The following is a 57,671-nucleotide window of genomic DNA, read 5'->3' as shown; positions in this document are numbered from 1 at the left end:
GCTCGGCGAGCTGCTCGCCGACGACGCGCTCGCCGACTCGTTCCTCGGCGGCCTGGCGACGACGATCTATCTCCATCCGCGCGACTACCACCGCGTGCACACGCCGTGTGACGGCACCGCCCTGCGGGTGGTCGCGGTGCCCGGGCGCTTGCTCCCGGTCACCGCCGCCGCGCTCGAGCGGGCGCCGCGGCTGTTCGCCCTCAACGAGCGCCTGATCCACGTCCTCGACACGCCTTTCGGCACGATCGCCGTCGTCATGATCGCCGCCTTCGGGGTCGGCCACATGAGCTGCGCCTACCGTCACATCGAGACCCATCCGCGCGAGATCCAGCGCATCGACTGCGAGCCCCCGGCGCGCCTGCGCAAGGGCGACGAGCTCGGCGTGTTTCATCTCGGCAGCACGGTCGTCGTGCTCACCCAGGCCGGCGTCCGTCCGCTCGCGCCCACCGACGAGCCGACCGCCGTGCGCATGGGCCAGCCCCTTCTGCAGCGAGGCGACTTCGCATGACCTGGCAGGTATCTCCCGAGGAGTGGCTGCTCGACTTCACCGTCATCCCGCGCGGCCTCGCGCGCGGCGTCGACTCGCTCGACGTCATCGACGATCGCCTCCGCACCATGCTCGCGCCGCCGGCTCCTCCGGCCGGGATCATCATCCCGACGATCACGGCCGCGCGTCTGTCGAAGGCCGCCACGGGGCCGGTCGCCAGGGCCACGGCGAAGCAGCCCACCGGCCCCAAACCCGCGGCTGCGCCGCTCTCGGAGTCTGCAGCGAGCGGTGAGCTCACCGTCGAGCTGCGGCCGATCGGACCCCCCGCGCCGAGCCCTGCGCCGCCGGCCGAGACGGGCGCCGGCATGGTCATCCCGTCGCTCACGCGACCCGGCATGCTCGTCGACGACGACGACGACGTGCTCGCGCTCGAGCGCCTGAACCCCGTCGGCATGGAGCCGCGCGTGCGCGACGACGACGCCGACGACGTGATGTCGGCCGTCGCCGCCTCCGCGTCGCTGCTGCCCGTCTCCGAGCCGGACGAGGAGACCGAGGCCGAGCCCGACGTCGAGGAGGAAGAGGAGGAGGAGATCCAGGCCGAGCCGTCCGAGGCCGAGACGCCCGAGGACGACGAGATCGAGGACGTCGAGGAAGAAGAGGAAGAAGAGGAGGAGGTCGTCGTCGCGGCTCGTCCCGCGCCGGTGCCCGAAAAGCCGGCGGTGCCGCGGCCGCGCCAGCCGACCGGGCCGGTGCCGGTCGCCGAGAAGGCGGGCCCGCCGCGGCCTCCCGCGCCCACGCCTGCCGCGCCCGAAAAGGCCGGGCCGCCGCGGCCGCCGCCGACCCCCGAGAAGGCCGGTCCACCCCGGCCGCCACCGACGGCTGCCGAGAAGCCCGCCGCGCCGCCGCGTCCCCCGCCGGAGAAGGCGCCGGCCCCGAAGGCGCCCGCGCCGCGCAGCGACGGTCGCAAGCGCCGTCCCTGGCACGAGGAGGTGTTCGGCGACCACTACGCCGCGATCCTCCCCGCCGACGCCGACGCGAGCGCCGAGATCGACGCCTCGTTCATCTACAAGTCGCTCGACCTGACGAGCGGGCAGACGCTGCTGGACGTCGGCTGCGGCGACGGCCGCCACGCGCACGCATTCGCGGCGCTGGGGCTCGACGTCACGGGGCTCGACAACTCGATGCCGCAGCTGCTGCGAGCGGCGCGGCGCAACGAGGCCAGCAAGTTCAGCTTCGACATCCTGCACGGCGACATGCGCACGCTGCCACGCGACCGCGCCTACGACGTCGTCACCTGCCTCGGCAGCAGCTTCGGCTACTTCGACAGCGACGAGCAGAACCGACAGTGCCTGCAGGACATGGTCGAACTGCTCAAGCCCGGCGGCAAGCTCGCGCTGCAGGTGTTCAACCGTGACTACCTCATGGGCGTCTTGCCGTGCCGCTCGTGGTGGCAGGGTCGAGGCTGCCTGGTGCTCGACGTGGCCGACATGCAGTTCTCAGCCGGTCGCGTCCGGATCCACCGGACCGTGGTGTTCGAGGACGGCCGCCAGTTCGAGCACCACATCTCGATCCGCGCCTACTCCGCGCATACCCTGGCGAAGATGCTCGCCACGATGGGCGCGCGAGTGATCGAGCTGTCAGGCAGTCGCGACACTCGCGGCCGCTTCTATGGCGGGGCGTCGCCCGAGATCTGGATCTTCGCCCAGCGCAGCGGCGACGTCTGACCTGCGTCCGATCGTCGCGTAGCGGCGTCGTGCCCGCGCGACAACGATGTCAGAGGGAATGACAGCGGTGTCTCGCGGGTTTCGAACCTCGTGACCCGTTGTCACGCTGGCGGAGGAAGATCACGCGCGCCGAGACCGCGATGCCCTGGACGAGGCAGTCGCGCGTACCCAGTTTGGGTCAGGTCCGCGGAACAAGCCTCTTTCGCCCCGTCAAGCCTCTCACACGCGGCTCCATGTGAGACAAGGCGTCCAGGACACACCCACATCTGCGCAGTTCTACCGACGCAGAGGGTGATGAAACTTCCACCTCGGACTTGCGTAGGACCTCGAAGCCAAAGGCGCCAAAGCGGTGCCTAACGGGGGTCCGAATGTGATCCCGGCCCGGCCTGCCCGACACTACCTGCGCAGGCCCCCAGAATGCGAAGCGGCTTCTGCCGGCCGCGATTCCCGCGATTTCCGCCTCCCGCGATGTCGCAAGTCCCCGCCCTTAGCTTGGCCCGAATCTTGATAGCACCCCAACCAAACGAGGTCGATCATGGCACGCCGCAAAGTCACCCGTGGAGCCCCCCCCAAGCTCGCTCGCGCCCGCCCGCGCACCTCGCTGGCCGCGGCCAATCCCCGCTCGGTGACCCCTGCCGTGACCCCGGCCCGTCCGCGCACCGAGCGTGAAGGCGGCGAGGTGGCCGCGAACGACGAGTCGCCGAACTTCCTCGGCGTGTACTTCCGCGAGATGGCCGGGCTCGGCGTCATGAGCCCCGAGGAAGAGCTCACCATCGCCACGCGGATCGCCGACCTCCGCCGCGCCTACTGGGCCGCCATGCTCGCCTATCCGCCGTTCGTCGAGCCGATCGTCGGCCTCATCGAGGCCCGCATCTCGAGCGAGGATGTCCCACGCAGCGAGCTCGACGCCCTGCGGGCCAGCGCCCGTAATCTCCGCGACCGCGAGACCCGAGCTACGCGCACCGCCTTCGAGGCCGCTTGCCACACGCTCGTCGAGCGCGCCTCCGAGGTCGACCTCGACGGCGTGGTCTCCGACCTCGTGTACGCCGATCTCGAGGCGCTCGAGGCCGGTCGCCGCGACGGCCTCAACATGCAGGTCAACCCGCCGCGCCACGGCAGCAAGCCGTTCGAGCAGTACGTGCAGCGCGTCAAGCAAGCCGGGCAGCTGCTGCGCGACGCCAAGAACGCGTTCGTCAAGGCCAACCTCCGGCTCGTCGTGTCGATCGCCCGCCGCTTCAACCACGGCCGCATGCCGCTCCAGGACCTGATCCAGGAGGGCAACATCGGTCTGATGAAGGCCGTCGATCGCTTCGATCACCGCAAGGGCTTCCGCTTCTCGACCTACGGCTCGTGGTGGATCCGTCACGCGATCAGCCGCGCCATCGCCGACAAGGGCCGCGAGGTCCGCTTGCCGGTGCACATGATCGACGCGCACCACAAGCTGTCGCGCGCCCGCCGTGAGTTCGAGATCCTGCACGGGCGCGAGCCGCAGCTCGACGAGCTGGCCAAGCACACCGGCCTCGCCTCGGAGAAGATCGAGCGCATGGGCACCGTGATCTTCGATCAGGCGATCAGCCTCGATCGTCCGGTATCCGACGAGGACGGCCGCCGCGTGGTCGACTTCCTCGAGGACGACGAGGCCGCGGCGCCGGGCGAGAACCTCGAGGCCGAGGCGCTCAGCGAGCAGGTCCGTGAGGTCATCACCCAGCTGCGCCCGATCGAGGCCGACATCCTGCGCAAGCGCTTCGGCCTCGACGACTCCGGCGACGAACTCACGCTCAAGGAGATCGGCGAGCAGTACTCGCTGTCGCGCGAGCGGATCCGGCAGCTCCAGGAGCAGGCGCTCGGCAAGATCCGCCGCGAGCTCAAGCGCCGCGAAGTCGTGTGATCGAGACGAGCCCTCGCGGCTCGCGCCGGCGCCCGTGGTGGTATCTTCCCGCCATGGGCGCCGGTCTTCGCTTTCTCGTCCTCGCGTGCGTCGTCGCGGCGTGCGGCGGCCCGACCGAGCTGCGCGTCGAACCAGCCGAGGGCGACGGCGACGGCGGCCAGGTGGTCCGCGTGGTCGGCTCCGATTTCCTCGGGCACGGACCCGCGGTCGTCTACTTCGGGATGCGCTCGGCCCGGGCGGTGGTCCTCGAGGACGCGCATCACATCTCGGTGAAGACGCCCGAGGCCGAGGAGTTCGCCGCCGTCGACGTGCGCATCGACTTCGCCGACGGCACCTCGCACACGCTGCCGCAGGCGTTCACGTACAAGCAGGTCGCGGGCAAGCCGCTGCGCCCGGTGCTGTTCAAGCCGGGCGCGCTGCCCGTGCCCACCGCGCAATAGACTGCCCGGTTCGTGCGCACGAGCCGGGTCTGGCGCGCCCGAGGCCGTCAGCTCTCGCGGACGTGGAACAGCTGCTGGCCGATCAGCAGCAAGCTGCCGAACGGGACGCACTGCCCGCTGCGCACGCGCAGGTAGGTGCCGTTCGACGAGCCGCGATCTTCGAGATACACGCCGTCGTCGTCGCCGCCGATCCGGCAGTGCGTGCTCGAGACGTAGCCGTCGGTCGGGAAGGTGAGGTCGCCGCGCTCGCGGCCGACGATGAACTCGTTGCCGACGATCGGCACCGCCTCGCAGGCGCGGCCGCCGTCGACGATCACGCTGATCCGACCCCAGTAGCCGGGATTCGGGCTGCCCATGCGCTCGGTGCCGTCGGCCAGCGCCTCGGCCTCCGGCAGATCTTCGTAGTAGAGGAGCTCTTGCCCGACGCGGAACGTGTCGCCGTGCTGCAGCTCGATCCGGCCCTCGATCTTGCGATAGACGCCGTTGACGGGGCTCAGATCGTCGACGCGGACGCCCTCGGGCTCGACGGTGAAGGCGCAGTGCTTGGGGTTGAGGTAGAAGTCCTGATCGAACGGCGCGCCCGAGTCGCGTCCGAACGGGATCGGACCGTCCTCGAGATCGATGGTGCCGCCGTCGCTGCCGTCCTCGCGCAGGAGGTGGAGGAACGCGCGCAGCTTGGGCTTGGCCGAAGGCCGTGCAGTGACGGGCGGAGTGACCGCCACCGGCGGCGGAGTCACAGGCGCGCCCGCGAGCCGGTTGCCGCAGCGCCCGCAGAACAGGAACCCGGCCGGATTGACCATGCCGCACGCGTTGCAGCCGCTCGACGCAGCCTCGACCGGCGCGCTCGCGGCGGGAGCCGCCGCCGGCGCGGAGGGCACGGTGACCGGCGGCTGGCTGGTCGGCTTGGGCGGATCGATCACGGTGCCGCCCGAGGTCTGCGGCGCGACGGGCGGGGTGATCTGCGTCCCCGCGGGGGTGTGGCCCATCCGCGGCGGCACGGATGCCGGTGCGCCACCGGGCAGGCGTGCGCCACACCCGAGGCAGAACTTGTAGTGGTCCTGATTCTCCTTGCCGCAGTTCGGACAGATGATCACAACGAAAGGCCCCTTCTCCAGGCCGCGACGGGCCGTGAAGCGAATGTCGCTTACGAGATCTCGACGCGCAGCAGCTGCTGGCCGATGAAGATGTAGTCGCCGTGGAACAGCTCGACGGCGCCCTTGATCCGCACGAAGGTGCCGTTGCGCGAGCCGGTGTCGGTCAAGATGATGTGGTGCGAATCGGACGCAGAATCGAGCCGGGCGTGGCGCCCCGAGATGAAGCGATCCTGCGGGAAGTTCATGTGGTTGGCCTCGCGCCCGAGCGTCAGCGTGGTGCCCTGCGCGGAGACGATGCGGCCCTCACCGCCACCCGCCAGCAGCTGCACGACGCGGAAGCGCGCGTCGGGTCGCGGGCTGGTGTAGCTGTACGTGTGGTTGGAATCGGGCCCCGGCTCGTTGAACGGGGCGCTGTCGAGGCGCAGCAGCTGCTCGCCGACGAGGAAGCAGTCGCCGTGATCGAGCGGCACCGGCGACTTGATCCGCACGAACACGCCGTTGATGCTGCCGAGATCCTTGGCGAACAGGCGGTTGCCCTGGACGCTGAAGAGCGCGTGCTCGGGGCTGAGAAAGAAGTCCTCGTTGAAGCGGATCTCGCCGGTGCTGCGACCGACGACGTGATTGGTCGCGCTGAGATGGTAGGTGACGCCGTCGCCGCCTTCACCCTTGATGACGACCAGCCGCGGCACGACGTGCTGCTGCTGGAGCGCGCCGAAGAACATGGTCTTGGCGGCAGGCTTGCCCTGCATCGCGTCGAGCGGGGCGCCGGTCACGGCGTTGAAGCGGGGCTGGGCCGCCGGCGCGGCGCTGGCCTGCTGCGCGGCCGAGATCACGGTGGCCGGCGGCTTGCTCGGGGCGACGGACGGCTGCGGCTGCGCGCCCGGGACCGGCGCGGCGGGCGCTGTCGAGATCGCGGTGACGCCACGCGGGGGCGAGCTCGCCGAGACCGCGGGGTGGGCCCCCATGCCCGGCAGCACCGCGGAGGGCGCGATCGGTTGCGGCGCGAGGACGGCAGCGCACCGGTCGCAGCTCACGGCGCGCAGCTGGTTGAGGTGGCCACACACCGAACAGGCAAGGCCCAGTTCCATGACCCGGGGATCCTCATCCGCGCGCGGCCTCGTTGTCAACGCGCGACGGGCCCGCGAGGGGCCGGAACCGGCTCGCGGATGAGGGGGCGGAGATCGAGGCAGTCGCGCTCGCCGCTCGCGCCGCACGGGCGCCGCAAGCGGTCCTGGGACCACGCCTCGGCGCGCGTGCCCGCGGACGCGGCGGTGAGCGCCTGCTGCAGCGCGGCCGTGTGGGGCCGCAAGACCGAGGCGGGCAGGGCTTCGACGGGCGGCGCGATCGCCTGGGCGAGCCAGCGATCGATGGCGATCTCCCAGCTCCCGGCGCGTAACGGCGGCAGGGGGGGCAGCTCGACGCGCGCGGGCGTGGGGGCCAGCAGGCGCCCGAGCGCCGCGCGGGCTGCGTCGCGCGGGAGCCCGCGCGGACCGATGTAACGAGCGAGCAGCGTCGCCACCGCGTCCTCGCGCGCGGCGTCGCGGCGGATCTGTCCGAAACGCCAGGCGGCGATCGCGGCGACGATCGGATCGCTGGCGTTGAGGTCGGCGCTGACGCGCCCGAGCTGGTCGTCGCTGGTCAGGGCCGCGCGGGCGAACGCGCAGACCCGCCGGGCCTGCTGGCTGCTGGCGGTGGCGGCCAGGCGAGCCACGCGCTCCCGGTCGGCGAGGTCGCCGCCGCGCGCCAGCGAGGCGCACGCGAGCGCGATCATGAGGCCCTCGTGCTCGGGCGCGGCGAAGCGGCGCAGCTCGGTGGCCGCCGCCGGGGCGCTGCTGCGGGCGAGCGCCCACGCGGCCGCATACCAGCTCTCGCGCGAGGCGTCTGCGGTGCGCAGCAGGTCGGCGAACACCGGCACGGCCTCGGGCTCGTCGAGCGCGCCGGCGGCCTGGATCGCGGCCGCGCGCGCCTGCTCGAAGGCGGTGCGGACAGTCCGCGTGGCGTCGCGCGGGGGCGTCAGCTGGGCGCCCATGCGAGCCAGCGGCAGCGCGGTCTGGGGCAGCGCGAGGCGACCCAGGTGCTCGGCGGCCCGCAATCGACCGGTCACCGGGCCACGCGCGAGCGCCTCGACCAGCGAGCGCCGCAGCGCGCCGGTCCGCGCGGCGCGCTCGGGCTCGTCGCCGCTGGCCAGCCACGCCTTGATCGCGGAGGTGCTGGTGCGGTCGAGGGCATCGAGGAGCAGGCCGCGGCCCTCGTCCGCGCTGGGATCGCGGCGCGCCCGCGCGAGCGCGAGGTCGAGGATCGGCGCGATCGCGCCGCGCGTCTCGGCGAGGTCGAGCGCGCGGCGGCCAGCCTGCTCGACGACCTCGGGCGCGCCGCCCTTCTCGACGATCTCGCGCAGCATCGCCTCTGCGCGCTCGGGTCGGCCGCGGGCCAGCTCGAGCTCGGCCAGGCGCAGCCGCGCCGGCGCGTGGGTGGGATCGCGCTGCAGCAATCCTTCGTACAGCTTCGACGCCTGCTCGGGCTCGCCGCGGCGCTCGTACAGCTCGCCGATCCGGATCAGCACGCGCGCGCTGTCGGCCTTGTCGAGCTCGGCGTGGGCGGCGGCCAGCAGCACGCGCTCGATGTCACCTGACTCGAAGGCCACCTCGGCGAGCTCGGCGAGGACGTCGGCGCTGCGCTTCGGATCGAGGGTCATCATCCGCTCGAGCGCATCCATGGCCGCGTCGCCGCGGCCCGCCCGACGCAGCGCCAGCGCGAGCTCGGCGAGCCGCTCCGGATCTTGCGGCCGCAGGCGCACCAGCTTCTCGTGGACGGCGACGGACTTGCCGTACTTCTCCTCGCGCGTGTAGATCTCGGCGAGCAGGAGACCTGCCTCATGGGCCAGGTCAGTGTCCTTGCCGTCGAGGTCGAGCAGCGCCTGCTTCTCGATCGCCTGGCGGCGGCTGGTGAACTGCGACAGCGTGCCGCCGACCAGCACGTCGACGATGCGCGTGCGCGCCTCGTCGTGGAGGATCCTGTGCTCGGGCGCGCGGGTGAGGTCGAACACCTGCTGCCAGGTCGCCAGGGCCTGGTGCGGCAGGCGATCGTCGGTCTCGAGGATGGCGCGCAGGCGCAGGTACTTCGGCTCGCGCGGGGCGGCGGCGAGGGCCTTCTGCAGCGACAGGACGGCCTCGGGTCGGCGATGCTCGGCGAGGATCTCGGCGTGGCGGGCCCAGCCGGCGTGGGCGGGCCGGACGAGGCCCGGCAGCAGCGCCCACTCCTTCATGGCGTCGGGCTCGCGGTTCATCTGGAACAGCTGCTCGCCGAGGGCGACGCGGGCGTCGGGGTCGCGCGGGCGGGCGCGGACCAGGCGTTGCGCGATCACCAGGGCGCGATCGGGTTCGTCGTGGAGGTTGTAGAAGTCGAGCAGGCGCAGCAGCGCGTCACCCTGCACGCTGGCCGAGGCCTCGAGCTCGGCGGCGACCTTGAGCCCGAGCTCGCGCTTGCCGGTGCCGATCAGCCGGGCCGCGAGCTCGAGCCCGAGCTGCAGCCGTTCGGGGCTCTTGGGCCCGAGCTTGGCGAACTCGGCCAGGGCCGCGTCGGCTTCGCCACCTGACTCGAGGGACATGACCAAAGCAGCACGTGCCTCGGGGTCGTCGGGATCGGCCGCGAGCGCGCGGCGCCAGGCGTCGACCGGATCGGCGCCGCCGGCCGTCTGCGCCCGGGCCAGGGCGCGCCAGCCGGCGCCGTCGTGGGCCTGATCGGCGCGGGCGAGGAACTTCTCGATCCGCGCCGGCGTGTCCCCGCCGGCTTGACGCGCACCTGCCTCGAGGACCAGGTCCCACGCGGCCGCGCGCTCGGGGCTGCCGACGCGCGTCGCCTCGACCTGGGCCCACGCCAGCTCTCCGGCGCCGGCGGCGTCGCCGCTGACGATGCGGGCGCGCGCCCATTCTTCGCGCGCGCGCAGCTGATCGCCGCCGCGAAGGTGGGCCACGGCCTTCGCATACGCGGCCTCGGACGTCGCCGCCTGGCCGGCGCGGGCAGCCATGCGGGCGAGGCGGAGCTGGGCCGCGCCGTTGTTGGGATCGCGGGCGGCCAGGGCTTGCGCGAGCCGCAGGCCCTCGGGCCCGAGCTGATGACGGTCGGCGATGTCGAGCGCCTGCAGCCGCAAGGCGTCGTCGTTGTTGGCCAGGGCCGCGGCCTCGAGCGCAGTGACGGCGCCGCGCGCGTCGCCGGCGGCTAGCAAGGCTTCGATCCTCAGCTTGAACACGCGCGAGCGCAGACCGCCGGCCTTCGCCTCGACCTCGGCGAGCCGCGCGGCCGCGCCGCGTGGATCGCCGAGCCCGAGCTTGGCCCGCGCGTCGAGGATCCCGAGGGACAGGTCACCTGGCGTTCGGGACAGGCCGGCCTCGATCTTCTTGGCGAGGCCGGCCTTGCCGAGCACGGCCTCGAGCGCGCGCCACTGGGCCGTGTCGAAGGGCTGCTTGCGCAGCTTGTCGAACCGCTGCTGGACCAGCGCGGGATCGGCGGCGCTGCGCTCGACGCTCCAGTCGTCCTCGACCGGGGCGGCGTGAACCGCCGGGGCGCCGAGGAGGGCGAGGGCGAGCGGGATCCATCCGCACAGCGCGTGAGCCCCAGCACGCGGGCGAGCCGATCGCGAACTCGGCGCGAGGCGGGGCCGGAGGACCATCACAGCGAGCCTAGCAGGTTTGCTCGCTGCGTCGTGGGGCGAAGGCAACGGCGCCTCCAGGCCCGGCGACGCGAGCGCACCCGACCCGCAGCGGCGGAGAGGCCGACCGGGCCGGTCCGGGCGCAAAGTGGCGCGCCGGCGGGCTGGGTCTTGACCACAAATTCGTGCAGCCTACATTCCCGCCCGAAACCACGCGTCATGCCGATCTACGCCTATCGTTGTCTGCAATGTGAAGCCGAGCCGGAGGTCATCCAGAAGATGAGCGACGATCCGCTCACCGTGTGCGAGGCCTGCGGCGGTAAGCTGGTCCGCAAGGTGACGGCCGCGTCGTTCCACCTCAAGGGCGGCGGCTGGTACAAGGACGGCTACGCCAGCACCAAGCCCGGCGACAGCAAGAGTGAGTCGAGCGCGACCTCGACGCCCAGCAGCGACGGCGCTGCCGGCAAGAGCGAGTCGAGCAGCAAGCCGGCCGAGCCGGCGAGCCCGAAGGCGGCGACGTCATGAGCGCCCGCCGGCTCGACGGCAAGGCCCGGGCGGCCCGTCTGCTCGCCGAGGTCGAGCGTCGGGTCGGGGCCTGCAAGGAGCGAGGTGTCCGACCGTGCCTGGCGGTCGTGCTGGTCGGCGACGACCCGGCCTCGCAGGTGTACGTGCGCAGCAAGGAGCGGCGCGCCGCCGAGGTCGGCATCGAGGCCCGCGATCATCGCCTGCCGGCGACCACGACCACCGACGAGCTGCTCGCGCTGGTCGCGGCGCTCAACGCCGATCGCGCGGTCGACGGGATCCTGGTCCAGCTGCCGCTGCCGCCCCAGTGCGACACGCAGCGGATCCTCCTCGCGGTCGATCCGGCCAAGGACGTCGACGGCTTTCACCCCGACAACCTCGGCCTGCTCATGCTCGGTCAGCCGCGCTTCGTCGCGTGTACGCCGCAGGGCTGCATGTTGTTGCTCGAGGACGCCGGGGTCCCGCTCGCGGGGCTGCGCGCGCTGGTGATCGGCCGCTCGACCATCGTCGGCAAGCCGATGGTGCAGCTGCTCGTGCACGCCGACGCGACCGTCACGGCCGCGCATTCGCGCACGCGCGACCTGGCCGCCGAGGTCGCGCGCGCCGACGTCGTCGTCGCGGCGATCGGTCGCCCCGAGTTCGTCCGCGGCGAGTGGATCAAGCCCGGCGCCGTGGTGATCGACGTCGGCATGAACCGCCTGGCCGACGGCCGGCTCGTCGGCGACGTCGAGTTCGCGGCCGCCGAAGCGCGCGCGGCCGCGATCACGCCGGTGCCCGGCGGCGTCGGGCCGATGACCATCGCGTGCCTGCTGCACAACGTGGTCCTGTCCGCCGAGCGCCGCGCGAGCCCGACCTGAGCGGCGCGGAGCAGTCCGGCGGCGAGGCCGCTTTGGCCCCCCGAACCCGCGCGTCCCGAGGCCATGAGCGGGAGATTGGGCCCCTCGCAGTTCGTATGGCCGCGGAGGGCGCGTTGGACATGCTCAGGAGGACATGTCGTCGGGAGCATGCCCAGGAGGGCATGTCCTATTCGACATGCCCGGAAGGATATGTCTCCACGGGCATGCTGCAAACGGCGGACTCAGGCCTCGCCGTCGCGCTGCTCGCCGAGCAGGGTCTCGAGCAGGCGATCGAGCTCGTCGAGGCTGCCGTAGGGCAGCTCGATCGTGCCGGAGCCCTTCTTCTTGGCGTCGGCGCGGACGGCCACCTTGACGCCGAGGCTGCGGCGCAGCCGCTCCTCGAGGTCGCGGACGATGACGGCGCGCTTGTGCGTCTCCGGGTCGGGCTCGGCCTCGGGCTCCGGCGGACGCAGGCGCTCCCGCACCAGCCGCTCGACGGCGCGGACGCTGAGGCCCTTCTCGATCGCCTCGTAGGCGAGCGACAGCATGTCGGCGGCGTGCTCGAGGGCCAGCAGGGCGCGCGCGTGACCCATGCTGAGGCGGCCGTCCTGCACCAGGTCCTGCACCTTGGACGGCAGGCGGAGCAGGCGCAGGGCGTTGGCGACCGTGCTGCGATCCTTGCTCAGGCGCTCGGCCAGCTGGTCCTGGGTGTAGCCGCGGACGTCGATGAGCTGGCGGTAGGCCTGGGCCTCCTCGATCGGCGTGAGGTCGAGGCGCTGGAGGTTCTCGAGCACGGCGAGCTCGAGGCGGTCGCTCTCGGGCGTGTCGCGGACGACGGCCGGCAGCTCGTGCAGACCGGCGAGCTGGGCGGCGCGCCAGCGGCGTTCACCGGCGACCAGGATGAAGTGCCCGGGGGTGCCCGGGTTGGGCGTCACGACCACCGGCTGGAGCAGCCCGTGGCGCTTGAGGCTGTCGGCCAGCTCGCGCAGGAGCACCGGCTCGAACTGCTTGCGCGGCTGATCGGGGTTGGCCGCGATCAGTTCGATCGGCAAGGTCCGCAACGAGGGGCCGCCGGGGACGGGTTGGGCGACGTCGGCGGTCGGGGCGGGCGCCTGCGGGATCAGGGCGCCGAGGCCGCGGCCGAGGGCAGGGGGCCGTTTGGGGAGGTTCACGCGTCGGGCCTCGCTTCGATGCGGGACAGCAGCTCCTGGGCGAGGTCGAGGTAGGCGCGGGCCCCCTTGCTCTCGATGTCGTAGAGGAGGACCGGCTTGCCGTGGCTCGGGCTCTCGCTCAGGCGGATGTTGGGCGGGATCGCCGTGGCGAACACCTTGTCGGCGAAGTGCTGCCGGACCTCCGCGACGACCTGTTGCGCGAGGTTGGTGCGGCGGTCGAACATGCAGAAGACGATGCCCTCGATCGCCAGGCGGGGGTTGAGGGCGGCGCGGACGCGCTCGATCGTACCGGTCAGCGCGCCCAGACCCTCGAGCGAGAAGTACTTGGCCTGCATCGGGATCAGCACCGTGTCGGCCGCGACCAGGGCGTTGAGGGTGAGCAGGCCGAGCGAGGGCGGGCAGTCGAGGATGACGAAGTCCCACTCGAGCTCTTGCTCGGCGCGCTCGAGCGCGGTGCGGAGCACCGACTCGCGGCCCGCCACGCCCACCAGCTCGATCTCCGCGCCCGTCAGGTCGGGCGAGGCGGGGACGACCTGCAGCGTCGGCAGCTCGGTCGGGTGGACCACGGCCTTGAGCGGGGCGGCGCCGAGCATGAGCTCGTAGGTGCCGCTGTCGATTTGACCGCGGGGATAGCCGACGGCCGAGCTGGCGTTGCCCTGGGGGTCGAGATCGACGAGGAGGACCTTCCGCTCGGCCGCGGCGAGGCTGGCGGCGAGGTTGACGGCGGTGGTCGTCTTGCCCTCGCCGCCCTTTTGGTTGCTGACAGCGACGATCCGCGGTCGCCGCCGCGTGGGCGACCTCGATGCGGTGACCTTCGGCACGGGGCCACTCCCTACCACGGCCGGGGCCGCGCTGCTCGCCTGCAACGAGGGGGATCATGTGATTCAAAGTCGTTTTCTTGCCCACATGTAGGATAAGGTTTTACAACGCGCCCATGAGCTACTACCGGACCGCGTTCACCAGCTTCGAAGAGTTCCAGCGAGAGGCGCTCCGCAGCGACCGCGACGAGCTCGGCAAGGAAGAGCTCGAGCTCATCTACGACCTCGAGGACAGCGACAACCTGGTGCGCCCGGCTGCCCGCGCGCGCCGGCGACGGAGCCGCGAGTAGGCCATGGCGGCGCTGACCGGGACCTTCGCCGCGACCCCCATCGCGGCCGCCGCAGGGGGCGATCTGTCGACCCTCCTGCTCGGCGCTTCGAAACTGATCGTGTTCGGGATCTTGAGCTGTGCCGTGTCTCAGACCCCCGGGCTCGGCGCCGCGAAGACCCAGCTCTCCGGCGCGTCGGGAGCCTCCGGCGCGACGCGCACCAGCGCCTCCTCCTGGGTCGCCGGGTCGGGCGCCGCCAGCGGATCGGGCCAGACGCGGTAGCTGCTCCGCAGCTCGCCCTGGTCGTCGCGCAGGACGACCGCCTCGGTGTGGCCGAGCCCGGCGTTGGCGAGCGCGTTGTCGTCGGTCTTCAGGATCAGGGCGCCCCCTGCCGGCCCTTCATACAGGGAGCCGACGAGCAGGGCCTTTCGGCCAGGTGCGAGGCAAGTGACCGGCGCGCAGCCGCCGTCGCCGCCGAGGTAGAGCAGGGGATCGATGCCGGGCGCGTCCGGGTCGATCGAGTCGGCGAGGGTGAAGGCCGCCAGGTCGACGGTGCCCGGCCCGAGGTTCTCGATCTCGACGAACTCGGCGTGCTTCTCGAGGCTGGCCGGCCCGGGTGGATTGCTGAGCACCTCGACGATCGCCAGGGTGGTCGGCAGCGGGGCCTCGCCGGTGGTCTCGTCCGGCTCACTCTGCAACTGGCCTGGACTCGGGGTGCAGGCGGACCAGTCGGCGGCGCTGTCGCTGTCGACGGTCGCGTCGGGACGACACAGCGATTCTCCCGCACCCGGGGTGGGGACGGCGTCGCCGGTCCACAGCGCAGACTCGTCGAAGGGCGCCGGCTGCAGCGCGCCATAGAGGACGGCGTCGCCGGAGTTGCCGTCCTGGTCGCGCAGGGCGACGGCGCCGTCTTCGTTGCGCAGGCCGCCGCTGTGGGCGAACGCCGCGCGCAGGACCTCACCCTCGCGCAGGATCGCCGGGACAGGCAGGTCGGCAGGGCTGGCGTAGCGCTCGAGCAGCAGGCGCTCGCCGGGGAGGAGGAGCTCGCCGCCGATCCCGAGATCGCCCATCCACAATTCCGGCCAGCTGCGGGCCGTCACGACCAGGCCGCCGAGGGTCAACGCGCTGGCGCCGACGTGGGCGATCTCGACGAACTCCGGGCTCGTCGCGCCGCCGTCCTTGCCGTCGGGATCGGCGAAGACCTCGGTGATCCGCAGGGCCGAGAGGTCGATGGTCGCGCCCCCGCCGCTGTCCGTGAGGACAGGGCCGTCGGAACCTGTCCCGAAGGTCGTGGTGGCCGGTTCGGGCAGACCGAGATCGGCCGGCGGCGCGAGCCAGTCGGTCAGACTCGGCCAGGTGGTCGCCCCGGTGGTGGACGAGGTCTCGACGGTGGTGCCGGACGAGGTCGAGGTGTCGGCCAGGGCGTCGGCGGGCGAGGGAGTCCAGGCGCCGCACGCGGTGAAGAGGAAGAGGGGGAGGAAGGAGGCGATGCTTCGCGGGTGCACACCCCGAGGTCGTCGCTCGCGCGACCTTCTTTGCAGGCCGCGCTCGAGTTTTCGCGACGCGGGTCGTGAGTCCGCCCGCCAACGCGCGTTGGTAGGCGCCCGCGACGTGCGTCCGCCACCGCCAGAACTCAGCCGAGCGCGTAGTCTTTGAGCTTGCGGTAGAGCGTCGTGCGATCGATGCCGAGCAGCGCCGCGGCGCGGGCCTTGTTGCCGTCGGTGGCGGCCAGCGCATTGAGGATCGCCTCGCGCTCGAGCTCGGCCAGCGGACGCACGAGACGGGCGTCGGGCGGAGCCTCGGCCAGGGCGAGCGGCGCGGCGCGCATCAGTTCGGGCGGGAGATCGTCGAGGTCGAGGATCGGGCCGTCGCCGAGGACCATGGCCCGCTCGATGACGTTGCGGAGCTCGCGGACGTTGCCGGGCCAGCGGTAGCGGGTGAGCACCTCGAGCGCCGCCGGGGAGACGTCGGTGATCCGCCGGCCCAGGCTCTCGCCGAACAGCTTGGCGAAGTGCAGGGCGAGCCGCGGGATGTCGTCGCGACGCTCGCGCAGCGGGGGGATCGTCGTCTGGATGACGCTCAGGCGGTAGAGGAGATCCTCGCGGAAGCGGCCGGCCTCGACCATCTGCGGCAGGTTGCGGTGGGTCGCGGCGATCAGGCGCACGTCGACGGCGATCTCCTTGGTGCCGCCGACGCGCGTGAGCGTGCGACTCTCGAGGACGCGGAGCATCCGCGCCTGCGCCGGCAGGCTGAGCTCGCCGACCTCGTCCATGAACAAGGTGCCGCCGTGAGCCCGCACGAACACGCCCTCGTGCTGATTGACCGCGCCGGTGAATGCGCCCTTCTCGTGGCCGAACAGCTCGCTCTCGAGCAGGCCCTCGGGGATCGCGGCACAATTGACGGCGACGAACGGCTTCGCGGCGCGCGGCGAGAGGGCGTGGACCATGCCGGCGGCCAGCTCCTTGCCGGTGCCGCTCTCGCCGAACAGGAGGACCGTGGTCGGCGTGGCGGCGACCCGCTCGAGGAACACGTGGAGCCGCTGGATCGCGGGCGAGCTGCCGATGATCTGGCCGTGCGTGGGCCCTGGCTTGTGGGACAGCTTGGCGGCCGCGGTCAGTTGCTGCCGCTCGCCGGCGCTCTCGCCGCTGGCGCTGACGAGTTGGGCGGCGCACACGAGCAGCAGCAGGGCTTGCTCGTCGTAGGTCGCCCGCACCGCGCGCGGCGCGTCCCACTCGGCGTAGAAGATGAGCCCCTCGGCGGGCGCGGCCATCGCCCCGACGATGCCGCGCAGCTGGACGCTGCGGCGATCGGCCAGGTCGGGCTCGGCGAGCACGTCGCGCAGCAGGAAGCCCCGGCGCTCGCGGAGCACGCGGGCGAGCAGGGCAGGCGAGAGCGCCAGGTCGCACACGGGACCGGCGCTGGCGCTGCTGAGGATGTCGCTGCCGTCGGGGCTGAGGAGCAGCGCCCGCGTCGCCGGCAGGGCCTCGAGCGCCCACGCGGTCGCGGCCCTGAACACCGCAGGCAGTGAGCCGCAGCGGGCCAGCTTGTCGCCGAGGGCGGCGAGGGCGGCGAGGCGGTTGCGGTCGCTCGCGCCGGAGATCGCCCGTGTGGCGTCGAGCTCGACGGCGGCACGGGGCGGCGCGGCGGGCTCGGGGGCGGCGAAGGAGAGGGTGGTGTTGCCGAGCGTGAACGCGGCGCCGGGCGCGAGCTCCTGGCCGGCCTTCAGCGCCAGACGCTGGCCCTCGGCGACGCTCCACACGGGGTTGACGCCCGCGACCTCGACGACGCGGAGGCGGCCGCCGGCGCGGTCGAGCTGGATCGTGAGGTGATGGCGCGAGACCGCCCCGTCGCCGAGTTGCAGGCCTTCGCCCTGGCCGCGGCCGATCGTCAGCGGGCCATCGCCGAGCTCGATCTGTCGCCCGCGATCCGGCCCAGCCTGGACGATGAGCAGAAAAGGATGCACTTACCGCGACTATAACATCGTCGCTGTGCCCGGCCGGGGCGCGCGCCGATTCTCGGGGAGCACCGGCGAAATTGATGCCCCGTCCGTCCGCGCCCGAGACCGCAAATTCCGTTCTCCTGGCCATAAATCAGCCGTCCGCGCGCGTGGAACTCGCGTGGTTGACAGCCTAGGGCCGAGTGTTACGTTTCCGGCACCCTTGTGACCGAAAACACCCTTACTCCGACCTCTGGCCGCCGCGAGGAGCCCCCGGAGCTTCCCGAGGTCATCTCGCTGCTGCCCCTGCGCAACTCGGTGTTGTTCCCGGGTTCGATCATCCCGATCGATGTGGGGCGGCCCAAGTCCGTCAAGCTGATCGAAGAGGCGATCGCGAACGAGCGGCCGATCATCGGCATCGTCACGCAACGCGAGGCTCGCGTCGAAGAGCCGACCGAGGCCGACCTCCACGCGGTGGGCTGCGCCGCGCGGATCCTCAAGGTCATCAAGCTCGCGAAGGACAACTACAGCGTCATCCTCCAGGGCGTGATGCGGATCTCGATCGAGCGCGTCGTCGCCAGCGAGCCGTTCCTCAAGGCCCGCGTCAACGAGCTGCCCGACGTCGAGGGCGAGGACGTCGAGGCCGTCGCGCTGGTCCAGAGCATCAAGGAGACGGCCAAGCGGCTGATCGCGCTGGTGCCCGAGCTGCCGCGCGAGGCCGCGGCGCTGCTCGACAGCGTCAGCGATCCGAGCCAGGTCGCCGACCTCGTGATCAGCAACCTCGACATCGAGGCCGGCGAGAAGCAGGAAGTGCTGGCCGCCAACAACGTGCGCGAGCGCCTGCGCAAGGTGCTGATGCTGCTCACGCGTCAGCTCGAGATCCTCAAGGTCCGCGAGCGCATCAACTCGCAGGTCCAGGAGGAGATGGGCCACTCGCAGCGCGAGTACGTGCTGCGCCAGCAGCTCAAGGCCATCAAGGGCGAGCTCGGCGAGATCGACGACGAGTCGGGCGACATCGAGGAGTTCCAGAAGAAGATCGTCGACGCGAAGATGCCCGAGGAGGCGGAGAAGGTCGCGCGCAAGCAGCTCGACCGGCTCAAGGCGATGCAGCCGAGCAGCGCCGAGTACACCGTCACCCGCACCTACCTCGAGTGGCTCGTCGACCTGCCGTGGTCGATCTCCAGCGAGGACCAGCTCGACATCGCGACCGTCCGCGCGGTGCTCAACGAGGACCACTACGACCTCGAGAAGGTCAAGAAGCGCATCCTCGAGTACATGGCGGTGCTCAAGCTCAACGCCAGCAAGAAGGGGCCGATCCTGTGCCTCCTCGGACCGCCCGGCGTCGGCAAGACCTCGCTCGGCAAGAGCATCGCCCGCGCGATCGGCCGCAAGTTCGTCCGCATCAGCCTCGGCGGCGTGCGCGACGAGGCCGAGATCCGCGGCCACCGGCGCACCTACGTCGGCTCGCTGCCGGGCCGCATCATCCAGGGCATCAAGCGCGCCGGCACCAACAACCCGGTGATGATGCTCGACGAGATCGACAAGCTCGGCCACGACTTCCGCGGCGACCCGGGCTCGGCGCTGCTCGAGGTCCTCGACCCCGAGCAGAACTGGTCGTTCAGCGACCACTACCTCGAGGTCCCGTTCGACCTGTCACGGGTGATGTTCATCGCCACGTCGAACTACCTCGACCCGATCCCGCCTGCCCTGAAGGACAGGCTCGAGATCCTGCGCCTGCCCGGCTACACGCGCCAGGAGTCGCTGGCGATCGCCAAGCGCTTCCTGCTGCCCAAGCAGATCGGCGAGCACGGGCTCGAGAAGACCGACCTCAAGGTCAGCTTCACCGACGACGCGCTGCTCGAGATGATCGACAGCTACACGCACGAGGCCGGCGTCCGTAACCTCGAGCGCGAGATCAGCACGGTCATCCGCGGGATCGCCGTCAAGGTGGTCGAGGGCGAGGTCAAGGACGAGGTCGTCATCACCAAGGAAGTGATTCCGGAGTACCTCGGGCCCCAGAAGTACCTGCCCGAGGTCGCCGAGCGCACCGCCGAGCCCGGTGTGGCGACCGGGCTCGCCTGGACCCCGGTCGGCGGCGAGATCATGTTCGTCGAGGCGACGCAGATGCCCGGCAAGGGCGGCCTCATGCTCACCGGCCAGCTCGGCGACGTCATGAAGGAGTCGGCGCAGGCGGCGATGAGCTACGTCAAGAGCCACCTGAACCCGCTCGGCATCGAGAAGTCCGCCATCGAGAACATCGACATCCACGTCCACGTGCCGGCGGGCGGGATCCCGAAGGACGGCCCATCGGCGGGCGTGGCGATGTTCGCCGCCATCACCTCGCTGCTCACCGGCACCTGCGTCCGCCCCGACGTCGCCATGACCGGCGAGATCACCCTGCGCGGGCTCGTGCTCCCGGTCGGCGGGATCAAGGAGAAGATGCTGGCGGCCCACCGGGCCGGCATCAAGCGCGTGATCCTGCCCGAGCGCAACCAGAAGGACATCGTCGACGTGCCGGAGGAGATCCGGCAAGACATGACGATCCTGTGCGTGAAGAACGTGCACGACGTGGCCGAACACGTGTTCGAACGTCCGGTCATCCCGTCCGACGCGGCGCCGGAGGCCGCCTCGCCCGAGGCCGCCCGCGGCGAGCCGCCCGCCACGGCCGCCACCTGAGCGCGGGTCGCGGGGCCGCAGGGCTCGAGGACCGCAGGGTTCTCCGAGCCCTGCGCTCGTCGTGACGACGGCCAGCCCACGTCGGCCGGATCTGCGCCCTGTCACCGGAATTTTGGCCGCTCCGGCCGCTCCCCTACAACTGCATTTTTCAGGCCTCTTTGCCTGCTCGGCCCGCTCTTCGGCCGATTGACATGCGAGAACCGGGCCTTACTCTGCGCCCGTAACGCTTCCCGGCCTTTCTGGGCTCGAGTGGGAAGCAGAAGTCCCCCGGCCCGTCGCGGGCCAGAAGTCCGAGAAAGGTCAGAGTTCCACAATGGGCAAGATCATCGGTATCGACCTCGGCACGACCAACTCCGTCGTCTGCGTGATGGAGGGCAGCGAGCCGAAAGTCATCCCCAACGAAGAGGGCGGTCGCACGACCCCGTCGGTGGTGGCCTTCGAGGCGAACGGCAACGTCCTCGTCGGTCAGCAGGCGCGGCGCCAGGCGATCACCAACCCCGAGAACACGGTGTACTCGGTCAAGCGCTTCATGGGCATGAACCTCGACTCGGCCTCGCACGAGGTCAGCCGCGTGCCCTACAAGGTGGCCAAGGCGCCGAACGGTGACGCGCACATCTCGATCCGCGGCAAGCTCTACTCACCGCCAGAGATCAGCGCCCGCATCCTGATGAAGCTCAAGAAGGCCGCCGAGGACTACCTCGGCGAGACGGTCAACGAGGCGGTCATCACCGTGCCGGCGTACTTCAACGACGCCCAGCGCCAGGCCACCAAGGACGCCGGCAAGATCGCCGGCCTCGACGTCAAGCGCATCGTCAACGAGCCGACCGCGGCCGCGCTGGCCTACGGCCTCGGCAAGGGCAAGAGCGCCAAGGAGCAGACGATCGCGGTCTACGACCTCGGCGGCGGTACCTTCGACATCTCGATCCTCGAGGTCGCCGAGAGCGTGGTCGAGGTCATCTCGACCAACGGCGACACCCACCTCGGCGGCGACGACTTCGACGACCGCATCATCAAGTGGCTGATCGCCGAGTTCAAGAAGGAGACCGGCATCGACGTCGGCGGCGACAAGCTCGTCCTGCAGCGCCTCAAGGACGCGGCCGAGAAGGCCAAGATCGAGCTGTCGCAGGCGATCGAGAGCGAGATCAACCTGCCGTTCTTGACCGCCGACGCGACCGGGCCCAAGCACCTGCAGATCCGGCTGTCGCGCGCCAAGTTCGAGTCGATGATCGAGGACCTGGTCAAGAAGACCATCGAGCCGGTCAAGAAGGCGCTCGCCGACGCCAAGAAGTCGCCGGGTGACATCGACGAGATCCTGCTCGTCGGCGGCTCGACCCGCGTGCCGATGGTCCAGAAGTACGTCAAGGAGTTCTTCGGCAAGGACCCGAACCGCACCGTCAACCCCGACGAGGTCGTCGGCCTCGGCGCGGCGGTCCAGGCAGGCGTGCTCGCCGGCGACGTCACCGACATCGTGCTCGTCGACGTCACCCCGCTCAGCCTCGGCATCGAGACTCTCGGCGGCGTGACCACCGTGCTCATCCCGCGCAACACCACGATCCCGACCAAGAAGACCGAGGTGTTCACCACCGCGGCCGACAACCAGCCGTCGGTCGAGGTCCACGTGGTGCAGGGCGAGCGCAGCATGGCGTCCGACAACCGCACGCTCGGTCGCTTCAGCCTCGGCGGCATCCCGGCGGCCCCGCGCGGCGTGCCGCAGATCGAGGTCACGTTCGACATCGACGCCAACGGCATCGTCAAGGTGTCGGCCAAGGACCGGGCGACCGGCAAGGAGGCCAACATCACGATCACCGCGAGCAGCGGCCTCAAGCAGGACGAGATCGAGCGGATGGTCAACGACGCCTCCAAGTTCGAGGCCGAGGACAAGAAGCGTCGCCAGGCGATCGAGAACCGCAACAGCCTCGAGGCGCTCATCATCCAGACCGAGAAGCTGCTCGCCGAGAACGGCGACAAGTTCCCGGCCGGCCCCAAGGCCGAGGTCGAGTCGGCCATCACCGACGCCAAGGCGGCGTTCGACTCGAAGGACGACGACCGGATCGCCGCGGCCAAGGACAAGCTGATGCAGGCCTCGCACAAGCTGGCGCAGGCGGCGTACGGCCAGCCCGGCGCCGAGCAGGGCCCCGGTGGCCCCGGCGGGCCGGGTGGTGCCGGTCCGGGCCCGGGCGGTCCGGGCGGAGCGGACGCCGGCGCCAAGACCGAGGGCGACGTGATCGACGCCGAGTTCGAAGAGAAGAACTGAGATCGGACGCGCTCGCGCGCGCATCGGGCCGAGTCCCTCGCGGGGCTCGGCCCTTTCGTTTTGCCGCCGAGACTCGCGCAGGCCGAGGCCGCGGGGGCTCGATCCCCTTGGTTTGCCGCCGACGCCTGCGGGGCGCCGCGCCCTCTCGGCTCGAACCTCTCGGCGCCGCGCCGATGCGCTGAGGACGTCGCCGCCTCGCGCCGCGCGCTCGCCGGCCGACTTCTGCGGCCGCGCGCGGGCGCCAGCGCGAGTTTGCCCGTCTTTGGACAGGGCGACGCGGAGGGACTAAAAGAATGAGGGTATGCGTCGTCGCGCGATGGCCCTCGCTGCGCTCGCGTTCGGGCTCCTCGTCACCAGCTGCGCCGGTCCGAATCTCTGGACCGACGGCACCAGCGTGTCGACCGGCCTGTCGAGCCGCGGTCGCCTGCGCCGGCCGGCCAAGCTCGAGCTGAGCGGCAGCGGCTTCAAGGTGCCCGAGCGCTGGAAGTCGCGCGGCTTCCAGTACGGCACCGAGGAGCTGGTCGCGGCGCTCGGCCGGGCGGCGAACGCGGTCCGCGGCAAGGCGAAGAAGGCCACGCTCGGCGTCGCCGATCTCAGCCCGCAGCGCGGCGGCAAGTCGAAGTGGCACAGCAGCCACCAGAGCGGCCGCGACGTCGACCTGATCTTCTACAGCGCGGACGAGCAGGGCAAGCCGCTGGCGCCGCCCGAGAACGACATGATCCGCTACGACGGCGAGGGCAAGCCGTACATCCGCGGCAAGGGCACCTACAACGACGCGATCTGGGAGCAGCGCCGCTTCGACACCGCGCGCAACTGGGCCCTCGTCGAGGCGCTGCTGAGCGACGCGACCATCCGCGTGCAGTGGATCTTCGTCTCGCAGCCGCTCGAGGATCGGCTGCTCGACTACGCGACGCGGCACAAGAAGCCGCGCTGGCTCATCGAGTACGCGCGCGCCGTGATGTACGACCCGCCCGACGCGCCGACGCACAGCGACCACTTCCACGTGCGGATCTACTGCCCGCGCGACGACCGGTTCCACGGCTGCGTCGACCGCGGCGTGGTCTGGCAGCACGAGAAGAAGTCGTACAAGTACGGCGGTCCCGAGCGTTACGACCCGATCGCCTGGCGCTCGCTCGCGTCGCTGTCGGCGATGGCCATGGCACCGGGCTGAGCGGCCCGCGCCGAGCTGCGCAGCGCGGCGTGCGAGCGGCGAGGCGAACAGAGATCTGTCCTTTGGGGCAAGCTTTGCTCGGCTGACCGTTCGGACATGTCGAGGCCGCGGTGCGCGGAGTCGCTCGTCGCCCAGGGGGGAACGAGAGTTGCGGGCACGACGAGGGCGTCACGGGAGCTCCGGCAGCTCGCACTGTGCGAGCGCCGGCGATGCCCTCGCTCGAGCGAACGGCGCGCTTCGGCGGACTCGCAAGTTGCGAGCGTCGGTGCCTGTGGCCGCGGGACTCGCAAGTTGCGAGCGTCGGTGCCGGTGGCCGCGGGCTCGCAAGTTGCGAGCGTCGGCGAAGCCGTCGCCGCGGCGCCGAGCGGGGCTCGCAACTTGTGAGCGACGGCGAAATCTCCGCGGCGACGGCCCGGGCTCGCAAGTTGCGAGCGAGCGCCGCTGAGGCTCGCAACTTGCGAGCTGCAGGAGCAGCCGGGCGAGCGCTGCCAGCTTCGATCGCGCGACGCGAGTCGGCGGCTGCGCGCCTGCGCGCGTCGGCTGCGCCTGGCTTGAGGGGCAGGGAAGGGGAGTGCGAGATCTCGGCGATGGAGATCTGCACGTCCGTTCGCTGGGTGCTCGTCGCTCGATCGCTTGAGTAGATCGGCGCGGCTCTCGGAGGCGATCTCGTCGACGGCGAGATCTGCCGCCGCGAGGGCCTTGCAGAGCACGCGGCAGTCGGCCGCTCGTCGTCAATTCGCGGGCGCGAGGGCTGATCGAACGGCGCTTGAACTGAATGCCTGGGCAGGGGGTACTGAACGTTCTCGCAGAATGCGAAGCGTCCGAAAGTTGCCGACATCGCGTGAAAGTGCTTCTAGTGATCTACTCAGTAGATTATATTGCGGACCCACAAGCCAACTTGATCGCGCCAAAGGAACTGTACGGCTTGGATCGCACCTCCGCTACCGTTTGAAGCCTCTCCGCCCGGCCCACCGAGCCCAAGCGCTCCCGGGCGCGACTCTCCCCGCAGCACGCCATGCCGACCGCGCTCACCGAAGCCCAGATCCGCGACATCGAAGCGAGCAGCCCCGAGGGGCTGAGCTCGCAGCAGCTCGTCGCGGTGTTCGAGGACGCCGACGTCAAGTTCAGCGAGGCGAACCTCCGCCGCTACGTGCAGCTCGGCCTCGTGCCGCGCTCGCGTCGCGTGGGCCACAAGGGCAAGCACCTCGGCTCGCACGGCGTGTACCCGATCCGGGCGGTGCGGCGCATCAACACCATCAAGAAGCTGATGGCGGAGCGCTACACGATCGAGGAGATCCAGGCCAAGTTCCTGACCTTCAAGGACAGCATCGAGACCCTCGACGAGGCGCTCGAGGAGCTGCTGTCCGCCTTCACCGCGAAGATCGAGGCCGAGGATCCGTCGCCGCGCCGCGACGCGCTGTTCGGCGAGCTCCGCTCGCTCCGCTCGGCCGCCGACGCGCTGCTGTCCGGCGTGTACCGCCTCGAGAAGCTGCTCATCGCCGGCGGCGGCGCTGTCCGTCCGCGGGGCGGTGGGGCCGCCAGCCCGACTGAACTTTTGTAACTGTCTCTTACGACCTGTCCTTTACGACCTGCTCGTTCGTCCGTCCGTCTGACCGCTCACCTCCGCGCATTGGGTTTACCGGCGCCGCTCCGGCCGCGCCGCCAGGGGATCATCATGCTCAAGCACCACTCTTCCGCCACCGGCAGCGACTTCGATCGCGACAGCGACCTCGACGAGGCTCGCGACACTGACACCGACCAAGAGGTCGCCGCCGACGTCGACGGCGACGACGACGCCGCGGACGACGGCGACGATCCGCGCCCGATCGTGCGGCGCGCCCGCGCCAAGACGATTGCGATGAAGCGCCTCACCAAGGAGGAGCTGCGGATCGGCGCGCTGCTGTACCCGGAGCGCAGCTACTGGCGGCCCAAGACCCGCGGCGAGTGTGCCAACGTCGCCCGCCCGTGCCCGTACGTCAGCTGCAAGCACCACCTGTACATCGACGTGAACCCGGCGACCGGCAGCATCAAGATCAACTTCCCGGACCTCGAGGTGTGGGAGCTGCAACACTCCTGCGCCCTCGACGTGGCCCAGGGCGGCGGGATCACGCTGGAAGAGGTCGGTGAGATTCTCAACCTCACCCGCGAGCGCATCCGCCAGGTCGAGGTCCGCGGCCTGCTCAAGCTGAAGGAGGCGGGCGGCGAGGATCTTCTCTCGTACCTGGCCCGCGAAGAGGGTTGACCCGGCCGCCGCGCGGGTGGTACCGCGGGCGCGCATGACCGCGCCCACGCCGATCCGTCGCGCCCTCGTCAGCGTCAGCGACAAGACCCACCTCGAGGTCCTGGCGCAGATCCTCATCGACGCCCAGGTCGAGGTGCTGTCGACCGGAGGCACCTTCAAGTCGCTCGAGGCGCTCGGCGTCGCGGTCGTCAAGGTGAGCGAGTACACCGGCGCGCCCGAGATCCTCGGCGGGCGCGTCAAGACGCTGCACCCGAAGATCCACGGCGGGATCTTGGCCCTGCCGAGTGCGGCGCACGAGGCCGAGCTGCGCCTCCACGGCATCGCCCCGATCGACCTCGTGGTCGTCAACCTCTATCCGTTCCGCGAGGTCGTGGCGAGGCCCGGCTGCAGCTTCGAGGACGCGGTCGAGAACATCGACATCGGCGGCCCGGCAATGGTGCGCGCGGCGGCCAAGAACTGGCAGCGCGTGGCGGTGGTCGTCGACCCGTCCGACTACGCGCGCGTCGGCGAGGCGCTGCGCGAGCACGGCGGGGCGCTGCCCGAGGCGCTGCGGCGCTCGCTGATGCGCAAGGCCTACGCGCACACGGCCGCCTACGACGCGGCGATCGCCGGCTACCTCGCGCGCTTCGACGACGCGGGGCTGTCTCTCGGGACAGATGTGTTGCCGGACCGGATCTTCGTTGCCGGGGCCGCTCAGGGCGAGCTCCGCTACGGCGAGAACCCGCACCAGGCGGCCCGCTTCTACGCGACCGCGCTGGCGGCCGGCGAGCCGGCCGGGCTCCACCGCGCGGTCCAGCACCAGGGCAAGGCGCTGTCGTACAACAACCTGCTCGACGCCGACGCGGCGCTCGGCCTGTGCCGTGACCTCAGCCGGCTCGGCCCGGCGGCGGCCGTCATCAAGCACGTGTCGCCGTGCGGGGCGGCGGTCGCCCGCGCCGACGAGTCGCTCGCCGAGGTCTACGTGCGCGCCCGCGAGGCCGACGCCGAGAGCGCGTTCGGCGGGATCGTGGCCCTGTCGGGCCCGGTCGACCGCGCGGTCGCGGAGCGCCTGGCCGAGACCTTCCTCGAGGTCGTCATCGCGCCCTCGTTCACCGCCGAGGCGCTGCAGCTGCTGGCGAGCAAGAAGAACCTCCGCCTGCTCAGCCTCGAGGACATGCTCGTCGGGACAGGTCCCGAAGCACAGCCGGCGCTGCGCCTGCGCTCGATCGCCGGCGGCCTGCTGGCCCAGCGCGAGGACGCGGTGTCGGTCGCGGCGGCGCAGGGCAAGGTGGCGACCCGCCGCGCGCCCACGGCGTCCGAGCTGCGCGACCTCGAGATGGCGCAGATCGTCGGCAAGGCGGTGCGCTCGAACGCGATCGTGCTGTGCAAGGACGGCGCGACCGTCGGCATCGGCGGCGGCCAGACCTCGCGCGTCGAGGCGGCCCGGCAGGCCACGGCCCGCGCAGGGGCGCGCGCCCAGGGGGCGGTGCTCGCCTCCGACGCGTTCTTCCCGTTCCGCGACGGGGTCGACGCGGCTGCGGCCGCGGGGGTGACGGCGATCGTCCAGCCCGGGGGCTCGGTCCGCGACGAGGAGGTCGTCGCCGCGGCCGACGAGCACGGGGTGGCGATGGTGTTCACCGGCCAGCGGCACTTCCGCCACTGAGTTCGCCACAATACTTTAGAGCATGTCGGAAAGGACAGGTGCGATGGTGCACGTCCCGAAGAGCTTGAAGGTGCTGATCGTCGGCGGGGGCGGGCGCGAGCACGCGCTGGCGTGGCGCTGCCGCGTCGAGGGCCACGAGGTCCACGCGGCCCCCGGCAGCGACGGCATCGCCGAGGACGCGACCTGCCACGCGGTCGGCGTCGGCGACCTGGCGGGCCTGGTCGCGCTGGCCGAGCGCCTGCGCCCGGATCTGGTGATCGTCGGGCCGGAGCAGCCGCTCGTCGACGGCCTGGCCGATCGGCTGCGCGAGGCCGGGCACGCGGTGTTCGGGCCCTCGGCGGCGGCGGCCGAGCTCGAGGGCAGCAAGGCGGTCGCGAAGGCGTTCATGGCCCGCCACGCGATCCCGACGGCGGCGCACGTGACGGCCGCCGGCCTGGCCGAGGCGCTCGCGGCGGTGCGGACGTTCGCCAGCCCGCCGGTGATCAAGGCCAGCGGCCTGGCGGCCGGCAAGGGCGTGGTCGTGCCCGAGAGTTTCGAGGAGGCCGAGCTGGCTGTTCGGTCCTGTCTCGAAGGTCATGTCTTCGGCGACGCGGGCGCGACGGTGGTGCTCGAGGAGCGGCTGCACGGCGAGGAGGCGTCGCTGTTCGTGCTGAGCGACGGCCAGCGCTGGAGCCTCCTGCCGCCGGCGCAGGACCACAAGCGCCTGCGCGACGGCGATCAGGGGCCGAACACCGGCGGCATGGGCGCGTACTGCCCGGCGCCGGTGTGCGACGCTGCGGTGCTGCAGCGGGCCGAGCGCGAGATCGTGGCGCCGACGCTGGCCGGCTTGCGCGCCGAGGGCCGCCCGTTCGTCGGCGTGCTGTTCGTCGGCCTGATGATCGCGCCCGACGGGACGCCGAAGGTGATCGAGTACAACTGTCGGTTCGGCGACCCCGAGGCGCAGCCGGTGTTGTTCGGGCTGAAGACGCCGATCGTCGCCGATCTGCTGGCGGCCGCCCGCGGCGAGCTGACGCCGCGCCGCTACGAGGCCGCGCCGGCCGCCAGCGTGGTCGTCGCCGCCGGTGGTTATCCGGGCGAGACGCGGCCGGGCGCGGCCATCCGCGGGCTCGAGGCGGTCGCCGGGCTCGCCGACGTCAAGGTGTTCCACGCCGGCACTCGCCGCAGCGCGCACGGCTGGGAGACCCGCGGCGGACGGGTGCTGGGGGTCTGCGCTCGGGGCGACGACCTGCGCGCGGCGATCGAGCGCGCCTACGCGGCGGTCGATCGCATCGAGGTCGAGGGCGGCCAGCACCGCCGCGACATCGGCGTGCGAGCGCTCACCCGCATGGGCGGATGACGCTGCGTCGCGGCGCATGAGGTCGGGGCGTGCGGCGGGCAGGGGACGCCCACGCCGCCCGCGCGAAGCGTGGTATACGGCCGGCAATGGCACACGTCCGCCCGCTCCGCGGCTTCCGCTACGACCTCCCCCGCCTCGGCGACGCCGGTCTCCTGCTCGCGCCTCCGTACGACGTCGTCGACGCGGCCGGCCGCGAGCGGATCGGCGCTCGCTCGCCGCACAACTGCATCCACGTGATCCTACCCGAAGGGGAAGGAGACGCGAAGTACGAGGTCGGCGCGCGGCGGTTCGCGGCGCTCGAGCGCGAGGCGCTGGTGCGCGACGCGGCCCCGAGCTTCTACGTGTACCACCAGACGTTCACGTCGGAGGGCCAGCAGTACACGCGCAAGGGCTTCATCGGCCTGATCGAGCTGACGCGCTTCGGCGCCGGCCCGGTCCTCGCGCACGAGCGCACGCTGTCCGGTCCGAAGGCCGATCGCCTGAAGTTGATGCGCGCGTGCCAGGCTCACCTCGAGCTGGTGTTCGGGATGTTCTCCGACCCCGGTCGCGCGTGGGAGGCGGCGACGTCGCGGGCGCTCGGGTCGGCGGTGCTCGAGTGTGATTTCGATGGCACCCACCACGCGCTCTACCGCGTCGACGATCCGGCGGCCACCGCGGCGCTCACTGACGTGCTCGCCGACAAGAAGATCTACATCGCCGACGGCCACCACCGCTACGAGACGATGTGCAGCTTCCGCGCCGAGCTCGAGGCGGCGGGCAAGGGCGAGGTGGCGCGCTGGGGCCTCATCTTCCTGTCCAACCTCGACGACCCCGGCCTCGTGGTGCTGCCGACGCACCGCCTGATCCACAGCGTGCCCGGCCTCGACCTCGCGGCCGCGCTGGCCCAGGTCGAGCCGTTCTTCACCATCACCCACGAGAAGCTGCCCGATAGCGGCACGGCCGTGCGCGCGCGCCTCGCCGAGGCGGGGGCGCGCGGGGCGGCGTTCGGGCTGGCGGCGCCGGCCACCGGCGAGCTCGTCGTGCTGACCCTGCGCCCCGACTTCGACCCGGCCGCGGCCGGCCTGCAGCACCTGGCGCCGGCGCTGCAGCGCCTCGACGTCGCGCTGCTGCACGAGCTCATCCTCGACCGCGGGTTCGGCGTCACCCGCGAGGCGCAGGCGCAGAACACCAACATCCGCTACTACAAGTCGACCGACGAGGCGCTGGCCGTGGCGCGCGCCGGCGGGAGCGACGTGCAGCTGGTGTGCTTCATGAACCCGACGCCGGTCCACGACGTGCGGGCGGTGTGCGACAGCGGCGAGGTGATGCCGCAGAAGAGCACCTTCTTCTATCCGAAGATCCCGACCGGCCTGGTGTTCCACGATCTCAAGGAAGGCCTTTGAGCGCGCGCTCCCCCGACGGCGTCGACGCGGTGCTGCCGCGCGGCGCTCGTGACCTGCTGCCCGGAGCCGCACGCCGGCGCCGCGCCGTCACCGACGCGCTGCTGGCCGTGTTCGACCGCTGGGGCTACGACCCGGTGGTCACGCCGGCGATCGAGTACTTCGCGGTGTTCGGCCGCTGGCTGGCCGAGCGCGAGCGGCAGCGCTGCGTCCGCTTCATCGAGGCCGGCTCGGGCGAGCTCGTGACGCTGCGCTCCGACATCACGCCGCAGATCGCCCGCCTCGCCGAGCAGCAGCTGCGCGAGCGGCTGGCCGCCGGGGAGGCCGTGCGCCTGTGCTACGCGGCGGACGTCGTGCGCCTGTCCGAAGGGGCACGTGAGCAGAGCGAGCGCCACCAGGTCGGCGTCGAGCTGCTCGGCGACGACGCGCCCGAGGCCGACGCCGAGCTGATCCTGCTCGCCGACGCGGCGCTGCGCGCGGCCGGAGTGGCCGGCGCGACCCTCGAGGTCGCCGACGTCGGCATCGCGCGCGGGGTGTTCGAGCGCCTGCCGAGTTGCGACGTCGAGGCGCTGCACGGGCTGCTGGCGCGCAAGGACGCCGCCGGGGTGGCGCGCTTCGCCGCCGGCCTCGACCTCGGCGAGGAGCCGCGGCGCTGGCTCGGGCTGCTGTGCGAGCTGTTCGGAGCGCCAGGTATTTTGGAGCATGTCCCCGAGGACATTCGCGCGACCTGGCCGTGGCTGGCCGAGCGCCTGGCCCGGCTCGAGGACACCCTGGCGCTGGTGCGGGGGCGCGCCCCGGAGCTGCACGCGCGGCTGGTGGTCGACCTCGGCGAGGTGCGCGGCTTCGACTACTACACCGGGCTGCGCCTGCGCGCGTGGGCGCCGGGCTCGGCGCGGCCGCTGGTGGTCGGCGGGCGCTACGCCGGCGGGGCGGGCTTCGCGGTCGAGCTCGACGCGCTCGAGGTCTCGCTCGACGCGACGGACGGCGACAGGGCGGCGCGGGCCGGCGGCGTGATGATCGCCGTCCACGGGCGCGAGCCGCGGCTGCGCGCCGCCGCGTCCGCGCGGGCCGAGGCGGAGCGGGCGGCGGGCCGGCGCGCGTGGATCCAGGCCGGGCTGTCCCTCGAGGCAGCTCAGGCCGCGGCCGCAGAGGCGGACGAACTGGTGTATATCGGCGCCGACGAGCGGGCCGAGATCTGGTCCCAAGGACAGCCGGGCGCGTGGCGCCGGGCGGAGGAGAGCGGAGCATGACGACGCTGATCGTGGTCGGCGCGCAGTGGGGCGACGAGGGCAAGGGCAAGGTGGTCGACTACCTGGCCAGCCAGGCGCAGCTGGTGGCGCGCTACGCCGGAGGCAACAACGCCGGGCACACGCTGGTGATCGGCGGGCGCAAGCTCGTGACCCACCTGGTGCCGTCGGGCTGCGCGTACCCGGGGACGCTGTGCGTGCTCGGGGCCGGGATGGTGATCGACGTCGAGGTGTTCCGCGCCGAGGTCGAGGAGCTGCAGTCGGCGGGGATGCTGCACGGCGGCGAGCTCCGCGTGTCGGGCGACGCCCACGTGATCTTCCCGCACCACCGGCTGCTCGACGGCCTGCGCGAAGATCGGGCCCAGGCGGCCAAGATCGGGACGACGCGGCGCGGCATCGGCCCGGCGTACGAGGCCAAGGCCGGGCGCCGCGGCGTGCGCGTGCGCGACCTGTTCCGACCGGAGCGGCTGCGGGCCCGGCTCGAGCTGGCGAAGGAGGTCGTCGACGCCGAGATCGCGCGCCTCCTCAGCAGCGAGCGGGTCGACGTCGCGGCCGAGCTGGCGCGCGCCGAGGCGTGGGCCGCGTGGCTCGCGGGCAAGGTCTGCGACACCGGCGAGCTGGTCGACGCGGCCATCCGCGCCGGCAAGCGGGTGCTCTTCGAGGGCGCGCAGGGGGCCCTCCTCGACCTCGACCACGGGACGTATCCGTTCGTGACTTCGTCGACGACGCTCGCGGGCGGCGTGTGCTCCGGCATCGGCATCGGCCCGACCGCGATCGGGGGCGCCTGGGGCATCAGCAAGGCCTACGCCACGCGCGTCGGCGCCGGGCCGTTCCCCACCAAGCTCGAGGGCGAGCTGGGCGATCAGCTCCGCCGCGCCGGCGACGAGTTCGGCGCGACCACGGGACGTCCGCGCGACTGCGGCTGGCTCGACCTGCCCGCGCTGCGCTACGCGGCCCGGCTCAACGGCCTCACCGGGCTCTGCATCACCAAGATCGACGTCCTGGCGGCGATGCCCGAAGTGCAGGTGTGCCGTCGCTACGCCGATGGGGCGGCGCCCGGCGAGGTCGAGCTCGACGAGGTGACCCCCGTGCTCAGCCCTGTGCCCGGCTGGGGCGATCCCTCGCTGCGCGGACGAATCTCGGCCGCGCGACGTCTCGAAGATCTCCCCGCCGCCGTGCGCGCCTACCTCGACCTGATCGCAGACGAGGTCGGCGTGCCGATCGCCCTCGTGTCGCTCGGAGCCGATCGAGAGCAGACCATTTTGCTGCGGGACCCGTTTTGAGCCCGTTGCTGGCGATTCGTCGTCACGGCCCCGTGACTCCACGTCCTGCAGCCTCGAGGCTCGCGCCAGCACCGCAGCCACCCCGCTCGAGCTCCATGGGTCCGACTAGCGCAATTGACGCACGCGACGGGCAAACCCGCGCTGGCTCGTCTTGTGTCGGATCTGGGCAGATGTCCGGTCGAGTGAGCCCGGGCCCCAAAGCGGCAGGGGTCGGCGAAGGGCGGCGCCAGGCGGCCCGTGTCGCGGCACTCGGCTGTTTTATCCGTCTGGTTGTACCTACCAGCCGCATTTCCTATACTGGCGGCCCCGCGGACGTAGTCAGTTCTGCAGGACGCCGTCGCGCTCTGGCGAGCGAATCCCAGGAATCACGCTCATGAAGATCGAATGCGATAAGTGCGGAGCCAAATACTCGATTGCGGACGACAAGGTCCGCGGCAAGACCTTCAAGATCCGCTGCAAGAAGTGCAGCAACGTCATCATCGTCCGCGACAAGGCGGGCGGCGCGGAGGACGGTGGTGACGCGCCAGCCGACGAGCCGGGCTGGCACCTGGCGATCGGGGGTGAGACCGTGGGGCCGATCAGCGAGGCCGAGGTCCGCGATCGCTTCGCCGCCGGTGAGATCGACAAGGACACCTCCGTCTGGCAGGAAGGCTTCGAGGATTGGCTGCCGCTCGGTGAAGTGAGCGCGTTCTCCGACCTGGCCGATCGGTCAGCAGCGGGTGCTCGCTCGGCGGCCCCCGATCCGTTCGCGGGCGGCAGCGACGACGACTACAGCGCGCCCGCGCCGGCCGCTTCGGCGAGCTCCAGCTTCGACCGCCAGCCCGAGCCGGCGCGTCAGCCCGTCGCGGCCGCGCCTGCTGCGAGCAGCGGCCCGAAAGCAGCGGCGGCGCCGGCTGGCGGCGGTGAGAACCCGCGCGTGTCGTCGTTGACCGGCGCGCGCAACGAGAACTCGGTGCTGTTCTCGCTCGACAGCCTGTCGTCGATCGCGATGGGCAAGCCGGGCGGCGGGGGCGGTGGGGCTGCTGCTCCCAGCGGCCCGTCGTTCTCGCTCGGCGGCGGTGGCGGTGGCGGCGGCGGCGGCGGTTCGCCCGCGGCCTCGCCGACCAGCAACAGCGAGGGTTCGGGCCTCATCGACATCCGCGCCATGAGCGGCATGATGGGCGGCGGCGGCGGTGGCGGCGGTGGCGGCGGTGGTAGCGACGAGGGCCGCGACGACTCGATGCTGCCGAGCTTCGGCGGTACGGGCTTCGGTGGCCTGTCGGCCGCGCCCCTGCTGGTGACGCCGGCGCAGCCGGTCGTCGAGCACGCGCCGGCTCCGGAGCCGCAGCGCTCGTCCAACGCGCCGCTCTACGCGCTGATGGCCATCCTGCTGCTCGGCATGGGCGGCATGGCGTACTACATCCTCACCAGGCCGCCGCCGACGCCGGAGACGAAGATCGTCGAGGTCATCAAGCCGGTCGAGGTGAAGGACAAGTCCGAGGACGAGGACGACGGCGACAAGCCGAAGAAGAAGAAGAAGGAAGAGGACGAAGAGGACGAGGAGACCGGCGGAGCCGATGCTGCGCCGGCCACGCCCGACGACAAGAAGGGCACGGTCGCCAAGACCACGGCGAAGAAGACCGACAAGAAGGGCGACAAGACGGACAGCAAGACGTCTGCCGTCGGCGGCGACTCGGGCAAGGTCGAGCCCAAGAAGGAAGAGAAGAAGGAAGAGAAGAAGGAAGACTACAGCGTCGACTGCATCCTCGACCCGTCGAAGTGCGGCAAGAAGAGCGGCGGCGGCGGCGGCGGTGGCGGTGGCGACAGCAAGCCGCCGAGCGACTCGAGCCTGCCCGAGAAGCTCGAGCTGTCGGACATCCAGGCCGGCGTCAACCCGGTCAAGGCCAACGCCAAGACCAACTGCGCCAAGAATGCCAAGGGCGGCGAGAAGGTCTCGATCAAGCTGTCGATCAGCGGCCCCTCGGGCACCGTGCTCAGCTCGACGGTGGTGGACGCCGCGGGCAACGACGGCCTCGCCAACTGCGTGGCGGCGGAGCTCAAGAAGGCGACCTTCAAGAAGGTCCAGAAGGAGCAGATCGGCACCCAGGTGTCCGTGAGCTTCTGAGCTCGGCGCGCGCGCCAGGGCCAGTCGGTCGGCGGGGTCGTCCTTCGGGGCGGCCCCGTCGCACTTTCGGCGCTCGTCCCTCGCGCGCGAGTCCGTCGCCGGGCCCGTGGCCGCTCGCACACGTCGCGCAGGCCCCCTCGGCATCAGGGACTAGGCAGCGCCGGCGTTTTGCGGCAACCTGAAGATCCGCGCCGCGGCGCTGGCCGAGACCTTGCCGCGGTCGTTCGCGTTGGACCCGACGCTGGACCGAAACATACTTCCTGGCCCACCTCGGGCCCCCGATCTCCAGGAGCACTGCTCGCCATGTCGAACACCGAGAACTCAGCCCTCATCGCCCTGAGTGAGCTCAAGAACCTCGAGGCCGCGCGCGTCGCCGAGGTCGAGAGCGAGAAGCGTGCGAAGGAAGAAGCCGAGCGCCGCGCCCGCGAAGAGGCCGAACGCAAGGCGCGTGAGCTGGCCGAGAAGAAGGCCCGCGAAGAGGCCGAGCGGATCGCCAAGGAGACCGCCGAGCGCGAGGCCCGTGAACGCGAGGAGCGCCTGCGGCTGCAAGAGGCCGACCTCCGCGCCCGCGCCGAGCAGGAGGCGCGCCTGAAGGAAGAGCAGATGAAGCTCGACGCGCAGGTCAAGCTGGCCGAGAAGAAGGCGCGTCCGGTGATGCTGTACGCCGTCCTCGGCGTGCTGGTGATCGGCGTCGGCGCTGGCGGCTACTGGATCTTCGACTACATCCAGAAGCGCGACGAGGCCGAGCGGATCGCCCAGATCGAACAGAAGAAGAAGGACGACGAGCGCCAGGCCGAGATGGCGGCCCTCATGAAGGAGCTGAAGGGCCTTCAGGAGGAGCAGAACAAGATCAAGTCGCAGAAGGACGAGATCGAGAACCAGCTCAGGAACGTCCAGGACGAGACGGAGCGGCAGAAGCTGCTCGCGGAGAAGGCGGCCCTCGACGCGCAGCTGGCCGCCAACGAGGACAAGCAGAAGAAGAACAAGGGCAAGTCGTCCGGCAGCAGCAAGCCGAGCGGCGACGGCGAGCCCAAGTCCGAGAAGCCGAAGGGCGGGATCTCGGTCAGCAAGAACGTCGACGACCCGCTGGACGGCCTGTGAGCGTCAGCCGTGCGGCGCGAGTCGCTCGCGCCGCAGCCGTGTTCTGCCCCGCTTCCCGGGCCCTCACGGGTCCGGGGCGCGGGGCAAGCGTTTGAAGGGAATGCGCCGCGATGCTCTTGCCCGCCGATTTTTCCCGTGATAGATAAGTCGCCCCTTCGGCCTGGTAGCCAAGTGGTAAGGCAGAGCTCTGCAAAAGCTCTATTCGCCGGTTCGATTCCGGCCCAGGCCTCCAAACAACGAAGCTCGAAGCCGAGAGCCCCTGCCCACCGCAGGGGCTCTTTGCTTGGGTCTGTTCGGGCTTCAGCGGAGCGCTGCAGGTCGAGCTGCGGGAGACCGAGTCGCGCGTGCTCCTCGGCGCCGGCGGCGCCCGGCACGGGGTGGAGCGGGGGCGCGAGCGCGTCCGGGTCGCTCGGCGGGGCGCGGCGGGCAGGGGAGCGCGTGGCGGCGGTGGGGATGGCTCAACGGACAGGTGGGCCTTCGAGCCCGAGGTCGGCCACCTGCGCGCGCACCTTCGCCATGAATTCGGGGCCGGGATCCGCCTTGCGGGTGCGGTACTTGGGGTCGCGCTCGACGAAGTAGGGGTGGCCTTCCATCGCCAGGTACTCGTGGTGACCGATCAGGTGGGTGATCGCGGGGAAGCGGGCCTTGAGGTGGCGGACCAGTGCGGCGTCGGCCGCGACCTGGGCGTCGGTCAGCAGGTGGTCTTCGAGGTCGCCGACGTTCTCGACGCCGATGGCGACGTGGTTGAGGCCGACGCAGTGACGGGCCATCGAGGTCTCCGGCATCAGGCGAAAGATCGTGCCGTCGCGGTCGACCAGGAACTGCGACGAGACGTTGAGGTCGCCGGCCGCGGCGATGGTCTTGCGCCCGCTCTCGATGGTCGGGCGGTCGAAGTAGCGCCAGGTCGCGTCCGCCGAGCCTCCGCCGGTGTGGTGGAGGATGATCATGCGCGGCTCGATCTCGATCCCGGCGGCGGCCGGATCCTGGTGGGCCTGGCGGTACGCGATCGTGCGGGCGATCCGGGCCTCGTCGTAGGTGATCGGCCGATCGACGATCGCCACGGGGGGCGGCGGGGGCGGCTCGCTCGCGGGTGGCGGGGCGGGAGGCGAGGTGTCCTCGGGGGCATGGTCGATCGGCCCGGTCGCTTCGGGCAGGTTCGATTGGACATGTCCCGAAGGACCGGTCACCGGAGGCGCGGGCGCCGGTTCGGGGACGGCGCAGGCGACCGCCAGCAGGGCCGCGGCGAGCCGGCTGCGGCCGTCAGCGGTCATCCTCGTCGCTCCGCGGGCGGCTGCGGGCGGCCTTGCGCTCCCGCTTCTCGCGCTTGGCCTCGACCTGCAAGATCCGCTTGTACTTCTGCTTCTCGGTCGGGGGGCGGCCGGGCAGCGCGGGTTGATCGACGTGGTGCTCCTCGAAGCTCCCGGGGGCCGCGCCGAGCTCGAAGACGGTGACCTCGCGGCGGGCTCGCTCGCCGACGCGCAGCGGGATGACGGCCGCGCCGATGCCGGCGCCGACGTATACCGCGCCGCGCGGGCACACGTCGACGCGCGAGCCGTAGAGGCCGTGCACGTACTTGTGACCGATGAGGCGGCCGAGCGCGAGCTCGTTGAGGCGAGCCAGCGTGACCTGGCCGGCGTGGGTGTGCCCGGACAGCACGAGCTGAACGCCCGCGCTCCACAGGTGATCGGCCTCCTCGGCGATGTGCGACAGGCCGAGCGTGGGCAGGTCGTGACGCAGGCCCCGCGTCGCGCGTTCGACGTCGGCGTGGCCGGTGTAGGCGTCGTCGAGGCCGACGACCTGCAACGCCTGGCCGCGCAGGGTGATGGTGGTGTGCACGTTGTCGAGGACCTCGGCGCCGGCGCGCTTCAGGGCCGCGCGGACCTCGGGACCGCCGGACCAGTGGTCGTGGTTGCCGAGCACGGCCATGACCGGGGCCTCGTAGCGGCGGATCAGCTCTTCGAGCTGGTCGAGGAACGTCTGGCTGTGGCACACGAAGTCGCCGGTGATGCACACGAGGTCGGGCCGCTCGGCGTTGACGAGGTCGACGGCGGCGCGCTGGATCTTCATCGGCGTGATCCGGCCGACGTGGATGTCGGTCACGTGGGCCACGCGGAGGGGACTGGCGAGCTGGGACACGAACGAGGCCGGACCGGCGAACCGGCGGACCTCGATCTGGGCGCCGGTGTCGAACCAGGCCAGCGGGTTCAGCATCCGCGATCGCGCGAGGGCGGCGGCCAGTCCGGCGCCGGCGGGCTTGGGCGACGAGGCGGGCACGTGCGAGTGAGTATACGGATCGCGGCGGCCCGATCCACCGGGGGCGCCTGGACCGCGGAGGAGGTCGGTGATAAAGGCAGACCGAGGCTCGTCGGCCTGTCGCCATGAGCGCCGCTCCCGTCCCTCGTCCGTCCCGTCGCCTGCAGGCGGCCCGCGTCGCAGGCGCGAGTCTGCTCAGCGTGCTCGGCGTGCGCATCGTCGCCGATCTGCACCGCGACAGCTTCCTCGGCAAGGTCGACGAGCTGCTCAGCGTCGGCAACCTCTATGCGATCGCCATGGGGCTCGTGACCCTCGCGGTGATCGCGGGCCTGCTCGGCGGGCGGCGCTGGGCGTTCGTGTTCGTGCCGCTCTTGCTCTCGATCAACGCCGGGATGTTCGTGCCGCTGATCGCGTCCGACGTCCAGATCGCGGGCTTCTTGATCGTCTGGAACCTGGCGCTGATCGGCGACACCCTGTTCGCCATCTCGAACCCGAGCGCGCGGGCGCGGCGAGTCGGCGATCGCGGCGAGTCATTCGCGTGGCTGCAGCGCTACGGGGCCGCGGCGCAGCACCTGCTGCTGGTGTCGTTGCTGGCCGGGCTGGCGCTGTTCGGCTTCGAGGTCGAGTACGAGCTGGTCCCCGACCTGATCGGGCTGACGTTCGCGCTGACGACCCTCGCGCTGGTCTCTCCGTACGTCTACGGGTTGATGCGGCAGCGGCGGCGCTATTTGTTGGCGGTGGTGGCCGCGGCGGTGCTCTTCGTGCCCGCGGCGACGACGAGTCCGGGCGCCGTGCTCGCGCTGCTGTGGGCGCTGCAGGCCGCGGTGCTGCTGGTGATCGTCGCGCGCGGGCCGGTGTTCGCCGATCTGCTGCAGAGCTTCTACGCCCGGCCGGCGCTGCTCATCCTCTCGACCTTCGGCCTCATCGCGTTCTCCGGCGCGCTGGTGCTGACGTTCCCGGCGGCCTCGGCGAGCGAGCGGTCGATCGCCTTCATCGACGCGCTGTTCACGGCGATGAGCGCGACCTGCGTGACGGGGCTGATCGTGCTCGACACACCGGTCGCGTTCTCGCACTTCGGGCAGGTCGTGATCATGCTGCTGATCCAGCTCGGCGGCCTCGGCATCATGGTGCTGTCGACGTTCGCGGCGGTGCTGCTGGGCGGGCGCCTGGCGCTGCGCGGGGAGCAGGCGCTCGAGGAGGTGCTCGACCTGACGAGCCCGGGCTCGGCCTACGCGCTGACGCGCTTCATCGTCGTGTCGACGCTGCTGATCGAGGCCATCGGCGCGCTCGTGCTGGCGCTGGTGTTCCACTTCGGCTACGGCTTCGACTTCGCGGCGGCGCTGTGGCGCGGCTCGTTCCACGCGATCTCGGCGTTCTGCAACGCGGGCTTCGCGTTGTGGAGCGACAGCCTGATCCAGTTCCAGTCTGACGGCCTGGTGCAGGCGGTGCACGGCACGCTGATCACGCTCGGCGGGCTCGGCTTCCCGGTGCTGCTCGGGCTGTGGCTGCGCGCGCGCGGAGGCGAGCGGCGGCTGTCGCTGCAAGCGCGGGTGGTGCTGTGGATGTCGCTGAGCCTGGTCGTCGGGGGCACCGTGCTGTTCGCGCTCGCGGAGTGGGACGCGTCGCTGCACGGGCTGTCGGTCGCCGACAAGATCATCAACTCGCTGTTCCAGAGCGTGACGCTGCGGACCGCGGGCTTCAACTCCGTCGACCTCTCGGCGCTCGAGCGCTCGACGATCCTGATGATGATCGTGTGGATGTTCATCGGGGCCTCGCCGGGCAGCACCGGCGGCGGCATCAAGACGACCACGCTGGCGGTGGTGCTGGCGGCGGTGCCGGCGCTGATCCGCAACCAGGCGCGGGCCCAGCTGTTCCGGCGGACGATCCCGCACGACGTCGTCTACCGCGCGGGGACCATCATGACCCTGGCGACGATGGTCGCGGTGACCATCACCTTCGCGCTCCTGGCCAGCCACGACATGAGCTTCGAGCGCGCCGCCTTCGAGACGGTCAGCGCCCTGGCGACGGTCGGGCTGTCGATCGGGGCGACCGCGGAATTGAACGCGCTCGGCAAGTGGCTCATCATCGTCACCATGTTCGTCGGTCGCGTCGGTCCGATCTCGCTCGCCCTCGCGCTCGGCACGCCGCGCGGCGGGCACGTCCAGTTCCCCGAGGCGAAGATCATGGTCGGCTGAGCGCCGGCGCAGCAACCTGAACTCAAGGACATGTCCTCATGAGCGGAGAATTCGCAGTCATCGGCCTCGGGCAGTTCGGGCGCGCGGTCGCGTTGAGCCTGGTGCGCGAGGGCGCGGCGGTGCTGGCGATCGACCAGCTCGAGGAGCGGGCCCAGCTGGTCGAATCCGAGGTCGACGCGGTCGCCTGCGCCGACGCGACCGACGAGCGCGCGCTCAACGAGCTGGGGCTCGAGCGCATGTCGTGCGTCGTCGTGGCGATGGGCGCCCGCGCCCGCGAGACGTCGATCCTCACGACGTCGCTGCTGCGCCAGCGCGGGATCCCCCGCATCATCAGCCGCGCCGCCAACGAGCTGCACGCGCGCGTGCTGCTGGCCGTGGGCGCGCACGAGGTCATCAACCCGGAGATGCAGATGGGCCAGCGGCTGGCCCGCAACCTGGCCCACCCGACGATCCTCGAGCAGATCGCGCTCGACGAGAACACCAACCTGGTCGAGGTCGCCACGCCGGAGCAGTTCATCGGCAAGTCGCTGGCGGAGATCGACATGAAGCGCCGCTACGGCGTGTCGGTGATCGCGGTGCGCCGCGGCGGGCAGGTCATCCCGCAGCTGGCGGCCGACGACCGGCTCGCGCGCGGCGATCGCCTGCTCATCGTCGGCCCGCCGGCGTCGGTCCGGCGCGTCGCCAGCCTCGCGTAGACCGGTTCAGGAGCACCCGCGATGACCCTCCGCACCCGCCTCCTGCTCGGCTACGGCTACCTGATCGCGCTGCTGCTGCTCAGCGTGGGGACGGCCGCGTTCAACTCGCAGCGGGTCGCCCGCAACGTCCAGGTCGTGGTGCAGAACAACCTGGTCAGCCTCGGCGCGGCGGTGACGATGCTGCACCAGATCGAGCGCCAGGACAGCGCGACGCTGGTCGGGTTGATGCACCGCAGCGAGCCGACCGAGATGACGGCGGCGGAGGAGGACTTCGAGAAGGCGCTCGCGCAGGCCCGCAGCGTGGCGATGAGCGACGACGAGCGGGCGATGCTGAAGAACCTGCAGGAGGACTACGAGGTCTACCGCAAGGCCCGCGACGAGCTGCTGCGCAGCATCCCGGAGGACGCGTACGCGGCCTACCACGAGACGGTGTTCCGCGTGTTCGAGGAGCTCAAGCGCGACGTCAATCAGTACCTCGAGGCGAAGAAGACGGCGCTCGGCGACGCCAACATCGAGGCGTCGCAGTCGGCGATCGAGGCCGCGGTGCTGCTCGGCGTGCTGGTGACGGTGGCGCTGCTGTCGCTCGGGCCGCTGTCGCGCAGCTTGCAGCGCGACGTGCTCGGGCGCCTGTCCGAGGTCGGCAGCGTGACCGAGGCGATCGCCAGCGGCGACCGGCGCCGGCGCGTGCGCGACTTCTATCAGGACGAGCTCGGCCAGGTGGCCCGCCAGCTCAACGCGGCGCTCGATCGCCAGCAGGAGCTCGAGTCGCAGATGCAGGGCCGACTGCTCGAGCAGCGGCGCGCGCTGGTCGGGCTGATGAAGCAGTGGCCGATGCCGGCGGCGCTGATCGGGATCGACGGCGAGCTGGTGGCGTCGACCCTGAGCGAGAACGACGAGGCCGAGCTCGATCGCCTGACGCCGCGCGTGCGCATGGCGGCCAAGGTGCTGATGACGCGGCGCTTCGTCCGCGCCGAGGAGCTGTCGGCCGACATCAAGGCGAGCGACGGCGTCCGCGTCGTGCAGATGCGCGCGCTGGCGTCCGGCGACAATCAAATCGCGGGCTGGCTGGCGTCCTTCGTCGATCCGCGGGTCGGCGTGCTGGCGCCGCGCGGGCCGGGCGATCCCGCGCCCGGCGACGAGGCGAGCGCGAGCGGCGAATCGGAGCCGGTGAGCGACGCGGACGGCGAGGTGGTGAGCGACGCGAGCGAGGCAGGACCACGGAGCGCGGCGGCGGGCGAATCGGAGCCGAGCGACGAGCCGCGCTCCGGCTGAGCGCCCGCGTCGCAGCGCGGCGGGCAGGGCGACGAGCAGCGGTCGCGTTCGGGGCCGAGCGACCCGCGGGGCCTGGTGTACGATGCTGGCATGGCGCAACAGCGGAATTCAGGCCGGCAGAGCGGCGGCCAGATCCTGGGGGACCTCCAGGGGAAGCTCAGATCAGTGACAGGCGGCGGGTCGAGCTGGTTCGACTGGGTGTGGATCGGCGGGGCGCTGATCGCCGGCCTCGTCCTGATGACGACCTCGTTCACCGCGATCGAGCCCGGCCAGGTGGCCGTGCGGATCAACAACGTCACCGGCGGGCTGGCGACGGTGACGCAGCCGGGCTGGATCACGCGGCTGCCGTTCGGGATCCACTCGGTGTACGTGCTCGACGCCAGCCCGCAGACGTTCTCGATGCACGGGAGCAAGACGGTCGACGACCTCGAGGTCAGCGAGCTGACGGTGCGCGCGAGCGACGGCTCGAACTTCCACTTCTCCGACACCACGATCATCTTCCAGATCGCCGGTGACGAGGCCCAGACGGTCGTGCGCGACGGCGGCGAGGAGCGCGGCTACCTCAAGTGGATGCGCCCGTACGCCCGCGCGATCCTCCGCGACGAGTTCGGCCGCGAGTCGACGATCTCGGTGTCGAACCCGACCAAGTTCGGTGAGGCGACCGAGCGCGCGAAGAGCCGGCTCAACGAGCTGCTCGGGGTGCACGGCGTCATCGTGACCCAGATCGTGACGCCGCGACCGCAGTTCAACGACGAGTACGAGAAGCTGATCGAGGAGCGCAACAAGCTCGGCAACCAGCTCGAGGTCATCAAGAGCAACCTCGCGGCGGCCGAGACCAGCCGCGAGCGCCGGCTGGCCGAGGTCAACCGCGATCAGAACCGATCGATCCAGGAGAAGCGGACCGAGCTCGAGTCGGCGCTGGCGACCGCGATCGCGGCCCAGGCCGACGCGACCCGCGAGGCCGACACGTACAAGATCTCGAAGGTCGCCGAGGGCCAGGCGGCCCTCAGCGCGGCCAAGCAGCAGGCGGCCGAGCTCCGCGGCCAGCTCGAGGCGAACTATCGCGGGCGCAAGGCCGAGATCGACGCGTTCCGCTCGCAGCCGGTCGAGCGGGTGATGGAGCGGCTGGGCGAGCGCCTGCGCGGGGTGACGATCGCGATCGAGCCGTGGGCCAACGACGCCAACCCGTCGCGGGTCGAGGTCGAGAAGGTCGGAGGTGCGCAGTGAAGGGCTTCGTCCGCATTTGTCAGCTCACGCTGCTGTCGCTGCTGTTCCTGTGGATCGCGCCGACGTGCGTCATCTCGACGGTGCCGCTCGGCACGATCGGCGTGCGCAGCAGCAACGCCTCGGGCGTGCTCGCGGCCGACCTCGAGCCGGGGTGGACGCTCAACATCGCCGGGATCCACAGCCTGACGCTGCTGCCGAGCCACTACCTGTTCCTCGACTACGGCGAGGAGGAGGGCCAGGTCCTGCAGATCCGCACCCGCGACAACAACAACGTGTTCGTCGACGTCAGCGTGCCGTACCGCATCAAGCCCGGCGAGGCGCATCAGATCATGATGGCGGGCAACCACGTCGAGAGCACGAACGGGCAGTACCGGTTCCAGCGGCTGGCGCAGGAGACGACGGTCAGCGTGCTGCGCGAGGGCCTGGCCAACCTGACGAGCTCGGACTTCTACCACGCCGACACGCGGCTCAAGGTCGCGGCCGAGACGCTGGAGCGGCTCAACCAGGAGCTCGCGCCGCTGCACCTCGAGGCGCAGGCGGTGCTGGTCCGGGCGGTGACGTTCCGCGACGAGTACGAGAAGCAGCTGCAGCAGATCCAGCTCAACGAGCAGAACAAGCTGCTCGACGGGGCGCGCGAGAAGGTCGCCAAGCAGCAGCAGGAGCTCGACAACTACGAGCTCGGGACCAACGCGCTGGCCAACGCGCTGCAGCAGGACTGGATCAAGCGCCAGGCCGACCTCGAGCGCGCGTACCAGGTCGGCTTCGTCGACACCAAGGGCGACAGCACGCCGGGCTCGGCCCGTCGCGCGCTCAAGGCGTTGTCCGACGAGGAGCAGGTGAAGCTGCGCGAGGAGGTCGGGCGCGTGCTCGACATCGACGCGCCGGAGGCGCTCGCCGACGGCTACCTGCTCGGGATCAAGAACATCGAGGCCGAGACGCTCGAGTACCGCCAGCGCGTCAACGCCGAGGCCGACGGCGTGTCGCAGCGCCTGTCCGCCGAGGGCGCGGCCGAGGTCGCCGCGGTCCAGGGCGAGTTCGAGAGCAAGATCAACGCGCTGCTCGGCAGCCCGGCCGGGCGGGCGTACGTCGCCTACAAGAGCGCGGAGAACGTGCGCTTCGCCGAGACGCTGACGTTCCAGAGCACCGACGGGATCCCGGCGGTGCTGCGCCTGCGAGACTTCGCGCTGCGTTTCATGGGCGGCGGTTGAGCGGGCCAGCGGAGGGGCGAGCGCTCGTCGTGCGATCGAGGACACGACGGGCGCTCGTTCGCCGTGTGTGCGAGCGAGGCTGGTCGGTCAACCGGCGACGAGCAGGCCGTCGGCGACGAGGCCGGCGAGCAGCTCGTCGGCCTCGTGCGGCTCGGCGCCGAGACGCACGGCCTCGGCGGCCAGCGCGGCGTGGGTCTGCGGAGCGGCGGCGAACCGCAGCAGGCGGACGAGCGGCTCGCTGGCTGTCCCGAGGGACACCTCACCGGCGGGGCTGGCCTCGATGAGCAGCGCCTCCTGCTTCGGCCCGCGCGGGGGCCGCTCGCGCAGCGGTCGCGCGGACGCCAGGGCGGCGGCGGGGTCGGGGCCGAGGCGGGCCCGGATCCGCTCGAGGCAGGCCAGGCTGCCGGCGGGGAGCAGCAGCGGCGCGACGCACGGGTTGCAGCTCAGGCCGGGCGCGGGGTCGGGGCGCGGGCGGCGGGCGCGGGCGATCGCCGCCTCGATCCGGCCCGGGCCGCCGGCCTGGTCGCCGAGCCACGTGCCAAAGGACAGGGCCATCGAGCCATGTTCGAAGACACATGTCCGAAAGGCTAGGGTGGAGAAGAACGCGTCGATCGCGGGCACGCCGAGCAGGGCGGCGGCGGCCGGGTACTCCTCGATCAGGGCGTGGACGGCCCGGGCGCGGCGGTAGGGGTCGACGGCGAGGGTCCGCGGATCGACGGCGCGCAGCAGCTCGCGCTCGCGCCCGGCCAGCTCGGGCAGCGGGCCCGGGCCGCGCACGGCGGCGGCGTAGGCCGGATCGAGGTGCATGCAGACCAGGGCGGCCTGCACGCGCCGCGGGTCGAGGCGGTCGGTCAAGCGGCCTCCGGGCCGCGCGCGGGCCACAAGGCGGCGACGCGGTCGAACAGCGGCAGGACGGCCTCGATCGGGTTGCGCTCGCACTCGACGACGATGGCGCGCAGGTTGACGGCGCGCGCGACCGCCTCGCCGGCGATCTCCCAGGTGTCGGGCAAGACGTCGGTGCCGTGGTCGTCCTCGACCCACTCGAGCCCGGCCTGGTTGCGCACGCGGCCGCCGGCGACGTGCAGCTCGACCACGCGGTCCCACGGGACGCCGTCGAAGCCGGCGCGCGGGGGCAGGCCGCGGGCGCGCTGGAACATGGCCAGGTGGGCGCAGTCGAGCAGCAGGCCGGTGTCGGCGCGCTCGGCGACGCGGGCGAAGAAGTCGAGCAGGTGCAGCTCGCCGACGAACGCGGCGCCGGGCGGGTTCTCCGGCAGCACCTCGAGACCTGTCGCCTCGCGCAGGGCGCACAGGCCCTCCGCGAGCGGGGCCACGGCCTCGTCGACGAGGATCGGCGGCAGCAGCAGCATGTGCCCGCGGTCGCGGCGGCCGAGGTGCCACAGGCCGGCGTCGCCGCACAACCAGGCCGGGCGCAGCTCGCCGGCGATCGCACGCACGCCGGCGAGCCAGGGCGCGTCGAAGTCGTCGGGGTCGTCGAGGTTGATGTCGAGGAAGTGGTAGGTGGTCGGCAGGCCGCCGGCCGCCCACGCCCGCGCGTCGTCGTCGAGGCCCTTGACGACCTCGACGCCGACCTCGAGGAAGCCGGCGCAGTCGGGCCGGCGCCGCCGCAGCTCCAGCGGGTCGAGCGCGCCGTCCTGCCGGCGCGCGCCGTACTCGGTGCTGACGCCGAGGCCGAGGCGCGGGAGGGTGCGGACGCGGTCGAGGAAGCCGGGCATGGGTACGTTCAGACAGGTTCGAAGGAGCAGGTCGAAAGGGGCAGGCTCCAAAGGACCTGGTCGATCGGACCTGGCGAAGCGGCTAGGCGGCGCGGACCGCCTGGTGGGCGGGGCGGCGGGTGCAGCGGTCGAGCCAGGCGGCCACGCCGGGGAAGCGGGTCATGTCGACCTTGATCATGGTCAGGGCCCAGCCGAGCGCGGCGGCGTTGGCGACGTCGACGAGGGTGAAGCCGTCGCCGACGAGGTACTCGGGGCCGCGCAGGCGCTGGTCGAGCACACCGAGCTGCGCCTCGAATTCCTTGCCGGCGGTCTCGGCCTGCCGGGCGTTGCGCGACTCGGCCGGGAACCACTCGCTGGTGTTGTAGAAGATGCGGAAGATCGTGCCGCCGAGGGTGACCGAGCCCCACACGATCCACGCCAGCGCCTCGGCGTGCTCGCCGGAGCCGACGCGCGGCCACAGGCCCTTGTCGGCGCCGAAGCGGTCGCCCAGGTAGATGATCATCGCCAGCGACTCGAACATCGGCGTGCCGTCGACGACCAAAGCGGGCACCTTGCCGTTGGGGTTGATGGCGAGGAATTCCGGCTTGTGCTGGTCGCCGGCGCGGAGGTCGAGCTTGACCTTGTCGTAGGCGACACCGAGCTCCTCGAGGGCCCAGTGCACGCGCGTCGCGCTGGAATTGGGGGCGTAGTAGAAGGTGATCGACATCGGTCTCCGCGGTTATGTACGCGATCGGGCGGCGGAGCGGTAGGCGAGCGCGCCCGGCAGCGGGAGGTCAGGCGCCGACGCCGTAGACGAGCAGCCACTGGTTGCTGGTGCCCGGGGCGATGTCGTGGCAATCGTGCGTCGCGAGGGGCACGCCGAGCTCGGCCGCGACGGCGGCGATCCGCCGCGCGGCCTCGACGGCGGTGTCGTTGCGGTAGTGCTCGCGCCGGGCGCTCGAGCGCTCGCCGCGGGTGGTCTGCGCGGGCGTGCGGGCCAGGCCGAAGGCGGTGTTGTCGCAGACGACGAGCTGGCCGCCGGGGCGCAGCCGGGGCAGGGCGGCGCGCAGCACGAGGTCGGGGTCGCGGAGGTGGTTGTAGCTGCGGAGGATCGTGACGGCGTCGAAGCGCCGCTCGCCGAGGTCGAGCGCCTCGGCGTCGGCCTGCGCGAGCGCGGCGCCGGGCGGCAGGCGGGGACGCAGGCGGGCGAGCGCGCCGGGGTCGGGGTCGACGCCGGTGTAGCGGATCGCGCCGGCGGCGATCCGCGGGGCCAATACGTCGAGGTAGGGGGCGTCGCCGCAGCCGAGGTCGAGGACGTCGCCGGTGAGGCCGGCGAGCCGGGCGCGCACGACCGCGTCGTCGCGCGTGAAGATGTCCTCAAAGACAGGTTCGAACATCCCTGTGCATGCGGACAGGTGCGGGCAGCCGGCGCACAGCGGGCTGCGGGCCAGCGGGACCAGCTCGCGGGCGAAGTCCTGCGGGGCCGGGCCGCGAGCGGCGTCGACGTAGACCTGGCCGAGGTCGTGCTTGATCGCGGCGATCTCCTCGTCGGTGAAGTCGCGGCTGTCGGCGCGGTAGCGGGCGATCGCGCCGCCGCGGCGGACGAACAGGTGGCGCCCGCGCTCCCACGGGGTGACGCCGAGCGGGCCCTGGCGCAAGGGACAGGTGTCGTCGGGGGCCGGGTGCACCGCCTCGAGCGTGTAGTTGAACGAGTTGGCGCGCGGGCGGTCGGTCACGGGCCGCAGCTCGCCGGCGCCGTGGACGTCGTGGTAGCCGCGGTACAGGCCGGGGCAGCCGCCGCGCAGGCTGCAGCCGTCGCAGGCCGGCGGGTGGCGCTTGTTGTCGTCGTCGACCGGGAACAGATCGGGCTCGCCGATCTCGACCATGGTCCAGTAACGGTGGGTGCGGAGGTCGCTGTAGCTGTCCTCGAGGCCAGGTAGGAGGCAGCGCGGGACGCCGCCGTGCTGCACGCGGACGCCGCGCTCGCGCGCGTGGGCGGCGGCGTCGAGGACGGCCTCGGCGACGGCGGCGACGCGCGGGACCAGCAGCTCGAAGTTGCGCGCGGCGCCGCCCTTGGGCTCGACCATCGAGAACTTGAGGGTGACGTCGGTGAAGCCGGCGACGAGGTCGACGAGGCCGCGCAGGTGGGCGAGGTTCTGGCGGGTGACGACGCAGTTGACGGTGAGGTCGAGGCCGCGGCCGCCGAGGTTGCGCAGGGCGGCCAGCGCCTGATCGAAGGCGTCGCTGCGGACGAGGCGGTTGTGCACCGGGGCGGTGCCGCCGTGCAGCGACAGGTAGACGTAGCGCAGGCGGTGGGCGACGAGCTTGTCGGTGAGCTGGCGGTAGGCGAGGGCGCGGCCGTTGGTGACGAGGCCGAGGTCGAGGCCGAGGCCGGCGATCCGCGCGGCCCAGCGCAGGAGCTCGGGCCGGATCGTCGGCTCGCCGCCGGACAGGACGACCATGCCGTGTCCCAGTTCGGCGGCGCGGAGGATCTTGCGCTCGACCTCCTCGGCGTCGCCGTCGATCGGACGCACGTCGAGGGTGTGACAAAAGGTGCAGTGCTCGTTGCACCCGTAGCCGACCTTGATCAGCGCCTTGTAGTCGCCGGGGCCGAACTGCGGCGGCCTCGCGGGCCGCGAGGGCCGTGCGGCGTGGGGGCGATCGTCCATGCGCAGCGCCGATGCTAGCGCGTCCTCGCGTTCGTGGGAGGACGGGAGGACGGGAGGACGGTGGAGGCGTCGGCGTCGGCAAAGGCGCGGGCGAGTTCCGGGCTCGCGTGAGGTGTCCGGGGCTGGCGTGAGCGGCCCGGGCTCGCGTCGCCTTGACGGGAGATGCGACCGGCGAGTACCGTGGGCTTCGATTAGGAAGACTGACTGCATGAAGCCTTCGCCGCGTGTCGCCCGTCGCAAGGTCCTCGCCGCCCTCGGAGTTGCCGCTGCCGGTGTCTCGACCGCCGCGTGCGCGCTCCGACCCCGCACGACCGGTTCGTCGGCGACGGCGCCGCTGGCGGGGCTGGTCGGACGCACCGGCGAATGGCGGGTCGAACAGGTGATGCCGCTGACGGCCGGCGCGGTGCCGGTGTTGATGCGCACGCCGAAAGGTCAGCGCTTCCAGGTCGATCTGATGCGCGCCGAGGCCGAGGGCCCCCGCGCGGTCGCGCACGCCGGCGACCTGGCGCTGTACCTCGCCAACGGCGGCGGCGGCGACCGGCCGTCGACGGCGGAGGAGGAGCAGGGGGCGCGGGTGCTGGCGGAGCGGCTCACGCAGCTGGCGGCCGAGCGCGGCGCGCCGGCGATCGCCGGGCTGCTGACGCTGTCGGAGCGCCTGGCGGGCCACAGCCAGGCCGTGCTGAAGCCGTGGAGCTGAGCGTCCGCGCGGCGCCGTCCAGTCCGGAAGGACAGGACGCATTGGACATGTTGCGAGGGACAGGTATGACGCTGACGCTGGTCGGCGGCGACGGCGACGCGCTGACGCGCTGGACGAGCGCGGCCCGCTCGGCCGGGTTCACGCGCGTGGTCGTGGCGCCGGGGCCGGCGGCGCTGACCGGCGAGGCGCTGGCGCAGCTGGTCGCGGCGGGGGTGGGGGCGATCGAGGCCCGGCTCTACGCGGCGGACAGTGCGGCGCACGACTGGCACGCGAGGCTCGAGGGGTCGTTCCGGGCGACGACGACGCTGCTCCGCGCGGCCCGGGCGCTGCGGGTGGCGGCGACGGTGCGCACGCCGCTGACGCGATCGAACGCGCGAGTGCTGGCGGCCTTGCCGGGGCTGCTCGTCGACGTCGCGGCGGTCGGCTGGTGCGTGGAGGTGATCGCCGAGGACGGGCGTGAACCTGCCGGGGGCCTGATCCCGCGGCTCGGGGCGGCGCTGCCGTACGCGCTGCAGGCGATCGCGGCGGCGGAGCGCGCCGGCCTGGCCGCGGCGGTCGCGGGCGCGCCGGCGTGCTTGCTGGGTCCGTTGCGCGATCGCGGGGTGCCGGGGCCGCCTCGCGCGTTCGCGGGGTGCTGCGACGACTGCGAGCTGCGCGGCGGTTGTGTCGGCATCGACGCGAGGTACCTGCAGCGCTTCGGCGCGGGCGAGCTGGCGGCGAGGAGAGGGACGGCGGAACCGGCGGCCGCGGGGCCGCGCGCGAAGAGACTTCAGGACATGTTCTCGGGGCCATGTCTGGAGATCGCGGAGGGGGCGTGCTGGCCGATCTGACGCTGCCGGCGCGGGGTTCGCAGACGGCCCGGGGGTTGTTCTCGGCCGCGCTGCGGCGGGCGCTGACGGAGCTGCTGCGGCTGCCGCCGGCGCCCGGGCCGAACGGGGCGGCGTGGGGGCGCTTCGCGCCGGTGCTGCGCCGGATCGCCGGGCAGTCGCCGGGAGCCCTGGCGAGCGCGGTGCGGCGACCGACGGTGGGGACGCTGATCCGCTGCCTGCGCGGTCGGCCCGACGCGGCGCTGCAGGGCGAATTGTTGGCGACGCTGGCGCTCGAGCTGGCGGTCGCGGGTGTCCTCGAGGACAGGGTGACGGTGCTGCAGCCGCCGGCGATGGTGCCGTGCCTGGGGGCCCGCTGCGCCCTGGCGCCGCCGCCGGGGCCGCTGGCGATCGGGCCGGACGGGTGGGCGGTCGGCGGGGTCGGGGGGGCGCTCGGGAGGGACTTCGGGACATGTCCGTCGGAGCATGTTTTGACGGACATCTACGCGACGATCGCGGGGCCGATCGCGCTGGCGCTGCGGCGCGACAACAACCCGCTGGCCGGGCTCGAGGCGCACCCCGACAAGTCGGGCAGCGCGCTCGACCTCGGCGGGCTGCCGCCGGCGGCCTGGCTGGCGGGGCTGCGGGCCGGGCTCGAGCTGATCGCCACGCACCTGCCGGCGCTGCGCGCGGAGCTCGACGTCGGCCTCGTGCTGGTGGTGCCGGTCGGCCACGACGGCGAGCGCCACCTGTCGGCGTCGTACCAGGAGGCGATCGGGACGGTCTACCTGAGCCTGCACCCGAGCGCGCTGACGCTGGCCGAGGCGCTGATCCACGAGTTCTCGCACAACAAGCTGCACGCGCTGCTCGAGCAGGGGCCGATCCTCGACAACGCCTGGTCGCCGCTGTACGCCTCGCCGGTGCGCCCCGACCCGCGGCCGCTGCACGGGGTGCTGCTGGCGGCGCACGCGTTCCTGCCGGTGGCGGCGATGCTCGAGTCGATGCTGGCGGAAGGGACAGGTGACGTCGAGCGGCGGCTGCGGCAGGTGGCCCGCGGCAACCACGAGGCGGTCGAGACGTTGCGCCTGCACGCGCGACCGACCAGCCTGGGGGAGCCGTTGCTGGCGGAGTTGGTGGCGCTCGACGCCCGCTTCCGGGGCTGGTGGGAGGACTGAGTGCCGGGGCTGCTCGACATGATCCTCGGCTACGACTGCAACCTGTGGTGCGACTACTGCACGATCGGACCGGCGCTGCGCGGGCGGGCGCTGTCGACGGCCCACGCGCTGGCGTCGCTGCGCGAGGGGCGGGCGCAGGGGCTCGACGCGCTGTCGATCACGGGGGGCGAGCCGACGATCCGGCCGGACCTGCTGGCGATCGTCCGCGCCGGCCGGGCGCTCGGGTTCGCCGACATCAAGGTGCAGTCGAACGGCTTGATGTACGCGCACGGCGACAACCTGGCGCGGCTGCTGGCGGCCGGGGCGACGCGCCTGCACGTGTCGGTGCACACCCACCGGGCCGACCGCTACGAGGAGCTGGTCCGGAGGACAGGCACGTACGCGGCGATGGTGGGCGGGCTGGAGCGGGCGGTCGCCAGCGGGGCGCCGCTGGTGGTCGACCTGATCGTCAAGCGCGACACGATGGCGGACCTGCCGGCGGCGATCGAGTGGTTGGCCGGGCACGGCGTGCGCGCGGTCGATCTCTGGTACGTGTCGCTGACCGACGCCAACGCGGACAACGTGGCGTCGCTGCCGCGGATGACCGAGGCGCTGCCGTTCATCGCCGAGGCGCTGGCGCGCGGGCGGGCGCGGGCGATGACGCTGCGCTCGCTGCACGTGCCGCGTTGCCTCCTGGGCCAGGATCACCCGCACGCGTGGGACCCCGGCGCGGACCGGGTGGTGGTGGTGACGCCGGAGGCGACGTTCGCGCTCAAGGACAGCCGGCTGGCCGGGCGGGTCAAGGTGCCGGCGTGCACGGGCTGTCCTTTCGAGCAGGTCTGCCCGGGCGTGCGTCCCGATTATTTGGCGGCGTTCGGCGACGGGGAGATCGCGGCGACGCGCGGGCGACCGCCGTCGCGCGGGCCGACGCGGCTGCCGATCGCGCGGTGAGGCCGAGTCCGGAGGACCGCGAGGAGGTGGAGCCGGTCGTGGTGTTGGTTCAGCCGTCGATCGCGACGCGGCGCACGAGCAGCTGCAGGATGTCGTTGCCGTGGCAGCACGCGCCGACGACGGCCTCGGCGAGGTCGAACGCGTAGACCTCGCCGGGGTCCGCGGCGAAGCTGCCGCGCGTGCCGGAGTTCAGGCTGAGCGAGGGGCCCATCGGGCTCTCGAGCGTGACGGTCGCCACGACCCCGTTGATATCGCCCCACGGCGGCAGGTCGCAGAACTCCGCGATGGTGTAGAGGAGCGGCTCGAACCGGGTGGGCTCGTCGGCCTCCTCGGCGCCGTCGACGGCGACGAGGAGGAGCTGCTGCTCGTCGGGGGTGCGCATGGTGACGGCGCGGGTGGGGAGGCTGACGTCGTCGTCGAGGGCCATGCTGTCGAGCTGCACGCTGTCGCCTGCCGCCCAGGTGACGTCGCCCTCGGGCGCGGCGACGATGCTGACGGTCGCGAGGCGCGGCTCGCCCTCGTGGTCGCAGCTCAGCGCGGTGACGACCATCCCGCCCTCGAGGGTGACGGCGTCGACGGTGCACAGGACGTCGATGAAATGCATCTCGGTCCAGGCTTCGGGCCAGTCGAGGAGGGTGACGGCGAAGGTGGCGTCGACCGCCGGGTCGGCCTCGGGGCACATCGCGGGCTCGCTCCCCGTATCGGTGTCCGTGTCGGGCGAGGTGTCGCCGGTCGTCGCGGTGGTGTCGGCGGACGTCGCAGTGGCATCGGTGGCCGTCGCGGCGGTGGCGGTGCTTTCGGTGGGTGTGCTGCCGGTGTCGGTGGTCTCGCCGGTCTCGGTCGGCGTGACCTCCGTGGTGAGCATGTCGCCCGTGCTGCTCGGCGGTTCAGGCGAGTCACCGGTGTCGGAGGTGTCCGTGACGGCGGTGTCGGTGGCGGGTGTGCCGGTGTCCTTCGTCGGACAGGCCGCGAGGAGTGCGAGAGAGCCAACAGAAGTCCAAGCCAAGCGCATGCCAGCAGGCTACGGGCAGAGTCGTCGCGTCGCAAGCGGCGCGGGGGCGTGACGGGTGTATGGCCGGACCGCGGTGATTCCGTGGCGCGTGTCCCGGACCTGTCCTCGGAGACATGCTGAACGAGGTGTCCGATCCTGATTCAATGTCCAATGATACATGTCCATCGGGACATGTTCGGTTCGGGCGGCACGAAGCCGCGCCTGCCGGGCGGCGAGGCGCGGTCTCGTGGCTCGCCTCACTTGCGGCGCAGGAGCGGGGCGAGGAAGCGGCCGGTGTGCGAGGCCTCGACCCTGGCCACCTCCTCCGGGGTGCCCTCGGCGATGACGAGGCCGCCGCCCTGGCCGCCCTCGGGGCCGAGGTCGATGATCCAGTCGGCGCACTTGATCACGTCGAGGTTGTGCTCGATGACGAGGACGGTGTTGCCGGCGTCGACCAGGCGCTGGAGCACGTGGAGCAGGCGGGCGATGTCCTCGAAGTGGAGGCCGGTGGTCGGTTCGTCGAGGACGTAGAGCGTGTTGCCGGTCTGCACCTTGCACAGCTCGCGGCTGAGCTTGACGCGCTGGGCCTCGCCGCCCGACATCGTCGTGGCGGTCTGGCCGATCTTCATGTAGCCGAGGCCGACGTCGACGAGCGTGTTCAAGATCCGCTTGAGCGGCGGGTGGTTTTCGAACAGCTCGAGGCAGTCGTCGACGCTCGAGTCGAGGATCTCGGCGATCGTGCGGCCCTTGTAGGTGACGCCGAGGGTCTGGGCGTTGTAGCGCTTGCCGGCGCACACCTCACACGGGACGTAGACGTCGCTGAGGAAGTGCATCTCGACCTTGATGACGCCGTCGCCCTGGCAGGCCTCGCAGCGGCCGCCCTTGACGTTGAAGCTGAAGCGGCCGGCCTTCCAGCCGCGCGCGCGCGACTCGGGCAGCTGGGCGAACAGCTCGCGGATCAGGTCGAACGACTTGGTGTAGGTGCCGGGGTTCGAGCGCGGGGTGCGGCCGATCGGGCGCTGGTCGATGGCGATGACCTTGTCGAGCTTCTCGAGGCCGCTGAGGCCCTTGTGCGCGCCGACGCGATCGAGGCTGCCGTGCAGCTTGTTGGCCAGCGCGGGCAGGAGGATGCCGTTGACGAGCGAGCTCTTGCCGGCGCCGCTGACCCCGGTGACGGCGACCAGGCCGCCGAGCGGGACGGTGACGTCGATGCCGCGGAGGTTGTGCTCGGCGGCCCCGAGCACCTTGATCTTGCCCCTGGCCGGGCGACGCCTCGAGGGGACGGCGATCTCCTTGCGGCCGGAGAGATAGGCGCCGGTGAGGCTCTCCTTGCAGCGCGCCAGCTCCTTGGCGCTGCCGCTGAACACGACCTTGCCGCCGAGGTGGCCGGCGCCGGGGCCGAAGTCGACGACGTGGTCGGCGGCGCGGATGGTGTCCTCGTCGTGCTCGACGACGAGGACGGTGTTGCCGAGGTCGCGCAGGTGCTGCAGCGTGCGGATCAGCCGCTGGTTGTCGCGCTGGTGGAGGCCGATGCTCGGCTCGTCGAGCACGTACATGACGCCGCTGAGCTCGGAGCCGAGCTGGCTGGCGAGGCGGATCCGCTGGGCCTCGCCGCCGGACAGCGTGGGGCCCGAGCGATCGAGGGTGAGGTAGTCGAGGCCGACGTTGAGGAGGAAGGTGAGGCGGGCGGCGATCTCACGCAGGGCGCCCTCGGCGATGGTCTGCTGCGCGCGGGTGAGGGTGAGCGAGGCGAAGTGCTTGCTGGCCTGCTGCACGGTGAGGGCGGTGGCGTCGGCGATGCCGACGCCGGACACGCGCACGGCCAGGCTCTCGGGGCGCATGCGCTTGCCGCCGCAGGCGTCGCACGGGGCCTCGCGGAAGTACTTGCGGTAGTAGTCGCGCGCGGCCTCGCTGTCGGTCTCGCGGAAGCGGCGCATGAGGTTGGGGATCACGCCCTCGAACTTCATGCCCCAGGTGCCCTGCGAGGCGCTGTTCTCGCTGCCCCACTTGACGGCGATCTTCTGCTCGCCCTGGACGCCGAACAGCACGGTGTCGCGCTTCTTCTTGGACAGCTTGTTCCAAGCGATGTCGAGGTCGACGTCGCAGGCCTCGGCCAGCGCCTCGACGATCCGGAAGGTCCAGCCCTCGCCGCGCTCCATCGCGGAGGCCCACGGGGCGATCGCGCCGTCGCGGATGCTGAGGCTGGGGTCGGGGACGACGAGGTCGGGCGCGGCCTCGTTGCGGGTGCCGAGGCCGTTGCAGTCGGGGCACATGCCGAGCGGGCTGTTGAACGAGAAGCTCTGCGGGCTGAGCTCGGGGAAGCTCTTGCCGCAGCAGCTGCGCGACTCGGAGAACTGCAGCTTGGGACCCGAAGCCCCGCCCTTGCCCTCGGCCTCGGCGCGCACCTCGCCCTTGCCCTCGCGCAGGGCGAGCTCGACGCTCTCGGTGATCCGCCGCCGATCCTCGGGCCGCGCGGTGATGCGGTCGACGACGAGGGCGATGGTGTGCTTGAATTTCTTGTCGAGCTTGGGCGGATCGTCGAGGCGGTGGATCTCGCCGTCGACCTCGACGCGGAGGAAGCCGCGGCCGCGCAGCTCCTCGAACAGGTCCTTGAACTCGCCCTTGCGGTGGGTGACGAGCGGGGCGAACAGGGTCAGCTTGCAACCTGGCGCTTCGGCCAGGAGCGCGTCGACGATCTGCTCGGGCGAGGAGCTGCGCACCGGCTTGCCGCAGTCGGTGCAGTGCTGGGTGCCGACGCGGGCGTAGAGGACGCGCAGGTAGTCGTAGATCTCGGTGATCGTGCCCACGGTCGAGCGCGGGTTGTTCGACGCGCTCTTCTGCTCGATGGCGATCGTCGGCGACAGACCGCGCAGGTGCTCGATCTTGGGCCGCTCGAGCTGGCCCAGGAACTGGCGCGCGTAGGCCGAGAGGCTCTCGATGTAGCGGCGCTGACCCTCCGCGTACAGGGTGTCGAAGGCGAGGCTCGACTTGCCGGAGCCGCTGACGCCGGTGAACACGACGAGCTTGCGCTTGGGCACGAACAGCTCGTCGATCTGCAGGTTGTGCTCATGCGCTCCCTTGACCTCGATGAAGTCGGGCTCGCGCACGGGGCTCAGGCGGCCGGTCCGTTCCGACGAAGGAGTGTCCACCGCGCCGTGTTAGCACGCGTTTTCGCGCCGGCGGACACTGCCGCTCGTCTGTGCAGGTGAAAGTTTGCGCACGTGTCCGGGTGTTCAGGTGCGATCTCGCGCGAGCCGGTCGACCGTGCCGCCTTCTCAACGACGCCAGGTGCTTCTATTAAGAGGGCCCGCGCCCGGGTGGTGGAATCGGTAGACACAGGGGACTTAAAATCCCCGGCGCAAGCGTGCGGGTTCGAGTCCCGCCCCGGGCATAGCGACCGTCAGGCTCCGGTGAGGTGACCGGGAGCAAACGCCGTCCTGGCGAGGGCGGCGGAGATCGCGGGACGACGGTGGGCGCCCCGCGAATCCTCCGGCGAGGCCGCGGGTCGAGCCCTGCCGCGCCGGCGGCCGTGTCGCTCGCGCTGGGGCGGAACGTCCGCCGCGGCGAGGTCGGTGTGCACGTGTCTCATGGGATATGTTCGATGGGACATGCCATTATGGGCATGTCCTAGAGGGCATGTCCGATCGGGCTCACGGCCGGTTCTCGTCGGCCAGCCACAGCCAGTCGAACTCGCACTGGTCGACCGGGAGGACGTACGAGCGCAGGTTGTAGAGCGAGCCGGGGACGGTGCCGATCTTGACGTTGCTCTTGTCGCGGAGGTCGATCACGGCCGGCGACTCGGTCCCCATCGGCACGGCGACGACGGCGTCGGGGAAGTCGCCGACGAGGTCGTGGCGGCCGCTGGGGCGGTCGCAGACCCTCTCGTGAGGGCAGGCGTCGGCGAGCTCGGAGCTGGCGAGGAACTCGAGCGCGAGCGGCAACGGGCCCGGCAGCTCGAGGGTGTCGGGGACGCCGAGGGCGGCGACGAACACGCTGGTGTTGGCGATGTCGGGGCCGGTCCTGGCCAGCCGCAGCAGGCGAATCTGGCAGGTCTCGGGGTCGGCGTAGCCCG

44 protein-coding genes and 2 tRNA genes (2 of these 46 running past the window's edge) are annotated in these 57,671 nt (G+C 71.9%); 30 read left to right on the top strand and 16 right to left on the bottom strand.

Features of this window, described 5'->3' with window-relative positions; translation table 11 throughout:
- The 4 genes from asd to K7C98_RS28400 all read left to right on the top strand — a co-directional run.
- Nucleotides 1-508 carry the 3' portion of an archaetidylserine decarboxylase gene (gene asd, locus K7C98_RS28415; RefSeq protein WP_224194924.1) on the top strand. 374 nt of this gene lie to the left of the window's left edge, so 508 of the gene's 882 nt are visible here — the last part of the coding sequence; its start codon lies off the left edge, out of view; its stop codon occupies nt 506-508.
- Nucleotides 505-2,211 (top strand): methyltransferase domain-containing protein, encoded by a 1,707-nt coding sequence (locus tag K7C98_RS28410; RefSeq protein ID WP_224194923.1) that lies wholly within the window; start codon nt 505-507, stop codon nt 2,209-2,211. Before asd ends, K7C98_RS28410 begins: the two co-directional genes overlap by 4 nt.
- 535 nt (nt 2,212-2,746) lie before the next feature.
- On the top strand, nt 2,747-4,099 hold the full coding sequence (locus tag K7C98_RS28405; protein ID WP_224194922.1) for a sigma-70 family RNA polymerase sigma factor: 1,353 nt from the start codon (nt 2,747-2,749) through the stop codon (nt 4,097-4,099).
- A gap of 53 nt (nt 4,100-4,152) precedes the next feature.
- On the top strand, nt 4,153-4,539 hold the full coding sequence (locus K7C98_RS28400) for an IPT/TIG domain-containing protein (protein ID WP_224194921.1): 387 nt from the start codon (nt 4,153-4,155) through the stop codon (nt 4,537-4,539).
- Between the two features lie 47 nt (nt 4,540-4,586).
- On the opposite strand, the gene K7C98_RS28395 is transcribed toward K7C98_RS28400, so the two are convergent.
- The 3 genes from K7C98_RS28395 to K7C98_RS28385 are packed head-to-tail and all read right to left on the bottom strand — an operon-like array spanning nt 4,587 to nt 10,302.
- Nucleotides 4,587-5,633 (bottom strand): FHA domain-containing protein, encoded by a 1,047-nt coding sequence (locus K7C98_RS28395; RefSeq protein ID WP_224194920.1) that lies wholly within the window; start codon nt 5,631-5,633, stop codon nt 4,587-4,589.
- Nucleotides 5,634-5,683: 50 nt separating this feature from the next.
- Nucleotides 5,684-6,721: an FHA domain-containing protein gene (locus K7C98_RS28390; RefSeq protein ID WP_224194919.1), complete on the bottom strand. Its 1,038-nt coding sequence runs from the start codon at nt 6,719-6,721 to the stop codon at nt 5,684-5,686.
- Between the two features lie 35 nt (nt 6,722-6,756).
- Nucleotides 6,757-10,302 carry a tetratricopeptide repeat protein gene (locus K7C98_RS28385; RefSeq protein WP_224194918.1) on the bottom strand — a complete coding sequence of 1,182 codons (3,546 nt, stop codon included), beginning with the start codon at nt 10,300-10,302 and terminating at the stop codon, nt 6,757-6,759.
- Between the two features lie 198 nt (nt 10,303-10,500).
- On the opposite strand from K7C98_RS28385, the gene K7C98_RS28380 reads away from it, so the two are divergent.
- Nucleotides 10,501-10,806 (top strand): FmdB family zinc ribbon protein, encoded by a 306-nt coding sequence (locus tag K7C98_RS28380; RefSeq protein WP_224194917.1) that lies wholly within the window; start codon nt 10,501-10,503, stop codon nt 10,804-10,806.
- Entirely contained in the window at nt 10,803-11,660 is an 858-nt protein-coding gene (gene folD / locus K7C98_RS28375) for a bifunctional methylenetetrahydrofolate dehydrogenase/methenyltetrahydrofolate cyclohydrolase FolD (protein WP_224194916.1), read from the top strand. Before K7C98_RS28380 ends, folD begins: the two co-directional genes overlap by 4 nt.
- Nucleotides 11,661-11,881: 221 nt before the next feature.
- Here folD and K7C98_RS28370 read toward each other — a convergent pair whose 3' ends face one another.
- Together K7C98_RS28370 and K7C98_RS28365 are read right to left on the bottom strand one after the other, a co-directional pair.
- Nucleotides 11,882-12,811 (bottom strand): ParB/RepB/Spo0J family partition protein, encoded by a 930-nt coding sequence (locus K7C98_RS28370; protein ID WP_224194915.1) that lies wholly within the window; start codon nt 12,809-12,811, stop codon nt 11,882-11,884.
- Nucleotides 12,808-13,632, bottom strand: coding sequence for a ParA family protein (locus K7C98_RS28365; protein WP_224194914.1), 825 nt, complete (start codon nt 13,630-13,632; stop codon nt 12,808-12,810). The genes K7C98_RS28370 and K7C98_RS28365 overlap by 4 nt, the downstream gene beginning before the upstream one ends.
- A 113-nt stretch (nt 13,633-13,745) precedes the next feature.
- On the opposite strand from K7C98_RS28365, the gene K7C98_RS28360 reads away from it, so the two are divergent.
- The gene (locus K7C98_RS28360) at nt 13,746-13,919 is read left to right on the top strand and encodes a hypothetical protein (protein WP_170136587.1); all 174 of its coding nucleotides are present in this window, start codon (nt 13,746-13,748) and stop codon (nt 13,917-13,919) included.
- Between the two features lie 128 nt (nt 13,920-14,047).
- Here K7C98_RS28360 and K7C98_RS28355 read toward each other — a convergent pair whose 3' ends face one another.
- Complete coding sequence (locus K7C98_RS28355; protein ID WP_224194913.1) at nt 14,048-15,403, bottom strand: lamin tail domain-containing protein; 1,356 nt, start codon at nt 15,401-15,403, stop codon at nt 14,048-14,050.
- A gap of 128 nt (nt 15,404-15,531) precedes the next feature.
- Nucleotides 15,532-17,361: a sigma 54-interacting transcriptional regulator gene (locus tag K7C98_RS28350; RefSeq protein WP_224194912.1), complete on the bottom strand. Its 1,830-nt coding sequence runs from the start codon at nt 17,359-17,361 to the stop codon at nt 15,532-15,534.
- A 198-nt stretch (nt 17,362-17,559) separates the two neighbouring features.
- Between K7C98_RS28350 and lon the strand changes: the two genes are divergently transcribed.
- The 13 genes from lon to K7C98_RS28285 all read left to right on the top strand — a co-directional run bounded on the left by lon (nt 17,560) and on the right by K7C98_RS28285 (nt 36,001).
- Nucleotides 17,560-20,010 (top strand): endopeptidase La, encoded by a 2,451-nt coding sequence (lon, locus tag K7C98_RS28345; protein WP_224194911.1) that lies wholly within the window; start codon nt 17,560-17,562, stop codon nt 20,008-20,010.
- Nucleotides 20,011-20,323: 313 nt separating this feature from the next.
- A complete protein-coding gene (gene dnaK / locus K7C98_RS28340; RefSeq protein ID WP_224194910.1) occupies nt 20,324-22,264 on the top strand; it encodes a molecular chaperone DnaK in 1,941 nt (646 codons plus the stop codon).
- 301 nt (nt 22,265-22,565) lie between these two features.
- Nucleotides 22,566-23,435, top strand: a complete 870-nt coding sequence (locus K7C98_RS28335; RefSeq protein WP_224194909.1) for a penicillin-insensitive murein endopeptidase — start codon at nt 22,566-22,568, stop codon at nt 23,433-23,435.
- A 1,015-nt stretch (nt 23,436-24,450) separates the two neighbouring features.
- The gene (locus K7C98_RS28330) at nt 24,451-24,996 is read left to right on the top strand and encodes a MerR family transcriptional regulator (protein ID WP_224194908.1); all 546 of its coding nucleotides are present in this window, start codon (nt 24,451-24,453) and stop codon (nt 24,994-24,996) included.
- Between the two features lie 114 nt (nt 24,997-25,110).
- On the top strand, nt 25,111-25,677 hold the full coding sequence (locus tag K7C98_RS28325) for a sigma factor-like helix-turn-helix DNA-binding protein (RefSeq protein ID WP_224194907.1): 567 nt from the start codon (nt 25,111-25,113) through the stop codon (nt 25,675-25,677).
- Nucleotides 25,678-25,711: 34 nt separating this feature from the next.
- On the top strand, nt 25,712-27,319 hold the full coding sequence (purH, locus tag K7C98_RS28320) for a bifunctional phosphoribosylaminoimidazolecarboxamide formyltransferase/IMP cyclohydrolase (protein ID WP_224194906.1): 1,608 nt from the start codon (nt 25,712-25,714) through the stop codon (nt 27,317-27,319).
- Nucleotides 27,320-27,383: 64 nt separating this feature from the next.
- Complete coding sequence (purD, locus tag K7C98_RS28315; protein WP_346660309.1) at nt 27,384-28,655, top strand: phosphoribosylamine--glycine ligase; 1,272 nt, start codon at nt 27,384-27,386, stop codon at nt 28,653-28,655.
- A gap of 86 nt (nt 28,656-28,741) precedes the next feature.
- Nucleotides 28,742-30,037, top strand: coding sequence for a DUF1015 domain-containing protein (locus K7C98_RS28310; protein ID WP_224194904.1), 1,296 nt, complete (start codon nt 28,742-28,744; stop codon nt 30,035-30,037).
- Nucleotides 30,034-31,284 carry an ATP phosphoribosyltransferase regulatory subunit gene (locus K7C98_RS28305; RefSeq protein ID WP_224194903.1) on the top strand — a complete coding sequence of 417 codons (1,251 nt, stop codon included), beginning with the start codon at nt 30,034-30,036 and terminating at the stop codon, nt 31,282-31,284. The genes K7C98_RS28310 and K7C98_RS28305 overlap by 4 nt, the downstream gene beginning before the upstream one ends.
- Complete coding sequence (locus K7C98_RS28300) at nt 31,281-32,564, top strand: adenylosuccinate synthase (RefSeq protein WP_224194902.1); 1,284 nt, start codon at nt 31,281-31,283, stop codon at nt 32,562-32,564. The genes K7C98_RS28305 and K7C98_RS28300 overlap by 4 nt, the downstream gene beginning before the upstream one ends.
- Nucleotides 32,565-32,937: 373 nt before the next feature.
- Nucleotides 32,938-34,668, top strand: a complete 1,731-nt coding sequence (locus tag K7C98_RS28295) for a GYF domain-containing protein (RefSeq protein WP_224194901.1) — start codon at nt 32,938-32,940, stop codon at nt 34,666-34,668.
- 303 nt (nt 34,669-34,971) lie between these two features.
- A complete protein-coding gene (locus tag K7C98_RS28290) occupies nt 34,972-35,769 on the top strand; it encodes a hypothetical protein (protein WP_224194900.1) in 798 nt (265 codons plus the stop codon).
- A 157-nt stretch (nt 35,770-35,926) separates the two neighbouring features.
- Nucleotides 35,927-36,001: transfer RNA gene (locus K7C98_RS28285), tRNA-Cys, on the top strand.
- A gap of 226 nt (nt 36,002-36,227) precedes the next feature.
- Here the strand turns inward: K7C98_RS28285 and K7C98_RS28280 are convergent.
- Both K7C98_RS28280 and K7C98_RS28275 read right to left on the bottom strand, forming a co-directional pair.
- Complete coding sequence (locus tag K7C98_RS28280; RefSeq protein WP_224194899.1) at nt 36,228-37,040, bottom strand: N-acetylmuramoyl-L-alanine amidase; 813 nt, start codon at nt 37,038-37,040, stop codon at nt 36,228-36,230.
- Nucleotides 37,030-38,043 (bottom strand): metallophosphoesterase, encoded by a 1,014-nt coding sequence (locus K7C98_RS28275; RefSeq protein ID WP_224194898.1) that lies wholly within the window; start codon nt 38,041-38,043, stop codon nt 37,030-37,032. Before K7C98_RS28275 ends, K7C98_RS28280 begins: the two co-directional genes overlap by 11 nt.
- A gap of 104 nt (nt 38,044-38,147) precedes the next feature.
- Here K7C98_RS28275 and K7C98_RS28270 point away from each other — a divergent pair, with 104 nt between their 5' ends.
- From K7C98_RS28270 to K7C98_RS28250, 5 genes are all read left to right on the top strand, one after another.
- A complete protein-coding gene (locus K7C98_RS28270) occupies nt 38,148-40,217 on the top strand; it encodes a TrkH family potassium uptake protein (RefSeq protein ID WP_224194897.1) in 2,070 nt (689 codons plus the stop codon).
- 38 nt (nt 40,218-40,255) lie between these two features.
- Nucleotides 40,256-40,912, top strand: a complete 657-nt coding sequence (locus tag K7C98_RS28265; protein WP_224194896.1) for a potassium channel family protein — start codon at nt 40,256-40,258, stop codon at nt 40,910-40,912.
- A 21-nt stretch (nt 40,913-40,933) separates the two neighbouring features.
- A complete protein-coding gene (locus tag K7C98_RS28260; RefSeq protein ID WP_224194895.1) occupies nt 40,934-42,184 on the top strand; it encodes an MCP four helix bundle domain-containing protein in 1,251 nt (416 codons plus the stop codon).
- Nucleotides 42,185-42,274: 90 nt separating this feature from the next.
- Nucleotides 42,275-43,411, top strand: coding sequence for an SPFH domain-containing protein (locus K7C98_RS28255; protein ID WP_224194894.1), 1,137 nt, complete (start codon nt 42,275-42,277; stop codon nt 43,409-43,411).
- Nucleotides 43,408-44,619, top strand: coding sequence for an SPFH domain-containing protein (locus tag K7C98_RS28250; RefSeq protein ID WP_224194893.1), 1,212 nt, complete (start codon nt 43,408-43,410; stop codon nt 44,617-44,619). The genes K7C98_RS28255 and K7C98_RS28250 overlap by 4 nt, the downstream gene beginning before the upstream one ends.
- Nucleotides 44,620-44,706: 87 nt before the next feature.
- Here K7C98_RS28250 and K7C98_RS28245 read toward each other — a convergent pair whose 3' ends face one another.
- The 4 genes from K7C98_RS28245 to K7C98_RS28230 form a co-directional block, all read right to left on the bottom strand.
- Nucleotides 44,707-45,474 (bottom strand): hypothetical protein, encoded by a 768-nt coding sequence (locus tag K7C98_RS28245; protein ID WP_224194892.1) that lies wholly within the window; start codon nt 45,472-45,474, stop codon nt 44,707-44,709.
- A complete protein-coding gene (locus K7C98_RS28240) occupies nt 45,471-46,352 on the bottom strand; it encodes a multinuclear nonheme iron-dependent oxidase (RefSeq protein WP_224194891.1) in 882 nt (293 codons plus the stop codon). The genes K7C98_RS28245 and K7C98_RS28240 overlap by 4 nt, the downstream gene beginning before the upstream one ends.
- 82 nt (nt 46,353-46,434) lie before the next feature.
- Nucleotides 46,435-47,058 carry a glutathione S-transferase family protein gene (locus K7C98_RS28235; RefSeq protein ID WP_224194890.1) on the bottom strand — a complete coding sequence of 208 codons (624 nt, stop codon included), beginning with the start codon at nt 47,056-47,058 and terminating at the stop codon, nt 46,435-46,437.
- A 67-nt stretch (nt 47,059-47,125) separates the two neighbouring features.
- Nucleotides 47,126-49,000 carry a radical SAM protein gene (locus tag K7C98_RS28230; protein WP_224194889.1) on the bottom strand — a complete coding sequence of 625 codons (1,875 nt, stop codon included), beginning with the start codon at nt 48,998-49,000 and terminating at the stop codon, nt 47,126-47,128.
- 208 nt (nt 49,001-49,208) lie between these two features.
- Here K7C98_RS28230 and K7C98_RS28225 point away from each other — a divergent pair, with 208 nt between their 5' ends.
- From K7C98_RS28225 to K7C98_RS28210, 4 genes are read left to right on the top strand one after another with little or no spacing between them, the layout of a single operon-like run.
- Nucleotides 49,209-49,697 carry a hypothetical protein gene (locus K7C98_RS28225; protein ID WP_224194888.1) on the top strand — a complete coding sequence of 163 codons (489 nt, stop codon included), beginning with the start codon at nt 49,209-49,211 and terminating at the stop codon, nt 49,695-49,697.
- Nucleotides 49,688-50,527 carry a hypothetical protein gene (locus tag K7C98_RS28220; protein ID WP_224194887.1) on the top strand — a complete coding sequence of 280 codons (840 nt, stop codon included), beginning with the start codon at nt 49,688-49,690 and terminating at the stop codon, nt 50,525-50,527. The genes K7C98_RS28225 and K7C98_RS28220 overlap by 10 nt, the downstream gene beginning before the upstream one ends.
- On the top strand, nt 50,488-51,678 hold the full coding sequence (locus K7C98_RS28215) for an aKG-HExxH-type peptide beta-hydroxylase (RefSeq protein ID WP_224194886.1): 1,191 nt from the start codon (nt 50,488-50,490) through the stop codon (nt 51,676-51,678). The genes K7C98_RS28220 and K7C98_RS28215 overlap by 40 nt, the downstream gene beginning before the upstream one ends.
- On the top strand, nt 51,679-52,608 hold the full coding sequence (locus tag K7C98_RS28210; RefSeq protein ID WP_224194885.1) for a radical SAM protein: 930 nt from the start codon (nt 51,679-51,681) through the stop codon (nt 52,606-52,608).
- 49 nt (nt 52,609-52,657) lie between these two features.
- Here the strand turns inward: K7C98_RS28210 and K7C98_RS28205 are convergent, their stop codons facing one another.
- Together K7C98_RS28205 and uvrA are read right to left on the bottom strand one after the other, a co-directional pair.
- Nucleotides 52,658-53,620 (bottom strand): hypothetical protein, encoded by a 963-nt coding sequence (locus K7C98_RS28205; RefSeq protein WP_224194884.1) that lies wholly within the window; start codon nt 53,618-53,620, stop codon nt 52,658-52,660.
- Nucleotides 53,621-53,856: 236 nt separating this feature from the next.
- Nucleotides 53,857-56,748: an excinuclease ABC subunit UvrA gene (gene uvrA, locus K7C98_RS28200; protein WP_431312842.1), complete on the bottom strand. Its 2,892-nt coding sequence runs from the start codon at nt 56,746-56,748 to the stop codon at nt 53,857-53,859.
- Nucleotides 56,749-56,910: 162 nt separating this feature from the next.
- Between uvrA and K7C98_RS28195 the strand changes: the two genes are divergently transcribed.
- Nucleotides 56,911-56,990, top strand: a tRNA-Leu gene (locus K7C98_RS28195).
- A 259-nt stretch (nt 56,991-57,249) separates the two neighbouring features.
- Here the strand turns inward: K7C98_RS28195 and K7C98_RS28190 are convergent.
- Nucleotides 57,250-57,671: the end of a hypothetical protein gene (locus tag K7C98_RS28190; RefSeq protein WP_224194883.1), read on the bottom strand. It continues 574 nt past the right edge of the window; the window shows 422 of its 996 coding nt (coding positions 575-996); its start codon lies beyond the right edge, outside the window; the stop codon is at nt 57,250-57,252.

The sequence above is a fragment of the Nannocystis pusilla genome (assembly GCF_020073745.1).
Lineage (GTDB): Bacteria > Myxococcota_A > Polyangia > Nannocystales > Nannocystaceae > Nannocystis > Nannocystis radixulma.
This window is presented reverse-complemented; position numbering and strand designations above follow the sequence as displayed.

Excerpts from the sequence above, each read along its gene's own strand:
- folD (WP_224194916.1), top strand. The coding sequence starts at position 10,803 with ATGAGCGCCCGCCGGCTCGACGGCAAGGCCCGGGCGGCCCGTCTGCTC.
- K7C98_RS28265 (WP_224194896.1), top strand. The coding sequence starts at position 40,256 with ATGAGCGGAGAATTCGCAGTCATCGGCCTCGGGCAGTTCGGGCGCGCG.
- K7C98_RS28255 (WP_224194894.1), top strand. The coding sequence starts at position 42,275 with ATGGCGCAACAGCGGAATTCAGGCCGGCAGAGCGGCGGCCAGATCCTG.
- purH (WP_224194906.1), top strand. The coding sequence starts at position 25,712 with ATGACCGCGCCCACGCCGATCCGTCGCGCCCTCGTCAGCGTCAGCGAC.
- K7C98_RS28405 (WP_224194922.1), top strand. The coding sequence starts at position 2,747 with ATGGCACGCCGCAAAGTCACCCGTGGAGCCCCCCCCAAGCTCGCTCGC.
- K7C98_RS28330 (WP_224194908.1), top strand. The coding sequence starts at position 24,451 with ATGCCGACCGCGCTCACCGAAGCCCAGATCCGCGACATCGAAGCGAGC.
- K7C98_RS28205 (WP_224194884.1), bottom strand. The coding sequence starts at position 53,620 with ATGCGCTTGGCTTGGACTTCTGTTGGCTCTCTCGCACTCCTCGCGGCC.
- K7C98_RS28215 (WP_224194886.1), top strand. The coding sequence starts at position 50,488 with ATGTCTGGAGATCGCGGAGGGGGCGTGCTGGCCGATCTGACGCTGCCG.
- K7C98_RS28235 (WP_224194890.1), bottom strand. The coding sequence starts at position 47,058 with ATGTCGATCACCTTCTACTACGCCCCCAATTCCAGCGCGACGCGCGTG.
- K7C98_RS28270 (WP_224194897.1), top strand. The coding sequence starts at position 38,148 with ATGAGCGCCGCTCCCGTCCCTCGTCCGTCCCGTCGCCTGCAGGCGGCC.
- K7C98_RS28380 (WP_224194917.1), top strand. The coding sequence starts at position 10,501 with ATGCCGATCTACGCCTATCGTTGTCTGCAATGTGAAGCCGAGCCGGAG.
- K7C98_RS28295 (WP_224194901.1), top strand. The coding sequence starts at position 32,938 with ATGAAGATCGAATGCGATAAGTGCGGAGCCAAATACTCGATTGCGGAC.
- K7C98_RS28300 (WP_224194902.1), top strand. The coding sequence starts at position 31,281 with ATGACGACGCTGATCGTGGTCGGCGCGCAGTGGGGCGACGAGGGCAAG.
- K7C98_RS28360 (WP_170136587.1), top strand. The coding sequence starts at position 13,746 with ATGAGCTACTACCGGACCGCGTTCACCAGCTTCGAAGAGTTCCAGCGA.
- dnaK (WP_224194910.1), top strand. The coding sequence starts at position 20,324 with ATGGGCAAGATCATCGGTATCGACCTCGGCACGACCAACTCCGTCGTC.
- K7C98_RS28410 (WP_224194923.1), top strand. The coding sequence starts at position 505 with ATGACCTGGCAGGTATCTCCCGAGGAGTGGCTGCTCGACTTCACCGTC.
- K7C98_RS28335 (WP_224194909.1), top strand. The coding sequence starts at position 22,566 with ATGCGTCGTCGCGCGATGGCCCTCGCTGCGCTCGCGTTCGGGCTCCTC.
- K7C98_RS28225 (WP_224194888.1), top strand. The coding sequence starts at position 49,209 with ATGAAGCCTTCGCCGCGTGTCGCCCGTCGCAAGGTCCTCGCCGCCCTC.
- K7C98_RS28325 (WP_224194907.1), top strand. The coding sequence starts at position 25,111 with ATGCTCAAGCACCACTCTTCCGCCACCGGCAGCGACTTCGATCGCGAC.
- K7C98_RS28230 (WP_224194889.1), bottom strand. The coding sequence starts at position 49,000 with ATGGACGATCGCCCCCACGCCGCACGGCCCTCGCGGCCCGCGAGGCCG.
- K7C98_RS28390 (WP_224194919.1), bottom strand. The coding sequence starts at position 6,721 with ATGGAACTGGGCCTTGCCTGTTCGGTGTGTGGCCACCTCAACCAGCTG.
- K7C98_RS28240 (WP_224194891.1), bottom strand. The coding sequence starts at position 46,352 with ATGCCCGGCTTCCTCGACCGCGTCCGCACCCTCCCGCGCCTCGGCCTC.
- K7C98_RS28385 (WP_224194918.1), bottom strand. The coding sequence starts at position 10,302 with ATGGTCCTCCGGCCCCGCCTCGCGCCGAGTTCGCGATCGGCTCGCCCG.
- K7C98_RS28290 (WP_224194900.1), top strand. The coding sequence starts at position 34,972 with ATGTCGAACACCGAGAACTCAGCCCTCATCGCCCTGAGTGAGCTCAAG.
- K7C98_RS28400 (WP_224194921.1), top strand. The coding sequence starts at position 4,153 with ATGGGCGCCGGTCTTCGCTTTCTCGTCCTCGCGTGCGTCGTCGCGGCG.
- K7C98_RS28280 (WP_224194899.1), bottom strand. The coding sequence starts at position 37,040 with ATGACCGCTGACGGCCGCAGCCGGCTCGCCGCGGCCCTGCTGGCGGTC.
- K7C98_RS28310 (WP_224194904.1), top strand. The coding sequence starts at position 28,742 with ATGGCACACGTCCGCCCGCTCCGCGGCTTCCGCTACGACCTCCCCCGC.
- K7C98_RS28260 (WP_224194895.1), top strand. The coding sequence starts at position 40,934 with ATGACCCTCCGCACCCGCCTCCTGCTCGGCTACGGCTACCTGATCGCG.